General features: G+C 42.2%; 55 protein-coding genes (1 of these 55 running past the window's edge). 20 read left to right on the plus strand and 35 right to left on the minus strand.

The features are described from left to right. Positions 1–281 precede the first annotated feature (281 nt). The 5 genes from MTF66_RS19155 to MTF66_RS19175 form a co-directional block, all read right to left on the minus strand. Positions 282–752, minus strand: coding sequence for a hypothetical protein (locus MTF66_RS19155; protein ID WP_248527980.1), 471 nt, complete (start codon positions 750–752; stop codon positions 282–284). A 14-nt stretch (positions 753–766) separates the two neighbouring features. Further along, complete coding sequence (locus tag MTF66_RS19160) at positions 767–1,561, minus strand: YdiY family protein (protein WP_374237565.1); 795 nt, start codon at positions 1,559–1,561, stop codon at positions 767–769. 59 nt (positions 1,562–1,620) lie between these two features. Beyond that, positions 1,621–1,941 carry an HI1450 family dsDNA-mimic protein gene (locus tag MTF66_RS19165; RefSeq protein ID WP_054554325.1) on the minus strand — a complete coding sequence of 107 codons (321 nt, stop codon included), beginning with the start codon at positions 1,939–1,941 and terminating at the stop codon, positions 1,621–1,623. Between the two features lie 118 nt (positions 1,942–2,059). Beyond that, the gene (locus MTF66_RS19170) at positions 2,060–5,173 is read right to left on the minus strand and encodes an efflux RND transporter permease subunit (protein WP_248527982.1); all 3,114 of its coding nucleotides are present in this window, start codon (positions 5,171–5,173) and stop codon (positions 2,060–2,062) included. A gap of 9 nt (positions 5,174–5,182) precedes the next feature. Beyond that, a complete protein-coding gene (locus MTF66_RS19175) occupies positions 5,183–6,385 on the minus strand; it encodes an efflux RND transporter periplasmic adaptor subunit (RefSeq protein WP_248527984.1) in 1,203 nt (400 codons plus the stop codon). Between the two features lie 258 nt (positions 6,386–6,643). On the opposite strand from MTF66_RS19175, the gene MTF66_RS19180 reads away from it, so the two are divergent. The 7 genes from MTF66_RS19180 (at position 6,644) to MTF66_RS38520 (ending at position 12,980) form a co-directional block, all read left to right on the plus strand. Continuing rightward, entirely contained in the window at positions 6,644–7,435 is a 792-nt protein-coding gene (locus tag MTF66_RS19180; RefSeq protein WP_248527987.1) for a crotonase/enoyl-CoA hydratase family protein, read from the plus strand. A gap of 69 nt (positions 7,436–7,504) precedes the next feature. Next, positions 7,505–7,858, plus strand: a complete 354-nt coding sequence (locus tag MTF66_RS19185; protein ID WP_055020672.1) for a CidA/LrgA family protein — start codon at positions 7,505–7,507, stop codon at positions 7,856–7,858. Further along, on the plus strand, positions 7,848–8,558 hold the full coding sequence (locus tag MTF66_RS19190; protein WP_248527989.1) for an LrgB family protein: 711 nt from the start codon (positions 7,848–7,850) through the stop codon (positions 8,556–8,558). Before MTF66_RS19185 ends, MTF66_RS19190 begins: the two co-directional genes overlap by 11 nt. Before the next feature lie 33 nt (positions 8,559–8,591). Further along, complete coding sequence (locus tag MTF66_RS19195; RefSeq protein ID WP_248527992.1) at positions 8,592–9,431, plus strand: mechanosensitive ion channel family protein; 840 nt, start codon at positions 8,592–8,594, stop codon at positions 9,429–9,431. A 100-nt stretch (positions 9,432–9,531) separates the two neighbouring features. Then, a complete protein-coding gene (locus tag MTF66_RS19200; RefSeq protein ID WP_248528077.1) occupies positions 9,532–10,683 on the plus strand; it encodes a PepSY-associated TM helix domain-containing protein in 1,152 nt (383 codons plus the stop codon). Next, complete coding sequence (locus MTF66_RS19205; protein ID WP_058586470.1) at positions 10,683–11,153, plus strand: hypothetical protein; 471 nt, start codon at positions 10,683–10,685, stop codon at positions 11,151–11,153. Before MTF66_RS19200 ends, MTF66_RS19205 begins: the two co-directional genes overlap by 1 nt. Before the next feature lie 414 nt (positions 11,154–11,567). Next, on the plus strand, positions 11,568–12,980 hold the full coding sequence (locus tag MTF66_RS38520; protein WP_282454140.1) for a family 43 glycosylhydrolase: 1,413 nt from the start codon (positions 11,568–11,570) through the stop codon (positions 12,978–12,980). Positions 12,981–13,012: 32 nt separating this feature from the next. Here MTF66_RS38520 and MTF66_RS19220 read toward each other — a convergent pair whose 3' ends face one another. Both MTF66_RS19220 and MTF66_RS19225 read right to left on the minus strand, forming a co-directional pair. After that, positions 13,013–13,762 carry an RIO1 family regulatory kinase/ATPase gene (locus tag MTF66_RS19220; protein ID WP_248527995.1) on the minus strand — a complete coding sequence of 250 codons (750 nt, stop codon included), beginning with the start codon at positions 13,760–13,762 and terminating at the stop codon, positions 13,013–13,015. 86 nt (positions 13,763–13,848) lie between these two features. Continuing rightward, complete coding sequence (locus tag MTF66_RS19225; RefSeq protein ID WP_062566738.1) at positions 13,849–14,313, minus strand: MarR family winged helix-turn-helix transcriptional regulator; 465 nt, start codon at positions 14,311–14,313, stop codon at positions 13,849–13,851. A 127-nt stretch (positions 14,314–14,440) separates the two neighbouring features. Between MTF66_RS19225 and MTF66_RS19230 the strand changes: the two genes are divergently transcribed. From MTF66_RS19230 to MTF66_RS19240, 3 genes are read left to right on the plus strand one after another with little or no spacing between them, the layout of a single operon-like run. Continuing rightward, complete coding sequence (locus tag MTF66_RS19230; protein WP_248527998.1) at positions 14,441–15,592, plus strand: hypothetical protein; 1,152 nt, start codon at positions 14,441–14,443, stop codon at positions 15,590–15,592. 48 nt (positions 15,593–15,640) lie between these two features. Continuing rightward, entirely contained in the window at positions 15,641–16,531 is an 891-nt protein-coding gene (locus MTF66_RS19235; RefSeq protein WP_248528000.1) for a dienelactone hydrolase family protein, read from the plus strand. 48 nt (positions 16,532–16,579) lie between these two features. Continuing rightward, positions 16,580–16,795 carry a hypothetical protein gene (locus MTF66_RS19240; protein ID WP_054562273.1) on the plus strand — a complete coding sequence of 72 codons (216 nt, stop codon included), beginning with the start codon at positions 16,580–16,582 and terminating at the stop codon, positions 16,793–16,795. Positions 16,796–16,881: 86 nt separating this feature from the next. Here the strand turns inward: MTF66_RS19240 and MTF66_RS19245 are convergent, their stop codons facing one another. The 7 genes from MTF66_RS19245 to MTF66_RS19275 all read right to left on the minus strand — a co-directional run bounded on the left by MTF66_RS19245 (position 16,882) and on the right by MTF66_RS19275 (position 24,692). Next, positions 16,882–17,589, minus strand: a complete 708-nt coding sequence (locus MTF66_RS19245) for a TorF family putative porin (RefSeq protein ID WP_062566735.1) — start codon at positions 17,587–17,589, stop codon at positions 16,882–16,884. Positions 17,590–17,600: 11 nt separating this feature from the next. Continuing rightward, positions 17,601–18,818 carry a BCCT family transporter gene (locus tag MTF66_RS19250; RefSeq protein WP_248528001.1) on the minus strand — a complete coding sequence of 406 codons (1,218 nt, stop codon included), beginning with the start codon at positions 18,816–18,818 and terminating at the stop codon, positions 17,601–17,603. A gap of 129 nt (positions 18,819–18,947) precedes the next feature. Next, positions 18,948–20,618, minus strand: coding sequence for a choline dehydrogenase (betA, locus tag MTF66_RS19255; RefSeq protein WP_248528003.1), 1,671 nt, complete (start codon positions 20,616–20,618; stop codon positions 18,948–18,950). Further along, the gene (gene betB / locus MTF66_RS19260) at positions 20,618–22,081 is read right to left on the minus strand and encodes a betaine-aldehyde dehydrogenase (RefSeq protein WP_054554308.1); all 1,464 of its coding nucleotides are present in this window, start codon (positions 22,079–22,081) and stop codon (positions 20,618–20,620) included. The genes betA and betB overlap by 1 nt, the downstream gene beginning before the upstream one ends. 1 nt (position 22,082) lies before the next feature. After that, a complete protein-coding gene (gene betI, locus MTF66_RS19265; RefSeq protein WP_055020667.1) occupies positions 22,083–22,673 on the minus strand; it encodes a transcriptional regulator BetI in 591 nt (196 codons plus the stop codon). A gap of 281 nt (positions 22,674–22,954) precedes the next feature. Next, positions 22,955–23,422: a nuclear transport factor 2 family protein gene (locus tag MTF66_RS19270; protein WP_248528006.1), complete on the minus strand. Its 468-nt coding sequence runs from the start codon at positions 23,420–23,422 to the stop codon at positions 22,955–22,957. A gap of 88 nt (positions 23,423–23,510) precedes the next feature. Then, positions 23,511–24,692, minus strand: a complete 1,182-nt coding sequence (locus MTF66_RS19275; protein ID WP_248528009.1) for an MFS transporter — start codon at positions 24,690–24,692, stop codon at positions 23,511–23,513. Positions 24,693–24,802: 110 nt separating this feature from the next. On the opposite strand from MTF66_RS19275, the gene MTF66_RS19280 reads away from it, so the two are divergent. After that, the gene (locus tag MTF66_RS19280) at positions 24,803–25,690 is read left to right on the plus strand and encodes a LysR substrate-binding domain-containing protein (RefSeq protein ID WP_248528012.1); all 888 of its coding nucleotides are present in this window, start codon (positions 24,803–24,805) and stop codon (positions 25,688–25,690) included. 98 nt (positions 25,691–25,788) lie between these two features. Next, a complete protein-coding gene (locus tag MTF66_RS19285) occupies positions 25,789–26,880 on the plus strand; it encodes an alkene reductase (protein ID WP_248528014.1) in 1,092 nt (363 codons plus the stop codon). A gap of 4 nt (positions 26,881–26,884) precedes the next feature. Here MTF66_RS19285 and MTF66_RS19290 read toward each other — a convergent pair whose 3' ends face one another. Next, positions 26,885–27,322 carry an acyltransferase gene (locus MTF66_RS19290; RefSeq protein ID WP_248528017.1) on the minus strand — a complete coding sequence of 146 codons (438 nt, stop codon included), beginning with the start codon at positions 27,320–27,322 and terminating at the stop codon, positions 26,885–26,887. Between the two features lie 239 nt (positions 27,323–27,561). On the opposite strand from MTF66_RS19290, the gene MTF66_RS19295 reads away from it, so the two are divergent. Next, positions 27,562–27,936, plus strand: coding sequence for a type II toxin-antitoxin system RelE/ParE family toxin (locus MTF66_RS19295; RefSeq protein WP_248528020.1), 375 nt, complete (start codon positions 27,562–27,564; stop codon positions 27,934–27,936). Next, positions 27,929–28,231: a DNA-binding transcriptional regulator gene (locus MTF66_RS19300; RefSeq protein WP_248528022.1), complete on the plus strand. Its 303-nt coding sequence runs from the start codon at positions 27,929–27,931 to the stop codon at positions 28,229–28,231. Before MTF66_RS19295 ends, MTF66_RS19300 begins: the two co-directional genes overlap by 8 nt. Positions 28,232–28,269: 38 nt before the next feature. On the opposite strand, the gene hrpB is transcribed toward MTF66_RS19300, so the two are convergent. Beyond that, positions 28,270–30,690, minus strand: coding sequence for an ATP-dependent helicase HrpB (gene hrpB / locus MTF66_RS19305; RefSeq protein WP_248528023.1), 2,421 nt, complete (start codon positions 30,688–30,690; stop codon positions 28,270–28,272). A 169-nt stretch (positions 30,691–30,859) separates the two neighbouring features. Between hrpB and MTF66_RS19310 the strand changes: the two genes are divergently transcribed. Further along, positions 30,860–31,627: an ABC transporter substrate-binding protein gene (locus MTF66_RS19310; RefSeq protein WP_248528026.1), complete on the plus strand. Its 768-nt coding sequence runs from the start codon at positions 30,860–30,862 to the stop codon at positions 31,625–31,627. Positions 31,628–31,823: 196 nt separating this feature from the next. Next, on the plus strand, positions 31,824–32,021 hold the full coding sequence (locus tag MTF66_RS19315; protein ID WP_054562286.1) for a CsbD family protein: 198 nt from the start codon (positions 31,824–31,826) through the stop codon (positions 32,019–32,021). Between the two features lie 40 nt (positions 32,022–32,061). Here the strand turns inward: MTF66_RS19315 and MTF66_RS38605 are convergent, their stop codons facing one another. The 4 genes from MTF66_RS38605 to metA all read right to left on the minus strand — a co-directional run bounded on the left by MTF66_RS38605 (position 32,062) and on the right by metA (position 38,088). After that, the gene (locus tag MTF66_RS38605) at positions 32,062–33,102 is read right to left on the minus strand and encodes a GGDEF domain-containing protein (RefSeq protein ID WP_248528027.1); all 1,041 of its coding nucleotides are present in this window, start codon (positions 33,100–33,102) and stop codon (positions 32,062–32,064) included. 341 nt (positions 33,103–33,443) lie between these two features. Next, a complete protein-coding gene (gene metH, locus MTF66_RS19325) occupies positions 33,444–36,074 on the minus strand; it encodes a methionine synthase (protein ID WP_248528030.1) in 2,631 nt (876 codons plus the stop codon). Positions 36,075–36,083: 9 nt separating this feature from the next. Next, positions 36,084–37,151, minus strand: a complete 1,068-nt coding sequence (locus MTF66_RS19330) for a homocysteine S-methyltransferase family protein (protein WP_248528034.1) — start codon at positions 37,149–37,151, stop codon at positions 36,084–36,086. Then, a complete protein-coding gene (metA, locus tag MTF66_RS19335; RefSeq protein WP_062566720.1) occupies positions 37,141–38,088 on the minus strand; it encodes a homoserine O-succinyltransferase in 948 nt (315 codons plus the stop codon). Before metA ends, MTF66_RS19330 begins: the two co-directional genes overlap by 11 nt. Before the next feature lie 199 nt (positions 38,089–38,287). On the opposite strand from metA, the gene ettA reads away from it, so the two are divergent. From ettA to MTF66_RS19350, 3 genes are all read left to right on the plus strand, one after another. Further along, complete coding sequence (gene ettA / locus MTF66_RS19340) at positions 38,288–39,961, plus strand: energy-dependent translational throttle protein EttA (RefSeq protein ID WP_054562291.1); 1,674 nt, start codon at positions 38,288–38,290, stop codon at positions 39,959–39,961. Positions 39,962–40,239: 278 nt separating this feature from the next. Next, positions 40,240–40,605 carry a PilZ domain-containing protein gene (locus MTF66_RS19345; RefSeq protein ID WP_055020656.1) on the plus strand — a complete coding sequence of 122 codons (366 nt, stop codon included), beginning with the start codon at positions 40,240–40,242 and terminating at the stop codon, positions 40,603–40,605. 53 nt (positions 40,606–40,658) lie between these two features. Next, complete coding sequence (locus tag MTF66_RS19350) at positions 40,659–41,567, plus strand: histone deacetylase (RefSeq protein ID WP_248528036.1); 909 nt, start codon at positions 40,659–40,661, stop codon at positions 41,565–41,567. Positions 41,568–41,648: 81 nt separating this feature from the next. On the opposite strand, the gene cyoE is transcribed toward MTF66_RS19350, so the two are convergent. The 6 genes from cyoE to MTF66_RS19380 form a co-directional block, all read right to left on the minus strand. Beyond that, a complete protein-coding gene (gene cyoE / locus MTF66_RS19355) occupies positions 41,649–42,533 on the minus strand; it encodes a heme o synthase (protein WP_054554292.1) in 885 nt (294 codons plus the stop codon). A 142-nt stretch (positions 42,534–42,675) separates the two neighbouring features. Further along, a complete protein-coding gene (cyoD, locus tag MTF66_RS19360) occupies positions 42,676–43,035 on the minus strand; it encodes a cytochrome o ubiquinol oxidase subunit IV (protein WP_175080008.1) in 360 nt (119 codons plus the stop codon). Beyond that, on the minus strand, positions 43,035–43,670 hold the full coding sequence (cyoC, locus tag MTF66_RS19365; protein ID WP_248528038.1) for a cytochrome o ubiquinol oxidase subunit III: 636 nt from the start codon (positions 43,668–43,670) through the stop codon (positions 43,035–43,037). Before cyoC ends, cyoD begins: the two co-directional genes overlap by 1 nt. Next, on the minus strand, positions 43,667–45,655 hold the full coding sequence (cyoB, locus tag MTF66_RS19370) for a cytochrome o ubiquinol oxidase subunit I (protein WP_248528041.1): 1,989 nt from the start codon (positions 45,653–45,655) through the stop codon (positions 43,667–43,669). Before cyoB ends, cyoC begins: the two co-directional genes overlap by 4 nt. A 2-nt stretch (positions 45,656–45,657) precedes the next feature. Next, positions 45,658–46,572, minus strand: a complete 915-nt coding sequence (cyoA, locus tag MTF66_RS19375; protein ID WP_054562298.1) for a ubiquinol oxidase subunit II — start codon at positions 46,570–46,572, stop codon at positions 45,658–45,660. A gap of 236 nt (positions 46,573–46,808) precedes the next feature. After that, complete coding sequence (locus tag MTF66_RS19380) at positions 46,809–47,228, minus strand: hypothetical protein (RefSeq protein WP_055197879.1); 420 nt, start codon at positions 47,226–47,228, stop codon at positions 46,809–46,811. A gap of 415 nt (positions 47,229–47,643) precedes the next feature. Between MTF66_RS19380 and MTF66_RS19385 the strand changes: the two genes are divergently transcribed. Next, on the plus strand, positions 47,644–48,999 hold the full coding sequence (locus MTF66_RS19385; RefSeq protein WP_248528043.1) for a M14 metallopeptidase family protein: 1,356 nt from the start codon (positions 47,644–47,646) through the stop codon (positions 48,997–48,999). 213 nt (positions 49,000–49,212) lie between these two features. On the opposite strand, the gene MTF66_RS19390 is transcribed toward MTF66_RS19385, so the two are convergent. The 9 genes from MTF66_RS19390 to MTF66_RS19430 form a co-directional block, all read right to left on the minus strand. Next, positions 49,213–50,190, minus strand: coding sequence for a transposase (locus tag MTF66_RS19390; protein WP_248528046.1), 978 nt, complete (start codon positions 50,188–50,190; stop codon positions 49,213–49,215). A 175-nt stretch (positions 50,191–50,365) separates the two neighbouring features. After that, positions 50,366–50,578: a (Na+)-NQR maturation NqrM gene (nqrM, locus tag MTF66_RS19395; RefSeq protein ID WP_036966498.1), complete on the minus strand. Its 213-nt coding sequence runs from the start codon at positions 50,576–50,578 to the stop codon at positions 50,366–50,368. A 341-nt stretch (positions 50,579–50,919) separates the two neighbouring features. Next, positions 50,920–51,951: an FAD:protein FMN transferase gene (locus MTF66_RS19400; protein WP_248528048.1), complete on the minus strand. Its 1,032-nt coding sequence runs from the start codon at positions 51,949–51,951 to the stop codon at positions 50,920–50,922. A 112-nt stretch (positions 51,952–52,063) separates the two neighbouring features. Beyond that, positions 52,064–53,290: an NADH:ubiquinone reductase (Na(+)-transporting) subunit F gene (gene nqrF / locus MTF66_RS19405; protein ID WP_058586501.1), complete on the minus strand. Its 1,227-nt coding sequence runs from the start codon at positions 53,288–53,290 to the stop codon at positions 52,064–52,066. A gap of 19 nt (positions 53,291–53,309) precedes the next feature. Next, on the minus strand, positions 53,310–53,918 hold the full coding sequence (nqrE, locus tag MTF66_RS19410; protein ID WP_016708692.1) for an NADH:ubiquinone reductase (Na(+)-transporting) subunit E: 609 nt from the start codon (positions 53,916–53,918) through the stop codon (positions 53,310–53,312). A 10-nt stretch (positions 53,919–53,928) separates the two neighbouring features. Continuing rightward, positions 53,929–54,561 (minus strand): NADH:ubiquinone reductase (Na(+)-transporting) subunit D, encoded by a 633-nt coding sequence (locus tag MTF66_RS19415; RefSeq protein WP_054554281.1) that lies wholly within the window; start codon positions 54,559–54,561, stop codon positions 53,929–53,931. Further along, complete coding sequence (locus tag MTF66_RS19420; RefSeq protein WP_054562304.1) at positions 54,561–55,313, minus strand: Na(+)-translocating NADH-quinone reductase subunit C; 753 nt, start codon at positions 55,311–55,313, stop codon at positions 54,561–54,563. Before MTF66_RS19420 ends, MTF66_RS19415 begins: the two co-directional genes overlap by 1 nt. Then, positions 55,306–56,508, minus strand: coding sequence for an NADH:ubiquinone reductase (Na(+)-transporting) subunit B (locus MTF66_RS19425; RefSeq protein ID WP_054554279.1), 1,203 nt, complete (start codon positions 56,506–56,508; stop codon positions 55,306–55,308). The genes MTF66_RS19420 and MTF66_RS19425 overlap by 8 nt, the downstream gene beginning before the upstream one ends. A gap of 4 nt (positions 56,509–56,512) precedes the next feature. Beyond that, positions 56,513–57,671 carry the 3' portion of a Na(+)-translocating NADH-quinone reductase subunit A gene (locus tag MTF66_RS19430; RefSeq protein ID WP_058586535.1) on the minus strand. It continues 185 nt past the right edge of the window, so 1,159 of the gene's 1,344 nt are visible here — the last part of the coding sequence; its start codon lies beyond the right edge, outside the window; it ends in the stop codon at positions 56,513–56,515.

Here is a 57,671-nt window from a genome sequence, read left to right on the forward strand (position 1 = left end):
CTTATATACCCAAACCACCTCAAGATGCGAGTTTCAGTTGGAATTAAAAGCGATTTAGGCAAGGCATTGATTGCAAGTAATAGTGGTTCTATTGTTAAAATCAATAACGCAGTATAAATCGCTTTTAAACCAACCCTTTGGGCGCTTCACAGGCACTTACTCTCATCGTTGTTACTTCTTAAAAGGGACTGCCATTCTTGCAAAGTAACGCCTTGATATTAAGCACCTGTGAAACGCTGAATTCTGCATCTTGAGGTGGCTTGGGTATATCACATTTGTGCCTATTCGACTACTTCTTCTGTATCCACAGAAGCGTCTGTCACAGGTTCAGCAATATGCTCTCTAAGCGCAGCAAGTAAGCCTTCTTGGTCATTGGTTCCTAAGCGATAGTGCGTGCCATCTTTCATCGCCAATTCGACAGCACTAAATCCAGATACACTGTAAACCCAGCCATCATGCGTGATACGCAGACCAATACCATGACGAAATGAATTACTTACCGCTCGAACAGATTCAATCTCATCAAAAGTCACTGTTTTACCAAATACACCCGGACCGAATGCCCAGCTTACTGTTTTATCGCTCACTTTAATCGTTAAGCCATGAAACAAAAAGGCCACCAGCACTAAGATAGCGCTAAACACCATAAGAGGAATATCTGCACCAATTAAGTTCCAAGCTAAGGTAATGAAGGCGCCAATCCAGCCTAAGATAACAAAAATAAAAATAGCGTACTGTTTATGTTGATACATTCTGAAGTATTCTCTTAAAAGCTATAAACAAAGGTTGCACTCAGCTCAGAATCGTACTTGAGCTTATCTTCCTCTGGTTTTGAGTTATAGCGATACATGTAAGTAAATTTGAGTGATACATCACCCATAATTTTGCTGATCAGGGATGTTTCTGACTTTAAACGCGAGTTTAACCCTGACAATGATTGTTCATAACTGACATCTTGATTAAAGCGAGTTCGAGCAGAGACCGTACGCTCCCACTGCAGCGCTAAACGAAGTAGATAACCGGTTTTTGTTTCATCTTCTTCTGTGTCTGCATCTTGATCAGCCACCGAACGGTATAACCCCGGCCCCACATCGATATCGACTTTATTCTTGCTGCCTTGGTATATGCGATTACCGTAACCAGTCGCTATGGTACTCTTAAACTCAAGACCACTAAACTTATCTCGCTCATAGTCACCATAAATGAAAAATGATTCATTTTTCACATTTAGCTTATAGTTACCTTGGCCTGATACAAAAATACGGTCAGCAGAGACTTCTTCATCGCCGGTTTCTTCATTACGGTCACGTTTGTATAAAGTATCGAGCTTAAATTGGTTACGCCACTTTTCGAAATCTTGGTATAGGTTACCTTTAAGTTTGAAGCTGGTTGAGTTGGTATTACCGCGGCTTACCATAAAACCAAACTCCATATCGCCGTACAGCAACTCGCCTTTATGAATTTTATGGATTTCTTCTTCTGATAATTGCCCGTATTCATGGAAGTCTTCAAACGGATCAACAGCAAAAGCCTGCCAACTACAAACTAGCAGGGCGGGCAAAATAATTCGTTTTATTGAATTAAAACAACTAAAAGTAGAGTCAAACATCGGCTGGAGAGTTATTCGCTATCTTTCCAAAGAATGTGGCAAAACGGTGCATCTTTGTCTCGGCTAATTAAAATTTTCGCAAACAAGATATCTTGATTGTCGAATTCAAGTCCTACTAAGACTTGTACAAATAGCTCAGGTTCAATTTCTAGTGCAACAAAATCTTGCCACTGCTCGTCAGGCTCACCTTCTTCAATAAAGCCAAGCTCTTCTCTGTGCTCGTTAAAATCAGCAATATCTTGCTCGCTTAAATTATCAGGCGCTAATTCTAAAAATATATCATAAGCCTGATGAGTTACTTCTTCTTCACTGTATAAGCGTGGACCAGCCATTCCTTAAACCTCTGCACATATGTGTCGCTTTGAATCTAGCTATGATAACAAACCTCTTTTGAGTTTTACCAAAAAAAAAGCCAGGTTGCCCTGACTTTTTTGTAATTAATAACAGATTTTACTCAGCACTTGCTGTGCCTTTTATTTTTTCGCGCATTGATTGCACGAGCGTATAGAATAAAGGAACAAGCAAGGTGCCAAAAATGGTTGCAGCTAACATCCCGAATAACACGGTAATACCGAGCGATATTCGACTCCCCGCCCCTGCGCCACTTGCAAACACCAGCGGTAATACGCCAAGTACAAACGACAGTGCCGTCATCAACACCGCTCTAAAGCGTAATCTTGCCGCGTTAAGAGCCGCTTCAAAAATACTTTTGCCTGCCGCACGCTCTTCCATAGCAAATTCAACAATCAAAATGGCGGTTTTGGTGGACAGGCCAATCAGTAGCACTAAACCAACCTGCGCATAAATGTTGTTTTCCATACCAATTACATACAGCGCAAGCATGGCACCAAATAATGCCAGCGGCACCGCTGCAATGACTGAGAACGGAATTGTCCAACTTTCGTATTGCGCAACCAAGAATAGATACACAAATACGACCGCTAAGCCAAATAAGATTGGCGCCATATTGCCTGCTTCAATCTCTTGTTTAGATTGCCCAGCCCACTCGTACACATAGCCAGTTGGTAATCGCTCAGCCAACTCTTGCATTGCTTTAATCGCGTCACCACTGGCATAACCCGCCGCAGGTTGTCCGCTAATGCTTGCACTACGATATAAGTTAAAGTGCGTTAAACTTGTAGGGCCAAGAATTGGCTCAAGTTTAGCCAATGTAGTGAGCGGCACCATTGCCCCTTCATCATTACGCACGTAGTAGTGCTGTAAGTCTGCGGGGTTTTGACGAAAACGGCTTTCCGCCTGCATGATGACGCGGTAAGTGCGACTGAATTGGTTAAAGTCATTAATGTATAATGAGCCCAGTTGCGCCTGTAAAGTTAAGAAAATATCGCTAAGCGCGACCCCTTGAGCTTTTGCCTTATTACGGTCAATCTCAAGAAAATACTGCGGCACATTAGCTCTAAATGTACTGTAAACATTTGAAAGCTCTGGGCGCTGGTTCGCTTCATAAATCAAACCATTTAGTACTTGAGCAAGCTCTGCTGGCTCACGCCCTTCACTGTCTTGTAACCTAAACTCAAAGCCAGCACTTGTACCAAGTCCAGGTATTGAAGGCGGGTTAAAGGCCATGATTTGCGCATCAGGCATCGCCCAGAACTGACCCATTAAGCGCGTTAGTACCGCTCGTAAACCAAGTTCAGGGCTAGTTCGTTCTTCCCAGTCTTTAAGCACTACGATACCAAGCGCATTATTAGAACCCGCACCACCGAGTAATGAAAAACCAGAAACCGCAATAAAATCGGTTGCAGCTGGTTCATTTTTAACAATATCACCCAGCTTATGCATTACATCTTGGGTACGACCGCTTGCTGCCGCATCTGGCAGTTGCACATCAACAAAAAGAAAGCCTTGGTCTTCTGCTGGTACAAAGCCTGTAGGCACCGTTTTTACCAACCAACCTGCAGCAGCAAAAATGACCACTGCAAACAATGCCATTCTTGCTGTACGTTTGAGGATAAAGTTAATCACTTTACTGTAACTATTGGTTGAGCGGGTAATGATGTTCTCAAATGGTGCTAGCCATTTAATCGGCTTCATGGCTTTTTCACTTAACAATAAAGCACACAAAGCAGGGCTTAATGTCAGTGCATTTAAAGATGAAATGAGTACTGCAAATGAAATCGTCACCGAGAACTGTTTATAAAGCTCCCCGGTTATTCCCGGCATAAAGCCTACAGGCACAAACACCGCAAGCAATACTAAGGTCGTTGCCACTATCGGCCCCGATACCTGCTCCATCGCTTTGGTAACCGCTTCTTTAATTGGTAGCTTTTCTTCTTTAAGTATTCGTTCAACGTTTTCAATAACAATAATGGCATCATCTACCACAATACCGATTGCGAGCACTAAACCGAACAAGGTTATTAAGTTGATGGAGTAGTCCATCATCATCATAAACGCGAAAGTCCCCACCAAAGATACCGGAATAGCCACCGTTGGAATGAGCGTAGCGCGCCAATTTTGTAAGAATAAAAACACGACTAAAATAACTAAGCCAACCGCTTGAACAAGGGTTACAACTACTTCGTCAATCGAGCGATTGATAAATTCTGTAGTGTCATAAGGAATTGAGTACTCAACACCATCAGGTAGCTGTTTAGCAAGCTCAGCCATACGTGCTTTTACATCAGCTGCCACTTGCGTCGCATTCGCTTCTGTTAGCTGATAAATAACGATGAATGCTGTGTCTTGCTGGTTTAACTTTGCTGTTGTGCTGTAGCTTGCTGCACCTAATTCAATACGGGCAATATCGTTTAGGCGCACAAAGTTACCATCTTTACTCGAGCGAATAATGGTTTGACCAAACTCTTCTGGGGTTTTTAAGCGCCCTTTGGCCTGAATCGAATATTCAAATTGCTGGCTCGGTGCTGAGGGGGCAGCCCCCAGTTTACCTGCTGCTACGATAGTATTTTGCTCTTGCAGCGCAGCTTGAACTTCTGACACAGTTAAACCAAGTGATGCCATTCGATCAGGACGTAACCACAAGCGCATTGAATAGGTTTGTTCACCCATTACCTCAGCTGATGCAACCCCATTAATACGGCCAAGAGGCTCGGTTAAATAGTTGGTTGCATAGTTACTTAAGAAAATAGCGTCGATATTTTCTTGGTTAGAGTATAAGTTGATACCGAGTAGCATTGAGCTCGACTTTTTCTTAACCGACACACCTTGGCGTTTAACCTCTTCAGGTAAACCTGCTTCAGCAAGTGCCACACGGTTTTGCACGTTAACTTGGGCAATATCTGTATCTGTGCCGACCTTAAAATACACAGTTATATTAGCCGTGCCGTTATTCGACGATGTTGATTCGATATACATCATATCTTCAACACCATTAACCTGCTCTTCTATGGGCCGGATCACCGACTCTTCAACTATTTGTGCACTTGCACCAGGGTAACTAGCACTAATTTGAACTTGCGGAGGGGTTATTTGCGGATACATATTCACTGGCAGCAAAGCCATTGAAATTAAACCCGCAATGGTAATAACAATCGAAATTACCAAGGCAAACTTTGGGCGAGATATAAAAGTTTTACTGATCATATCTCACTCCTAAGAGTTAGCTTTGCTAGAAATAGTGCCGGTTGTTTCATCGACATTTTTTTCAACTGCTTTCACTTCAGCGCCTTGGCGAACTTTTTGTAAACCTTCAATAATGACTTTTTCACCAGCCTCTAAACCAGACTCAACCACCCACATCGCATTAATACGACGACCCAGTTTAACAATCCGCATAGCCACTTTGTTTTCGTCATCAACAACGAGCACAAACTTACCTTGCTGGTTTTCTTGTACCGCTACTTGAGGAATGAGTGCCAAGTCTTGTTTATTGGTGCTTTCAACGATCAAGGTAACAAATAAGCCCGGCATGACAATGCCATCCGGGTTATCAAAAGCGGCTCTTAGCTCAACCGTGCCTGTGTTGCGGTTAATTTTGGTATCAGCAAAATCAAGTACGCCTTTATCAGGGAAGGTCGAATTATTCGGTAAGCGTAAAGTTAAATCGATTGGCACATCACGAGGGTCTTTATCTGACGGTGTCTGATGTTGCTGGCGATAAGAGATGTAGTCAGCTTCTTCAACCTGAAAACTTACATAAATTGGGTCAACATCGGTCAGCTCTGCAAGTTCATTGGATGATGGCCCAACAATATTCCCCACATCATAGTTCACTTTACCAATACGCCCTGCAAACGGCGCACGAATTTCGGTATAACTTAGATTGAGTTTTGCTTTTTCAAGCTCAGCTTCTGCGGCTTTAACAGCTGCGCTGGTTTGCTCAAAATTAGTGGTTAGTTTATCGAGGTCTGATTGTGAAATAAAACCTTGCGCAGCCACATCTTTGCCGCGTTTTAAATCACGTTCAGCGGCGCCCGCTGCGGCAATTTTACTTTTTAAGTCAGCTTCAGCTTCTGCCACAGTAGAGCGGTACTCTGATGGGTCAATACGCAGTAAGAGCTGATCTTTTTCAACCGATGAGCCTTCATTAAAATGACGTTCAATGAGTTCACCCTCAACTCGGGCTCTAATAGCAACCTCTTGGAATGCTTCAGTACGCGCGACAAACTCTCGGTAATTACCAACTTCTTGTGTGACGACATTAAATACTGATACGGCCGGTGGCGGCGTAGCTTGTTGTTGTGCTTTATCATCTGAACAGCCAACCAATGTGGTTGTTAATGCTACAGAAATTGCAGCAAAGGCCAAAGAACGAGATGATTGTTTAGTTATGCGAGCTGTTTTGCGCATCAGCATATTTTTACTCCTTGTAGCGCGACTTAAAGCTAAGTCTAGTCGTGTCATGGGATTTTGCGAAAGTATCTAACTAATCACAAAATCAAACTAGCGATGAACTAGCATCTTTGTTTTAAAAATATACACCAATTTGTAACTAAATATATGACAAGGTTACCCATTTTTGGAAAATATTATGATTCTTTGCGACACATCAGCAATTCTTTACTTAGTTGTAATTAACTCGTAAGCTCTAGCAAACAGGTCAGAGGAGTTACCATGATAAAACTAGAAATAAAACAACAAGTCGCATGGGTTAGCCTTGCTCGTCCCGAGAAACAAAATGCACTCAGTTTTGCCATGTTCGTCGAGCTTTCAAACGTAATCAAAAAAATTAAAGGCGATCGCAGTTTACGTGCGGTGGTTATCTCTGGTGAAGGCGAACACTTTTGCTCTGGACTGGATGTTGCTGCGGTGATGAAAAAACCAAGCAATATCATCAAACTTTTATTCAAGTGGTTACCAGGAAACCAAAACTTAGCGCAAAAAGTGGTGCTAGGTTGGCAAGACTTAAGTATTCCGGTGATTGCAAAAGTGACCGGACACTGCTTTGGTGGCGGTATGCAAATCGCACTCGGTGCTGATTATCGCATCGTCGATAAAAACGCTAAATTAGCGATCATGGAAGCTCGTTGGGGCTTATGCCCTGATATGGGGGCTAACGTGGTGCTTGCAGGTTTAATGAAGCGTGACCAAGCACTTTGGTTAGCAAGTCATGCAGGGCCAGTCTCTGCTGAAGATGCTAAGGAGTATGGCTTAGTTACACAGCTCACTGATGACGTTGATAAACAAACCGATGCCGTATTAGAAACCCTCATGGCACGCTCGCCAGATACTCTGGCAGCAATTAAACGAATTACTCAGCAAAGCTACCGTTCACAACAGCGTAAAATTCTCGCTAAAGAAACCTGGAGTCAAATTCGCTTACTAATGAACCCTAATACTAAAAAGGCGATTGCAAAGGCGAAAGGTGCAGAGGATATCAAGTTTAATAATGCCAAATCATGGTAAGCTAAAGTCGCATAGTACAACTGACAAGGGTATGATGTAGTTGTACTTTATTCGCAATTATCCTGACTTATGAAATACCTTATCAGTAGTGTCATTATTCTTACCTGCTTAGCCGTTGCCAAGTTTTTAACGGCTTTGCTTGAAAGCTCTTTCCCTGCCCCATTACTCGGTATGGTGTTACTGCTCGTGCTACTGTTAACGGGCCTCGTAAAAGAACAACATTTAAAACCAACAGCCAGTCCTTTACTTAATTACATGCCGTTGTTTTTCATCCCTGCTGGGGTTGGCATTATTGAGCACCTAGGTTTAATTTCGCAGAACTGGCCTTTATTACTGACTATTTTTATTGTCGTGCCACTGACCAGTGTTTTACTCATAGGCGCTGTTATCGCCTATTTTAAGGGCCGCGAAAATGACAGTTAATTTATGGTGGCTCTGCGTTCCTTGCATTATTGCGCTTTTCTTAGTGCTGCGGTTTTTAAACGCGAAAACCCAGCATGCCACTGCCAAAGCGCTTAGTAATCCTGTGTGCTGGGCAATTGTGTTAACTGCAGCGATGTTAGTAGCACTAAAGCTTCCTTATGAGCCTTTTGCCAAGCACAGTAAAGTTTTAAGCTGGTTGCTTGAGCCTGCCATTGTGGCATTGGCTTTACCGCTTTATCAGCAATTTATCCATGTAAAAAAGAACCTACTGCTAATCCTCATAAGTTGTAGCTTAGGGGTGATCAATGCCACCTTGGTCGCCTCGCTAATATGTTATTTTTTTGCAGCCCCTGCACAGTTAAGCGCATCCCTAGCAAGTTTATCTGTAACAACACCCATCACCTTGTTAGTAACAGAGTCACTAGGCGGCATCCCTTCTTTAGCAGCAGCCATGGTGATTTTTATTGGCGTACTTGGGGCTATATTTGGTAATTTGATTTTCTCGCTGATAAATATCCGAAACTCCCAAGCAAAAGGTGTTGCCATTGGTACCGCTTGCCATGCCATTGGCACAGCATCATTAATTAGTGATCAGCCAAAAGCAGGTGCCTTTGCCTCTGTGGCGATGGCATTAAGTGCGCTTCTCAGCGCTATAATCGTGCCAATACTCTATCCTGTTATTCAGCATGTTCTGGTATAGTCAGAATTCGCAGTAACCTTGTTAGGAAAACACATGATTGACTCAGAAATACAGCAAGTCGAAAAATACTACAATCTGATCATGGAATATTTGGTCACCTACAGTATGCAAATTTTAGGTGCCATCTTAATTCTATTTATTGGTTTATGGATTGCGCAAAAAGTATCGAATATGGTTGCCGGCCTCATGCAGCGTCACAATATCGATATTACCCTCACCAACTTTATCAGTAATGTCATTAAAGTATTGCTGATCATCATGTTCTTGGTTATTGCCCTTGGCAAAATTGGTATAAGTGTGACCCCATTTGTCGCTGCCATTGGTGCTGCATCACTAGGTGCTGGTTTAGCAATGCAAGGCATGCTTTCAAACTATGGTGCGGGCCTTGCTATCATTGCAACAAGGCCATTTGTTGTTGGCGATACCATCGAAGTAAAGGGCGTCAGCGGACAAGTTAAAACCATTGAGCTTGGTCACACAATTTTGATTAACGAAGAAAAAGTCGAAATCACCATTCCTAACAAACATATTGTTGGTGAGATTTTACATAACTCGTTTAGCTATTCATTAGTTAAAGGTGAAATAGACATCGCTTATGATGCCAATGCAGACCTCGCTATTGAGCTTATCGAAAAAGTGTTAGACGAGCATGAACTAGTTAGTGACTCTCCTCATGCACAAGTCGGTATTGAGCGTTTTGCTGAGAGCGGTGTTACCCTGAGCTATCGCTTTTGGGTACCAACCACCAAAATTATTGAGACCAAATTAGCGGTTAACCGCAATGTATTTAAAGCAATTCAAGGGGCGGATATCGAAATTCCTTTCCCACAACGTATTGTTACCCTCCATCAAACTAATGATAAAGGCGCTTAAAGCGCCTTTTTTGCAGCTCATCGACAGAGATTGTGTTTGTTCAAAAGATTGTAGTACAATTTAAATGATAACAATTACTATCATCAATTAACGTCGGGCTATTTTTACCATGAGTAAACGTCTTTGGTTCCAACTACATGGTTGGTTTTCGCTCCCAGTATGGGTGCTATTTTGCTTTATCTGTGTAACAGGTACTGTATCTGTGATAAGCCATGAACTTACTTGGCTGACCAACAGTGAAGCACGTGCAAACAACCCAAATGATTTGCCTGCTCTTGGTGTTGATCAAGTTATTAATAGCGTTGAGAAAGCCTACCCGACTGCCGATGTAATGAGTGTACTCACTTATGAACCTTACCTGGTTAATGCGGTTATTTTCACTGATACCGACAAACCTTATGCTGTCGCTTACGTCAATCAATACACCGGCGAAGTACAAGCGGTTAATAACACTATCTCATTCATTGAATTTATGCGTACCCTGCATGGCTGGCTATTCTTCCCTTGGCAAGAAGGCTACAGCGTAGGTTACTACCTCGTCAGCGCTATGGCTTTTGTTATTTTAGGTGCACTAGTAACTGGTTTAGTGATTTATAAAAACTTTTGGCGCGCATTTAGTCAGCCAAAACTACGTTTTAACCAAGGTAAAAAAACCTTTCTTAAAGATTTACATACCCTAAGTGGCGTTTGGTCAATTTGGTTTATGGCAGTAATGGCACTAACAGGCCTGTGGTATTTAGTGCAAGCCATCATGTGGCATAACGAAATAGACATAGAAGAGCATGCACCGCTCGTGGCGGTTTCAACTTTACCTGCGGATAAACAAACACCACCAACCGACTTAAAAGCGGCACTGGCTATTACCAAAGAGAAATACCCAGATTTCAAACCTAGCTATGTGATGCTGCCAGAGCATAACCGCGGCATGTTTAATATCATGGGCAGTGGCGATACTATTTTCTACGATAACTACGCTTACTCAACTTCAATCAATCCTTGGACAGGTGAAATTGCAGCAAGCAAGAGCCCAGAAACCATGTCGGGATTACTCACCCTTTCACACATCGCCGATCCGCTGCATTACGGAAATATTGGTGGTCTGTGGACAAAGTTTATTTGGTTTATCTTTGGTTTAATTTTAAGTGGTATGTCGATCACTGGCTTTATGATGTATGCCGCTAAATTAGTTAATAACAAACCAGCAAAAGCGCGCCAAACAGCGCCAGTAAATAACGTTCAGGAGGCAAACTAATGGCTCGTTTACAAGCAACTTGGTGGCAGCGTAAAAAGTATATTTTGCATGCTGTGATACTAGCTTTGCCTATGTGGTTTATTTATCAGTCATTAAACCCTCAGTTTCCTGCACTGTGGCAAGAGCAACAAGCGGGCGAATTTAAAATCGCCCCGATGCCGCTAAATGAAGATGCCCCGTACTCACACCACAATGAGTATGTGAAAGATTTTTTTATCGCCTTTAATCAAGGTGACATAAGCAATGTTCGTCAGGCGTATTTAAACATTGGCCAAGCGCCTTTAGCACTAACGGAGTTTGCTAAAGATGAAGAAGGCATAATGCATGGCACCAATCATGGTCAGCACGCCCACGCGATAGCTCCTAAAACCATCTCAGCAGATGATAAACTGTGGATCACAATACAAACTTGGCAAGGCCAACTGCATACCCTCAAATGGGATATTCCCAGCCAGTTTATTACTCAATAACATCCGAAAAGCCACTCACTGAGTGGCTTTTTTGTATCTCAGCTAAACGCTAAAGTCCCTTACAAAACAGTTAAAAGTAAAATTTTTGTTAATTATTTTTATCGATCACCTTTACAAAAGTAATAATATAATAAAGTATTATAAATAGTTTTCATTTGCACCATTATACCAATTCGCTTAATTAAGTGATCTATTTTGAGGCAATAAAACCTCGTTGATAGCAAGGCAAAAATTTCGTTATTTAGTTGTTCTAAATCAGAAATTTTTAACGCAGATAGCGACAGGTTTAATCCCTCAAAATGATTAAGTATTATTGCGGATTGGTATTACTCTTAAGAGAGTTGGTGTTGATCAAAACTCATCCAAGGAGCAGAACACACAAGGAAAGCTCAATAACAATGATTTGGAGACACAATGATACTTTCAAAAAAAGCCCTAGCTGCACTCAGCTTGGCAACGACACTCATACTGCCCAATGCTTATGCGATTGATAATGGCGTATACACCATTAAATCAAAGTACAGTGCTAAATTTGTTGAAGTAGCCAGCGCGCAAACCAACGATGGTGCAAATGTTAGTCAGTGGGCTGACACTAATCACGACACCCAGCGCTGGTTAATCACCAACATAGGTGGCAGCAACTATTCGGTTATTAACTTAAATAGTGGTAAAGCCCTCGAAGTGTTTGACTTCTCGACTGCCGATGGCGGTAATGTGGTGCAATATGAGTACGCTGATCTTGCCAGCCAACACTGGCAAATTAATGAGGAAGGTAGCGGCTATTACAGCTTCATTAACGATCACAGTGGTAAGGCACTCGACCTTTATGCTTTTGATGGCAACGATGGCGCGAATATTAGCCAGTGGAGCTATAACGGCAGCGATGCACAGCAGTGGCAGCTAACCAAGCTTGCTAATGTTGAATCAACCCCTTGGGATCCATCCACAACTAATGGCGCTGCAGATCACTGGCCACTTACAGGTAATTTAGTTACCCACGATCCAACCCTTGGCTATGAAAATGGCACTTGGTGGGTTTTTCAAACAGGCCCTGGTATTTACGGTAAATATTCAAGCAACGGTGTAGATTGGAATGATGCACAACCAATTTTCTCAAATGGTTTAAGCTGGTGGAGTAACTATGTGCCAGATCATGATGGAATTGATGTCTGGGCGCCTGAATTAAAAAGCTACAATGGTCGTAGCTGGCTTTATTATTCGATTTCGACCTTTGGTTCACGTGTAAGCGCTATTGGTCTTACCTCAGCAAGTAGTGTGGCAGCGGGTGATTGGCGTGATGATGGTTTAGTAATTAACACGACCAATAGCAATAATTATAACGCCATTGACCCTGATCTGGTGGTAGCAAAAGATGGTGCACCTTGGCTTGCCTTTGGCTCATGGAATTCGGGTATTAAACTAACGCGTATTAACCCAATGACCATGAAACCATTTGGCCAAATCTACTCTTTAGCAAGTCGCTCTGGTGGTATCGAAGCACCTACCATAGTGTATCGCCAAGGCTACTACTATTTGTTTGTTTCAGTTGGCAAATGCTGTGATGGCACGAATAGTACTTACCGTATTGCGTATGGTCGCTCTAGTGACATCCGCGGTCCATACCTAGATAAAAATGGCACCGACATGTTAGCTAGCGGCGGGAGCATTCTTGATGCGGGTAATAGCCAATGGGTAGGTCCGGGTGGACAAGACATTTTAAATACCGATGTGATTGTTCGTCATGCTTATGATGCAGGTGATAATGGTACCCCTAAATTACTCATCAGCACCCTGAATTGGGATGCGAACGGTTGGCCTAAATACTAGTTCTCCCCACTAAGCGCGTGCAAGCGCGCTTTTTACAATCTATCTAATATACTGCGAACAAATTCAGAATTAAGAATCTGAGTTACTGCCCCGCTACACCATAAATAGGCACGTTGAATAGGATAACCTTTAAAAATCCAACGCTTACGCACATGATTAAAGTCGTGCAAATAATCAGCCTTTGCTTGCGGTAACGAGTCTTTGGCTAACTTATGCCATGCTTTATAAACCCCACTCATATCGGCACCACGCATAAAACGCTGTAACCAGCGAGGAAAGCGTGCAAAGCGAATCGCTGACTGAAAATCAATAATGTAAGGCTTGCCGTCTTTTGAACAAATCACATTACCCAAATTACGTAAGTCGAGGTGCACCACGCCGCGGCGGTGCATTTTTGCTACCAAACGCTCAAACTCTTTAAAGAATTCACCCGGTAAATGCTGCTGTTGCAAAGCAAGCTGGCGAAGTGGTGTGCCTTCAATAAAATCATAAGCAATAGCAATTGATGACAAACGACAAAAGTTATCGACCACTCCGTCTACGTCTTGCAGGCGTGCCAGCCCCTTGTACTCTTGATTAATAAAAAGCGGCGCGATGGTTTTTCTCACCCACCATGGGCTGTGCTGAAAATCTTTAATAATTAAATCAAATTTCGCGTCTTTATAACGATAAACAATGGCATTGGCAAAGCGGCCTGTGTGAACAACCGACAAACCTTCTGGGCTAAATTGATGAGCTGGAAATTGAGCGTGAAGCTGCGCAAGCAAAGATGATTCAAACATAACAACCCGGACTTGTTAAAATTAAATGCCTAGGCAACTATATTATCAAAATGCGTCTACACCGACAATGTACCGCTTAGAGAAATTTATGCTTTTAAATTATGAATAGCTCTAAACAGTAAGCTTGCGAGTTGCTCTTGCTCATCATCAGAGAAGCCTGTGAGTGCTTTGCGATAGATATCATTTACAGTGGGTAAAATTTCCGGGTAAAGCTGTTGGCCTTTTTCTGTTAGGCATAAAAGAGTTGAACGGCGATCTTCAACTGACTGCTTTTTAGCAACTAAGCCCTTGTCTTCTAAACGAGAAAGTAACCGACTCATGGCACCGCGATCATACATCATGTGCTCACAAAGCTCAGCCAAGGTATTTACTTTACCACGCGCAAGTAGCACAACCACAATGTACTGAGCCGAGGTTAGCTCTTTATCCTCTAAAGCATTATCAAGATGAGTCACTAGGTTTGAACGTAAGTAAGAGACTAAGCGACCTAAGTCTTGCACGGGATCTAAATCTTCAATACAGCACTGGCCAATTGATGCAGGTTCTTTCATATTTCCTCTAAAGCGGTTAATAGCAATTCATAGACAGTTAATCGGAAAAATAATTCAATCCTGTTAGATTGCTTCAACGGCTATGAATAGTGTAGCGTGAAGAAGCGTACTAACTGTCGGGGGCGTTATGCTAACTAAACAACATATTATCAAGTATTTATCTCTTACAATACTGCTACTTCTTTGTTGGCTAGAGCATTATAACCATTTCATTATGCGCTTTATCGACAGCGCCCTTGTGCAATCAACCCTAGTGTACGCTTCATCACGTACAGTTAATGCTGCTATATCGTTATTGCAATCAGCCGAAGTGGGCATTGGTATTGCGAGTATTCAGCCTGCACAGCTTCTCGACCCAGTAAATGACTTAGCTGAATACATGTCGGATGCCATGCGCCTAGCTATAGGGTCATTATTTTTACAACGCATTTTATACACCATTTCTTCTGGGGTTATTTTTAGTGGAGTATTTACTCTCTCGGTAGTCACTTACTTTATTTGTGAATGGCGTAACTTCTTACCCAACTTGCGTCATAAAATTATGGCAAGCCTAATTTTAATTCGCTTTTTAGTGCCTGCAGTAGTACTTACAACAGGTCTTGTTAGCCAGATATTCTTAGATGAGCAAATAAACCAGCAAAGTGAAATCGTGAGCGAAAAAGTCGAGACAGTGAATAGCAGTGCAAATAACACCTCTGCCCTATCAGCCAAGCTAAAAGCCGAGGTCGATAGTGAAAAACAAACCATCTTCGACAAGCTCTCGCTATTAAATGAGCAGCAGATTAAAAACCACCAGCGAGCCACTGAGCTCAAAGGTGATTTAGCAGAGGTCGAAACCCAAATAGAAGCGATTCAAGCAACCCGCAGCTTGTCTGAGCGACTGACCTTTACTGAGCTTGAACAAGCCAAGCCATTACTTGATAAAAAGCAGCAATTAACAGCGCAATTTAATACAGTACTGAACCAGCAAAGACAGCTGAACCTAGACAAAGACGCCTTAAACGAACAACTAGAAAATCTTAACGCATCACTCAATCAAGACCAATCGTCGCAGGTGAGTAAAATTATCGATACCGTCACCTCTGGCATAAGCAACATGGTGGCTGCCGTCGAAGACTTATTTATCGACTTTTTGAATATCTTGTCTCTACTGATTTTAAAGCTGTTATTAATGCCGCTAATATTCTTATACCTATTTAACAAAGCCTTTAAGGCCATTTGGCAACGCCGCTTTATGGACGTAGTAATGCAAACAAAGCAACTGGCTGTTAATCGCTGATATTTCAGCTAAAGTTATAAACCTAACTCGTTTTTAAAGGATATAAGTATGACTGAGCAACGCCATAACCACATTCCCCAAGAAGCTTTCGATTGGTACGATGAATACGCCCATGGCTTAATGGACCGTCGCACCTTTATGAAAAAGCTGGGTGGCTTAGCTGCACTTGGCTATTCAATGGCAATGCTAAGTAGCGCTTTACTGCCAAACTACGCATTAGCTGAGCAAGTATCCTTTAATGACCCTGATATTAAAGCCAGTTATAAAACCTTTGATTCGTTTAAAGGTCACGGCGAAGGTAAAGGCTATTTAGCCGAACCCGCTAATTTAACGGGTAAGCACCCAATAGTGTTAGTGATCCACGAAAACAGAGGCTTAAACCCTTATATTAAAGATGTTTCTCGCCGCCTTGCCAAAGCCGGTTTTATTGCCTTTGCGCCAGATGCATTACACCCTCTTGGTGGCTACCCTGGCAATGACGATGAAGGCCGTGCCATGCAGCGCTCTATGGATAAACAAAAAATCCAACAAGACTTTATCGCCGCAGCAGAATACATAAAAAGACACCCAAATAGTAACGGCAAACTTGGTGCGGTAGGCTTTTGCTTTGGTGGATATATGGTTAACTACCTAGCAGCAGTTGATAGCAAATTAATTGATGCGGGCGTGCCTTATTACGGCACTCCTGCCGTTAAAGAGCTCAGACAAAATATCAAAGCCCCACTACTAGTACACTTAGCCGAGTTTGATAAACGCGTTAATGCAACATGGCCAGAATACGAGAGCGACTTAAAAGCGCATCAAGTGCCTTACACTATGCACATGTATGAGCAAGCAAATCATGGTTTTCATAACGACTCTACTTCTCGTTATGATGAAAAACAGGCGGAGCTTTCTTGGCAACGCACATTGGCGTTTTTCAATGAGCAATTGATTTAAACAGAGCAATTTCATACACTCTCGAAAAAATTTTAGGCTAGAAAAGAGATGGAATCGCAAGTCAGTTATCGCTTTGACTCACAGCAAACCGCCAATCGGTTTTTAAACAAGCTTAAGCACTGGTCGGTGGCTAAAGTCACTGCGAGTCTTTGCCAAGGCGGTTATGGCGTAAAAATACGCTACGAAGTCGATACCAGTGGTTTTGATTACACCCTTGCAGAGCTTGATGATCTAGCAATGCAACACGAAGGCGAAGAAATTTAATTCTTATACTCTAGTATTCTAGGCATAAAAAAACGGCTAACTAAGGTTAGCCGTTTCATTTTAAAGCCGAGCTTATAATACGCTACTTATAAATCAAAGCTGCGTGAAATAGACGCGACAATTCGCTCGTCTGCGTACTCAGAATCAATGCTGGTATTCTCACCTGCGATTTCAATATTAAAGCCCGCATAGCTCGTTTGATACGCTAAACGATAATGCTTGTATGACTTATCACTGCCATCCCAGCTAAATTTATCGCCATCTAATGAGTTCGATACGTCAAAGCTGGCACGAATTGCATGGTTTGGCGCAACCTCAAATGTGTGCGCTACCATGTAAATTAAATGGCCTGCACCAGTACCAAAGTAATCCCAAGTATACCAAAAGTTAAGCTCTACTTGACCAATGCTGCTGGCATAACCAAATTTCGAATACACTTCAGGGTAGTTGCCATCGCTTGAGTAATCTTCACCATGGTAAGAGTAATAAGCAATACCATAATCAACACTAAGGGCGTCAGTTAACTCAGCATAGTTACCAAAATACGCATCCCACTCGATGTCTGTGCCATCGCCAAAATCTACATTTGAAGCCCAAGTACCTACATACATACCTGAATCTGCAAAGGCATAATCTAAGCTGCCCTGAATCGCTGGGTCATTCATAGTTTGGCTTACACCATTGAAGGTGTAATCTGATGCCAATGTAACCGTAGTCGATAAGTCAGCCATGGCTGATGTCGATAGTAATGCCAATGGCAACGCTGCTGCTAATACTGTTTGTCTTGTTGTCATGTTGGTTTCCCTTAGCTAACTGTTTCTATTTTTGTGTAATCTAATTTATTGTCTTTTGGTGAGCCTTCGATATTTTTCACTGTTTTTAACTTGCTGTAGCCAATAAACGCAGCACAGCCGAAAAATAACGCAATAACGAGCGCACCAACCCATTGGATCTGTAAAAAGTCGAACTTAAACAGCAGGGTTAACAATGAAAGCGCCACCACATTTAAGGCAATATAATTAAATTTACCTAAACGTTTCACCGTTAAGTTTAGGTTATCTGTGTATAAACGGATCAAAGAATCAAGTGAGTTGATCACAAACACCACACCAACAAACACCATAGCGATGTTTTTCATGCCTGCTGTTGCAATACCCGCTTCATGATATTGATACAAAACACTAAACCAGATAGCGATTGGAATAGACGGGAAAATCAACATAGCTGCAAGCACTTGGTAAGTTTTTAAACCACCCACAAAGCGCGAGGTAAATTGGCCGATCATGATGCTCCAAGCAAACCACCAAAACAGATAGAAGGCATGGTAATCATTCAGCGGTAATATAAATTCATTGATATTGCCAAAGTAACCGCCGATCAACGCAAGGTTATCAACAAATGCTGATGTTTGTGCATCAGAACCAACAAAGGCACCGAACCACATAAATGCGATTAAAGCGATAAACAACCAAGTAGTAGAAATACTTAAAAAGCGTACATACTTAATGTCTGTGCTCGAATAAACAGCAAAACAAATCGCTGCAAACACCATTAAGTAGAATGTCGGAATAATTGACTCACCATCACCAAGTGACGGCAAATACCAAGGTAAATTCGACAGCAGTAAAAATGCAGTAAATGCGCATGTACCAATAATAACGATGTTATTAATTAGTTTTACCCAAGCAATTTCAAAGAACTTTACTTTGGGTTCTATTACACAGAAATAAAAACACGTAAGGAAATAAAATCCCCAGATCAAGAAGCCCCAATAACCAAATTCAATGGCTAGAGGATTGGCAAACGCATACTCTGGGCTTGCTTTTATGTCTGCATAACCTGCAAACTCTGTCAGTGGAAACATAATCAAGCCAACGTCTAGGCCCGATGTAAATAAAATTGCAATGAACGTAAACGTTCTAACCGGTGTGACGCCAACACACCTAACCGTACCCCATTTAAATAAAATAACCGCAATTGCTAACAGGGTAAAAATGATGCCAGCACTAAGCCAAAAGGTCATAGTTACCCCCCCAAAATAAGTAATAATACTTCATTGTTTCTCCAGTTTTATTCCTCGCATTAACGCACCACAAACAACTCGTGATGCGCGCCACTGCAAGCCCCACAGCCGAAACTGCGGGTGGCCTTATTAGATCTCCGAACTACGCTGCGTTGATTGCCATTGTTTTTCCATGGCAACATCTGCAGTTGATGCCGATAACACAGGCTTACCTAAAATGTGGTCCGCCGCTTTTTCTGCCACCATAATGGTTGGCGCATTTAAATTACCGTTTGGAACGGTTGGGAAGATAGATGAATCCACAACCCGTAAACCTTCGATCCCGTGTACTTGAGTTTGCGAGTTAACCACGGCCATCTCATCTTCACCCATCTTGCACGAACACGACGGATGGTAAGCACTCTCAACCGCTTGACGAACAAAAGCATCGATTTCTTCATCGCTTTGAACATCTTTACCGGGTTGAATTTCACCATCGCGATATTCATCAAACGCATTCTGTTCGATAATCTCGCGAGTTAGACGTACGCAAGCTCTAAAACCTTCAATGTCGTCTTGATGCTGTAAGTAGTTAAATTGGATCTTAGGCGCAACCTGTGGATCCGCTGACTTAATCGTTACTGCACCACGGCTTTTTGGTTTGTTATGCCCAACATGAACTTGGAAACCATGACCATCAAAGGCACTTTTACCGTCATAACGAATGGCTGCTGGTAAAAAGTGATACTGAATATCTGGCCATTCAACACCCGGTTTTGAACGAATAAATGCACATGATTCAAAATGGTTAGTCGCCCCTAAACCTGAGCGATTTAATAACCAACGAGCACCAATTAGCCCTTTTGAAACAAGGCCTAATTTGCCGTTTAAAGTAATTGGTTGCTTACACTTATATTGGAAGTAAAACTCCAAGTGATCTTGTAAGTTTTGGCCAACACCTGGTAAGTGATGTTTAACCTCAACACCCGCTTCGCTCAGGATATCTTTATCACCAATACCTGATAATTGCAGAATATGCGGTGAACCAATTGGACCCGCACTTAAAATAACGTCTTTTGCTGCAAATGCTTGCTGCTTAGAGCCAGATACTGAATACTCAACGCCCACGGCTTTTTTGCCTTCTAGCAAAACTTTTTCAGCTAAAGCACCGGTGACTAGCGTTAAGTTTTTACGTGACTTAACTGGGTCTAAATACTCACGGCTAGCAGAGCTTCTTACGCCATCTTTAACTGTCATATGCATTGGCCCAAAACCTTCTTGCTGGGCTGCATTGTAGTCATCAGTTTGCGCATAACCTGCTTGCTGGCCCGCTTTGATAAAGGCTTTATAAAGCGGATTAGCCATTTCATTACCGTTATTAACCCCTAATGGGCCGTTATCGCCACGGTAATTGTTACCACCTAAGTAGAATGATTCCGCACGTTTAAAGTACGGTAAACATGCTTGGTAATCCCAACCATTAGCGCCGTGTTGCTGCCATTCATCAAAATCTTTGGCATGACCACGTACATAGACCATGCCGTTAATCGATGATGAGCCACCTAACACCTTACCTCGTGGGCAGTGCATTTGACGGTTATCTAAATATGGCTCTGGCTCGGTATGAAATTGCCATGCATATTTGTCAGTATTCATTGGGATTGATAGCGCGGTAGGCATCTTTATAAAAATGCTTTTATCACTACCGCCCGTTTCAAGTAATAACACCTTATTAGAAGGGTCTGCTGATAGTCGGTTTGCCAACACGCAGCCTGCTGAGCCAGCACCGACTATGATGTAATCATAGTTCTGTGTACTCATTAAAATGGACTCTCTATATTGCTCATACCCACATAAATCGATTTAGTTTGGGTATAGTGATCTAAAGTTTCGATACCGTTTTCACGGCCGATACCTGATTGCTTGTAACCACCTACTGGCATTTCTGCAGGTGAATTACCATAGCTGTTTATCCAACAAATACCGGCTTGTAGCTGGTGGATCACGCGGTGTGCACGCTGAATATCTTTAGTAAACACGCCTGCGGCTAAGCCTAGGTGCGTATCGTTTGCACGCTGAATAACGTCATCTTCATCATCAAACACCAACACGCTCATTACCGGGCCAAAGATCTCTTCTTTAACTATGGTCATGTCGTCTTTACAGTCGACAAAAACGGTCGGTTCCACAAAGTAGCCGTTTGGCGCAGATGCAGGTGATAGTGCCTTACCGCCGGTTAATAAGGTTGCGCCTTCTTGAATACCTTTATCGATATAGCCAAGTACTAGCTCTTGGTGTTTTTTAGAGATAAGCGCCCCTAAATTCACCTCAGGATCCATTGGGTCGCCAGCAATAATATTTTGCTCAGTGCGTGTTTTCAGCTCATCAATAAACTGCTGATAAACATTTTTATGCACATAAATGCGCGTACAGTTAGTGCAAATTTCGCCTTGCGTATAAAAATTACCTAACATTGCCGCACTAACAGCTTGTGATACATCGGCATCATCAAATACTAATAACGGTGACTTACCGCCAAGCTCCATGGTCACATCTTTAAGTGAACCAGCAGCGCTTGCCATTACTTTTTTGCCTGTGCCTACTTCACCAGTGAAAGACACTTTTTCAATATTTGGGTTTGCAGTTAACCATTGTCCTACTTCAGCAGCGCCTTGCACAACGTTGAATACGCCAGCAGGTACACCCGCTTCGATGAAAATCTCTGCAAGTTTAATTGCACCAAGTGGTGTTTCTTCAGAAGGTTTGAAAATAACCGCATTACCCGCAGCCAGTGCTGGGCCTGATTTCCAACAAGCAATTTGTAGTGGGTAGTTCCATGCGCCAATACCGGCACAGATACCTAAAGGCTCTTTACGTGTGTAGTAAAAATCATTGCCAACCATTTGTTGCTGACCCACTTGCGCAGGAGCAAGACCAGCAAAATATTCGATAACATCGGCGCCAGTTTCAACATCGACACACTCGGCTTCTTGCCATGGCTTACCCGTATCAAGTACTTCTACTTTTGCCAGTTCATCGTTACGTTCGCGTAAGATTGCCACGGCTTTTAATAAAATACGGCTACGCTCAATTGGTGTCATTGCAGACCATGCTGCAAACCCTTGTTTTGCGCTTTCGATTGCCGCGTTTTGAATAAACTCATCAGCAATTTCAACGTGATAAATCACTTCATCCGTTGCAGGGTTCTTAACTGCAAAGGTATCGCCAGTTTGATTCTTTAAAAAATGGCCATTAATAAAATTTTCGTAAACAGGTGTGGTCATTTTAGGCTCCATACTGTTTTATCAGTGAACGAATGTAGTCTTTGGCTAATCGCTCACAATTTTCGAATTGATCTTGGTCTGACTTACTTAATACGGCTCTTAGCCATAAACCATCGATCATGGCTGCACTTAGCTCAGCAGCTAAATTGGCATCGCTATCGCTCATTAACTGTTTGAATGAGCTTAATAAGTTACTAAATAAACGTTTACTATTTACGTTTTGTAAGCGATGCAACTGGGCGTCGTGCATTGAATGCGCCCAAAAGCTCAACCAAGTTTTGGTGTTGTTGCTTTGCTGCTGAATACGCGAAAAGTTTGCTTCAACGATAAACATTAATCGTTGCTCTGGACTAGTTTGTGGCGTTACTTGATTCAAAAGTGCTTGCTTTAAGCTGGTCAATAAATAACGCACAGTGGCTTCAATTAAGCCCTGCTTACCACCAAAATAATGACTGATAATGCCAGACGATAAGCCTGCCTTTTTACTAATGCTATTTATGGTGGTGCCTTGCAAACCAAGCTCTGCAACCGACTCTATTGTGGCGTCAATTAACTGCTGACGACGAACAGGTTCCATTCCAACTTTCGGCATAATTTTTTATTGATTGAACGTTCAATTAAAATAAAGGTTAAGGTAATGAGCATGGCAATTCAAGGTTGACAAATTGTAAACAGCCGCAAAGCTATACTCGTAAGTTAAGCTAACCCACTGTTCTTACGCTCATTATCAGATATATAAAAAAGTTTTAAATTTATTCAAAATAAAGCCTAAAAAGTATGAATTTAGGCTGAAATGCGGAAAAAAGAGAATATTTATTGCAGGCGTATTTTTAATAAAAAAGCGCTTATAAAAGCGCTCATGTTAGGCTAAGCTCATTCGTGGTATTTACGAATCACCGCTATCTTGCCATCTTCGATTTCGAGCACATCCATAATGGTCTGCGTGTATTCAATTTCTTGCTGGTTTTGCGGGTGTGTACCTTTAGCATGATGGGTATAACGCAAGGCAATGGCAGAATCATTAAAAATAAAGGTATCGAGTAAGTTTGCTTGGTATTCAGTGTGTGCCCCAAGGTAAAAAGTCATGCCTTTACGCATCATCGCTTTGCCATCTGGCTCTCTAGAATCATCTGTTTGATAAGGTAAGTGTTGGTTTGCTACATCGTCAGTTAATAAAGCTAAAAAGGCTTCTAACTCTTTGTTGGTGGCATTGGGTGCTTGTGTTGCAACCATGGTAATAAAGTACTGTTGTGCTAATGCTGTGAGCGCTGGGTTAGCTTGCTTTGCTTGGCTGCTAAATGTGCTAAACAAACAAATAGCTAGAAAATAAAGGTGCTTCATCGTTATTCCTTGTGGTTTTAGTTATTGACTAATAATCAAACTACGAACCTAAAATAACGACAAAGCCCCGAACTATCAATATATTAGTTTAAGCTGTTTGTGGCTTTGGGATCTCGCGTTTATCTAAATAACCGCTATATCGTGTTGCAATTAACGCAGCTAAACTGATGATAGCGCCAATCCAAGCAGTGTCTTGCAATGAGTAGTTTTCAACGACAACGCCACCTAACACTGAGCCCAGCGCAATACCGATATTAAACGCTGCAATGTTTAACCCTGAGGCCACATCGACGGCATTGGGGGTGAACTTTTCGGCAAGTTTAACCACATATACTTGCAGCCCAGGCACATTACCAAACGCAAATGCCCCCCATACAAGTATGGTCAGTACCGCAGCGACTTTAGATTGCATGGTAAAGGTCAGCAACAAGAGCACAATACTCAAAGCACTAAAGATAATGGTCAGCGCACTAATGGGGCCTTTTTTATCGGCTAACTTACCGCCATAAATATTACCAACAGCAACCGATACCCCATATACCAGCATGATTAAGCTAATGGTGGCTGATGCAAATCCAGTTTGCTGCTCTAAAATGGGCGCTAAATAGGTAAAGGCAGTAAATGTGCCGCCATAACCAAGTATGGTCATCAAGTACACCAGTAAAAGCCTAGGTTGCACCATTACTTTTAGCTGCTCACCCAAAGTAGCCGGTTTACTTTGCTTTAAGTTGCTAGGAATTAAAAACGCGCTACCAATAAGTGCAATTAAGCCCAGTAAAGACACTACTAAAAAGGTCGCTCGCCAACCAAAGTGCTGACCAATCCAAGTCCCTAATGGCACACCGGTTACTAATGCAACCGTTAACCCCGTAAACATAATCGCAATGGCACTGGCTTCTTTATCTTTACTGACAAGCCCAGTAGCGATCGTTGAACCAATTGAGAAAAACACCCCATGGGCAAGGCCTGTTAGAATCCTTGCGGTGATCAAGCTGCCATAACTAGGTGCTTGCCAAGCCAGTAAATTACCAATTACAAATAGGCTCATTAAGCTAAGTAATACATGTTTTCGATTCCAGCGTCCGGTAAGCGCGGTTAATACTGGCGCCCCCACCGCAACCCCTAATGCGTACAAGCTAACAAGTAGCCCGGCACTCGGTAACGAAACCGCTAAATCATTAGCGATGGTTGGCACTAAGCCGACAATCACAAACTCAGTGGTGCCTATGGCAAACGCACTGAGAGTTAACGCAAGTAATGCTATTGGCATCACATATCCTCTGTTTAATTTTGAAAGTGCGGCTATTGTGGCTAAAATTAAATTTGCAAAAAATAGCAGTAGTGACAAAATACTTTTGTCAAAAATGAAAAGGTAAAACCATGAGCGTGACCTCCAACACCCAAGATTTAGAAGCATTTATTAGCGTGGTTGATACCGGCGGGTTCTCAAGTGCAGCCAATGCATTAGATGAGCAAGTAGCAAAAATATCACGGGCGGTAACTCGGCTCGAGAAATCCTTAAACGTTACCTTATTCAACCGCACTACAAGACGCATTGAGCTGACCGAAGAAGGCCAGTTATTTTTAGGCTATGCTAGAGAAGCACTGAGTCAGCTTGCACAAGGCGAAGAAGCCTTAAAGCTTCTGCACTGTGCGCCATCAGGAAAATTAAGAGTCGATGCTGCAAGTCCTTTTGTGTTTCACCAATTAGCACCACATTTAAAAGCCTTTAACCAAGCTTATCCTGACATAAAACTTGAGATCACCAGCCACGACAACATTATCGATTTACTTGAGCATAAAACCGATATTGCTATTCGTATTGGCGAACTTGCTGACTCAAACTTGCATGCACGCACTTTGGGAGTTAGCAAGTTACAGCTCGTTGCCAGCCCTGACTATTTAAAAGCGGCACCGCCATTAGATGAGCTAACCGATTTAGTCTCGCAACAACTTATTGGTTTTACCGATGCGCCGCATTTAAATCACTGGCCGCTAACCACGCCTTTAGACCTTAAATTTTCAATCAGTGCATCAAGTGGTGAAACTGTGCGCCAGCTTTGTATACAGGGCCATGGCATTACCTTGTTGTCGGAATTTATGATCAACGAAGATTTAAAAGCAGGCCGTTTAGTAAAAGTGCTCGAAGGCGAGGTACTGAGCCCTAATCGCCGCGAAAAAGTGCATGCGGTGTATTACCAAAACAGCGGTGTGTCATCACGAGTATTAGCATTTTTAGACTTTATAGCCCCAAGGTTAACGCTGTAGTTTTTGCATTTTTAACAAAAGTGTTTTGTGATTACTGGCATTAATTTCATAAATAATTTTCGTTATGCTGAAAGCATATTCGCTTTCAAGGAGCCGTAATGAACAAATTATTCGATACCGTACAACTTGCCGGTCATACATTAAAAAACCGCATTGTTATGCCACCGATGACCCGCTCTCGCTCATCACAACCGGGTGATATCGCCAATGAGTTAATGGCTGACTACTATGCACAACGTGCCAGCGCCGGCTTAATTATCAGCGAAGGCACACAAATATCAGCCCTAGGTAAGGGTTATGCTTGGACACCGGGTATTTATACTGCCGAGCAAATTGCTGGTTGGAAGAAAGTAACCGACAAAGTTCATCAAGCTGGTGGCATTATGTTCGCTCAGCTTTGGCATGTTGGCCGAGTGTCTCACCCAAGTAACACAGGTGGCGAGCAACCAATTGCGCCATCAGCTATTGCAGCTAAAGACGTTAAAGTTTTTATTGATGAAGATGACAAACCCGACTTTGTTGCCACAGCACAGCCTCGCGCAATGAGCCATGACGACATCAAACAGGTTATAAACGAATACCGCCAAGCAGCCCGTAATGCAGTTGATGCAGGGTTTGATGGTATTGAACTTCACGCTGCCAATGGTTACTTAATTAATCAATTTATTGATTCAGAGTCAAACCAACGCACTGATGAATACGGCGGCAGTTTGGAAAACCGCTTACGCTTTTTACAACAAGTGACACAAGCAGTTTGTGATGAAATTGGTGCTGAGCGTGTTGGCGTACGCCTTGCTCCACTCACAACCCTCAATGGGACGGTCGATGATAACCCATTCGAAACCTATATTGGCGCAGCAAAAGTACTCAATGAACTCAACGTTGCTTACCTGCACATTGCTGAAGCTGATTGGGATGATGCGCCTTTAATGGAGCAAAGCTTTAAGCAAGCGCTACGTGAAAACTATGCTGGATTAATGATTTATGCGGGCAAATACACTGGCGATAAAGCAGAGCAAGCACTAGCCGCAGGCTGGGCTGATTTAATAGGTTTTGGTCGCCCGTTTGTTGCAAACCCAGATCTGCCAGCTCGTATTGAACAAGGCATTGAACTTGCGAAGCATGATCCAGATACCTTATTTGGAGGAGGTGCTAAAGGTTACACTGACTACCCTTTAGCAACGCAGTAACGCGCTAAAAAAGGTGGCTCGTCAACCAAAAGCTCAATACAATAAAGCTGATGTTGGCGAGCGCTCTTAACCACCAAGGAGCAGAGCTAAACTGGAGTTGGCTGTACTTGCTTACTAATACCAACACGCCCATCACAGTAAACCAAGGAGTAAAAAAGAATAGTGGCTTTAACTTCACTAAACTCACAGCTAAATCGTGCAGCGCCCCACTGACTGCAAAAGTAACAACAACCGCACACCAAACCGGCATAAAATCATTGCAAGGCTTCATTACAAACCGAGATAAATAATAGCTCCAGACCGGATTCCAATATCGCCAAAACAAATAAAATGAGCTAGCACCTAGAGAACGTGTCAGCATATTGCGCAACGAATCTTTATGCCCAAGGGGCACACCTGTGCGTTTTTTAACGTATTGACCAAGGGTAATAGCTGCAGACACGGGCTTTCTCTTTTTTACTAATGACAAATTCAGACTACTAAACAACCAACAAAAGAGAAACCAAAACAAGGCTGGAAATTGTAACGGTTTATTTTATTCGTATTGGTTTTGCGCAGATAGATAGCTGGTAATCAGCCATTACTTCTGCTATCAACATTAGAGGGACACCAATGAAAACTTCATTATCATTGACTTGCTACTGAGTGAAACATTGAAAGTGTACCCTAACGGAGTATACTATGATTTATAAAACAAAGGATTTTGTTTCGCGCACGAAAAAAGAAAGCCTGTCTGATGCTGATTTAATAAACGCTTGCAGAGAGATGTCAGCAGGCCTTTACGATGCAGACCTAGGTGGTAATGTCTATAAAAAGCGCGTAGCCATGGGCAGTAAAGGAAAAAGAACTGGTTATAGAACTATCGTCGGGGCGGTAATTGGTGATAAATATTTCTTTCTCTATGCGTTTGCTAAAAACGCTAGAGCTAATATAAATGCTAAAGAAAAATTAGCATTAAAAGAGTTAGCAAAAGAGTTTATTCGATTTTCCCAAAGTGAACTTGAACAACTAGTCGATGATGGCGAACTTTTAATTGTAGGTGATGATCATGAGTGACATATTAAAGTCAGTTCACAAAACAGTGAGTGGATTAAAAAAGTCAGGAGTTATAGACAAAACGACGATGCGTAAATTTGACGCATTATGCCTTACAAGTGTTCATGAATTTACCCCCGAACAAGTTCGTAACTTAAGACTGAAATACAATCTTTCACAACCGGTTTTTGCTCAATACTTAAATGTCAGTGACAAGTTAGTTAAAAAATGGGAGCAAGGTGATAGCTCACCAAGAGGAGCAGCATTGAAAATGCTCACTCTGGCAGAGCAAAAAGGGTTAGAAGCAATCGCTTAAGCCTAATCCAAAGCGCTGTAAAAATCATTTCATTAAAATCACATCTTACTTTTTACTTTATTAGTCGCTTGGCTGGTGGCAGGGTTATCTGGCCAAAAATGTTTTGGATAACGTCCTTTCATTTCTTTTTGTACATCACGGTAACTCGTTTGCCAAAAGTTAGCTAAGTCTTGAGTTAACTGCAGCGGTCGCCTCGCTGGTGATAATAGCTCCATTAATAATGGCAGTTTACCTTGGGCCAGCAAAGGCGTGCTGGTCATGCCATACACTTCTTGCATGCGCACACTGAGCTTCGCAGGACCATCAAGTTGATAGGTCACTTTTACATTTGAACCACTTGGCACCGTTAATCGTAAGGGGAGCAATTCATTCAATAAACTTTGCTGCTGCCAATCAAAACAGCTTTTAATCGCTTCGCTGTAATTGAACTTTTTTAATTGCTCAAGGTTTTTAATATCATCCAAATAAGGTGCAAGCCATTGGCTATCGGCACTTAAATCATCTTTATTTAAAAGCGGGAATGACTCTGGTAACAGCTTACTTGCCAAGCTCATTCGAATAAGTAACTGCTCACTATCGGGCTGTTCATTAAATAACGAAAAGCCCCGCTTACTAAATAAATTTAACCACGCTTTGGTGCGCTCGTTTTTATCTAGTGGCTGTTTACTTGGTTGACTCGCTATTGTGATGGCACCCAGCTTGAGCTCATCTTGATGGATAAAACGCCCTGCTTTTTCATCGTACTCGCAGCGAGTTTGCTCAGTAAATAAATGCGAAAGCTCATCTTCAAGCTCATTTGGCATAAAGGCAACAGCAGCAAAAACACGGTTACCCTTATGGCCGCCCATATGCGCAATGGCAATATAGTCATCGTTATGCCAAAACTCCTCACTTAAATCGGCGCCAGCACCATTGGCAAGTAAACAACCATTACCGCGCTTTTTGGCGAGGCGGTCAGGAAAGGCAAGTGCCACCAGCAGCGACAAGTACTCTGTTTTGAGCTCATTAACCGGCTTGAGTTGCAAGCGCGATAGCCAATAATTTAATTGCTGCTTAAATACTGGGTGCGGTTTGCTGTGCTGACTATGCAATGCCAAATTAAGATCCGCAGGCATACTAATGCGGCTTTCAAGCAGTGCAGTTAAATACCCCGCTAATACATAAATACCAGGCATGCGCTGCTCTAGTTGCTTTGCCTTAATGAGCATGTGTGAGAGACGAATATCGGCTCCATAGCTCAGCATTTGGCTACCGAGGGCTGTTAGCTTTTCATTTTCATCAATGGCTTCGAGCATTTTCAAAAGTGCCGTTGCCTGTTCAATCTGCTGGCTACTAGGTGGGTCGAGTAAGCTAAGCTCAGCAAGTGACGCCCCCCACTGCTTTGCCTCTAATAACAACTGACTAATATCACTGGTCAGAATTTCTGGTGCATCATGGCTATTACGGCGCTCAAAAGTTTGTTTAGAGCCTAATCGATACACAACCCCCGGCTCAATTCGCCCAGCACGACCAGCGCGCTGAATGGCAGAAGAACGAGAAATACTTTGCGTAACGAGCTCTGTAACACCGGTTTTTAAATTGAAATTGGCTGCACGGCGTTTGCCGCTATCAACCACAATGCGTATTCCTTCAATGGTCAAACTGGTTTCAGCGACATTGGTGGTTAATACCACTTTGCGTTTGCCACTTTTAGCAGGCGCAATAGCAGCTTGTTGCTCGTTTTTATTTTGCTCACCATACAAGCTAAATACTTCGACGCTATCATTTAAATCATTTAAAGACTGCTGAACGCGCATGATTTCACGCTGCCCTGGTAAAAATACTAAAGCACTGCCCGTTTGCTCACTAAGCGCCTGTTTTATTAGTGCAGGTATGTCATCGAGCCAGCGGCTTTCGTCTTTAAGTGGAGTATACACTTCATCAATTGGGTAGCTTCGTCCTTGTGATGAAATAATCGGACAGCTGAAAAACTCACTGTAACGTTCGCCGTCTAAGGTTGCCGACATCAGTAAGATTTTTAAATCATCGCGAAGTGCAGCCTGTGTTTCGAGGGCAAATGCCAAAGCCGTATCTGCGGCAATTGAGCGCTCGTGAAACTCATCAAAAATAAGTAAGTCTACATCACTAAGCTCTGGGTCATTTTGCAACATACGCGTCAGCATGCCTTCAGTGACAATTTCGAGTTTAGTTGTAGAACTTACTTTTGATTCGCCACGAATGCGTAAGCCGACACTGTCACCGACTTTTTCATTCTGCTGACTTGCCAAATACTGGGCAATATTGCGTGCGGCCAGTCGTCTTGGCTCTAACATAACAATGCGTTTAAAGTGCCCTTCGCGCATTAAGGTAAGAGGCAGCCATGTCGATTTACCCGCTCCCGGTGGCGCTTGCAATAAGGCCATTGGGTTACTCTGTAATGTGGTTAACAGGGATTGATAAATATCTTGAACTGGCAGCACGTTAGGTATCTCTTACTTTCTTTTCACGCATTGTATCAAAAAACTAAAAATTGCGATGGCTATAGGCTTATTTTCTATCTCGGGCTTTAGAAGTGAAAACATTGCATTCTGCCAGTTTAGACTTATTCTTGATTAAACGACCAAACAAAAATCAGAATAAGGAATTAACTTGTTCAGGATTTACACCCGTATTTTAATCACCTTGCTACTTTTAGTTTTCCCGTTTCAAAAAGCATTTAGTCAGCAAAAAATTACGGTTGCACTTGGCAATACACTACCACCTTGGGTCATGGTTGAAGACAACACAGGCATTATTCCTGACTTACTTCGCGCGACGCTCGGTGTTCACGGTTATCAAATACACTTTGTCTACGTTCCCTATGCAAGGCGGATCCCTTTGTATACTGAGAACTTAGTTGATGTTGTGTCTGATATTAATGAAAAAGTTATCGAAACCCATCAAATGAGCGGTTACTTTTCAGATATTGCTTACAGCTACGAGAACTTTGCTTTTAGTCTGGCCAAGCAAAACCTGCAGCTTAGCTCTATTGCACAATTAAAACACTTTAGTGTTCTTTCATGGCAAGGTGCAAAAGAATTACTCTCACCAGAATATCAAGCAATGGCCAGAGAAAACCCACAATACGCAGAAACCTATGATCAACTTGCACAAGTACAGCTTTTGTATCGAGAGCGCTACGAGGTAATCCAGATGGACGGTAAAATTTTTGATTATTATCGAGCGTTAATTAATATCAATGACGAAATTGATGTCTCTAAACCTGTGCAACGATTTGCGTTATTTGGCAAAAACCCCAGTGGCTTTTTATTTCGAGACGAAGCCTTAAGAGACCTGTTTAACGAGAGCTTGCGTAAACTAAAATCAACTGAAGAATACACGCGGATAATCAATCGCTATACATCTAAGAGCCACTAAGTATCTAAAAACTAGCGTAACAGAAAATATTACAGGCTAATTCTAAAAACTACGTAGTAATTGCAAACTTTTAAATTCCACTCATTATATGCAAAAGCATAAAATAATTATAAATCAATCAGTTAATAAATTTCATCAAATTGGTACAGCGATTGCTCTTACTAAGATGAATGTTTAACAAAGTAAGGAGATTATGATGAACAGCGATCGTTTAGAAGGCAACTGGAAAGAGCTTAAAGGTAAAGCACAACGTAAATGGGGTGACCTTACCGATGATGATTTAGATAAAATTGAAGGTAGCCGTAAAGAGCTGGTTGGTAAACTTCAGCAAAAATACGGTAAATCTAAGGAAGAAGCTGAGCGTGAAGTCAGCGACTTTGAAAAAAGCCATTAATTTGAGCAATCAATAAAGCCGCTAATTGCGGCTTTATTTATCAAGCAGGCTCATGCTTTGCTAAATCGACTTCAGCAACCGTTTGATTTTTACCTTGCGATTTAGCGCGGTAAAGCCGTTTATCGGCAATGTTCAAACAGTGATCCATGCTCTCATCAGCGACGCGCACGTACAAGCCAATACTTAAGGTAACATGAAACCGATGCTGGCCGCTCGTAAATGGTTTTTCAGCGAGCTTCTTATGAATTTTTTCAGCGACTTTTCTGGCTCTGAGCTCATGCCCTGTTGGGATCACAATTAAAAACTCTTCGCCGCCCCAACGGGAAATAACATCTTCTTCTGTGCATACGTTCTTAAATACATCAGCGAAAAATATTAGTACCTCATCGCCCACTTGATGACCGTAGGTATCGTTGATTTGTTTAAAGTTATCAACATCCATCAGCAAGAACACTGCCCCTTCGCCAAAGCGCTTATTTTGCAAGCATTCTGTTGCGTAGCGACGGTTAGCGAGTTCTGTCATTGCGTCAGTACGAGCCAGCTTTTGATTAAGCTTAAGTTGTTCCATTAACTGCAAACTGTATTTGTTACGGTAATATTCGTAGAAGCCAGCCAAAATACATAAAATCGAGAAACACAGCATGACCCGAGTAGGAAAGTAGTGACTCGGATAACTGTAATAACCAAATTGATCGGTAAAATAGAAAAGCACCGAGATAATACTGGCAAGCAAGATAAGATCAAATGCTCCGCGCTTTAAACCACGAATAAAAAAGGTCACGGGAGATACAATAAATAACCACAATGGTCCCGTGCCATTACTACCTCCAGAGACAATTAAAAAACACATCATCGAATAGAGGGCGTACAGCATAAGTACTGCGATGGTTTCGTCACGATTTTTAATGACAAAAGGTGAGGCAAACACAAATCCGCCAATAATCAATAAATAGCTAAGGGCATGGTAACCATCTTGATAGCTGGTGATCGCCATTAAAAACGAGGTGATCGAACCAATAAATGCAAAAACACGTAAAAATCGTGCTTTATCTTTGTCACTTGCATTCACTGTATCAATCACAATTTCACCTTAGATTTCTTGATCAATCTCAATAATACCAATCCGCAATAATACTTAATCATTTTGAGGGATTAAACCTGTCGCTACCTGCGTTAAAAATTTCTGATTTAGAACAACTAAATAACGAAATTTTTGCCTTGTTATCAACGAGGTTTTATTGCCTCAAAATAGACCACTTTATTAAGCGAATTGGTATAACTTTAACACAAATATATAAATTAGAAGGAATTTGCCAGTATTAAAACAATTAAAAAGAAAAAAGTATGATAAAAAATAGGCATAAAAAACGAGCCATTTGGGGCTCGTTTTTAATTTAAACAAAAGCTAATAACTAAAGGTTATTATTCTGGTTCATAGCCCAAATTAGGCGACAACCAACGCTCAGCTTCTGCAAGAGTCATGTTGGTACGCTTAGCGTAATCTTCTACCTGATCTTTTTGAATTTGCGCCACTGCGTAGTACTTAGCTTCAGGGTGAGAGAAATACCAACCAGAAACCGCCGCACCCGGCCACATTGCATATGAACTGGTTAGCTTCATGCCAATACGCTGTTCGGTATTAAGTAACTGCCAGATTTTCTTCTTCTCTGTATGTTCAGGACAAGCAGGATAACCTGGCGCAGGGCGAATACCTTGGTAGTTTTCACGAATAAGTTCATCGTTCGATAGATTTTCATCTACCGCATAGCTCCAATACTCTTTACGCACTTGCTCATGCAAATATTCAGCAAACGCCTCAGCCAAGCGATCTGCAACGGCTTTAACCATAATCTTATTATAATCATCTTGCTTAGCATCAAAGGCATCGGCAAGGTCGTCTTCTTCAAGACCACCAGTAACCGCAAAAGCACCAAAGTAATCAGGAGTGCCTTTTGGCGCAATATAATCAGCTAAACAGTAGTTAGCAAAGTCGGTTTTTTCCGTTTGCTGACGTAAATGACACGATGTAGTTAAAAGCGTTGTACGCGACTCATCGGTGTAAATCTCAATGTCATCCCCTACTCGGTTTGCAGGGAATAAACCAATGACACCTAGAGGTTGTAGCGCACCTGATTGCTCAAGCTCATCAAGCATTGCGTTGGCATCAGCGAATAAGCTTTTAGCCTGTTCACCTACAATTTCATCTTCAAGAATACGTGGGTACTTACCAGCGATTGACCACGTCATGAAATAAGGAGTCCAGTCGATGTACTGTCTTAACGTCGCAATCGAAACATCTTTAAACTCAGTCACACCCAGCTTTTTCGGCACAGGTGGTGTGTAGTTGTCCCAATCAAGTTTTACAGCGTTGTCGCGGGCACGCTGTAAAGTAACTGGTTTTGAGCGCGGCTTTTTACGTGCTTGTTGTTCACGTACTTTTTCATACTCAGCCTTGGTTTTCTCTAAAAATGCCGGCTTTAACTCTTTCGACAATAAATTAGAAACCACCCCAACAGCGCGGCTGGCGTTATTTACATAAACCACACCTTTATCATACTGAGGCTCAATTTTAACCGCAGTATGCGCTTTAGAGGTTGTTGCACCACCAATCAGTAACGGTAATTCAAAACCACGACGGGTCATTTCTTTAGCAACATGCACCATTTCATCAAGTGATGGGGTAATCAGCCCTGATAAACCAATAATGTCGGCTTTTTCGTCAATGGCGGTTTGCAAGATTTTCTCTGCTGGCACCATCACACCAAGGTCAATAACCTCGTAGTTATTACATTGCAGTACAACGCCTACAATGTTCTTACCAATGTCGTGTACATCGCCCTTAACAGTTGCCATAACCACTTTACCATTGGTTGCGCCCTCTTCTTTTTCGGCTTCAATGAAAGGGTCAAGATAGGCAACGGCACGCTTCATCACACGTGCAGACTTAACAACCTGCGGTAAGAACATTTTACCCGCGCCAAATAAGTCACCTACTACATTCATGCCGTCCATAAGCGGGCCTTCGATCACTTCGATAGGCTTAGCTTTGCTCTTGCGGCACTCTTCGGTATCTTCATCGATGTATTCGGTAATGCCTTTTACTAACGCATGTTCTAGGCGCTTTTCAACAGGCCAAGTACGCCATTCTAAATCTTCAACTTTCTCTGCTTGCGCCATACCTGAGTACTTTGGTGCAAGTTCAACAAGTCGCTCACCAGCACCTGGGTCGGTATTGAGGATCACATCTTCTACAGCTTTGCGCAGCTCTTCAGGGATATCGTCGTAAACCGCTAATTGGCCCGCATTTACAATGCCCATGTCCATACCCGCTTTAATCGCGTGGTATAAAAACACAGAGTGAATAGCTTCACGTACTGGGTTATTACCACGGAACGAGAACGACACATTCGATACACCCCCCGACACTTTACAGTGCGGTAAGCCTTGCTTAATTCGACGCGTACCTTCGATAAACTCAACAGCGTAGTTATCGTGCTCTTCAATGCCCGTTGCGACGGCAAAAATGTTCGGGTCAAAAATAATGTCTTCTGGCGGAAAGCCAATATCATCAACGAGTATTTTGTAACTACGCTGACAAATCTCGAACTTACGATCAGCAGTTTCTGCTTGTCCGGTTTCATCAAACGCCATTACAACCGCAGCAGCACCAAAGCGTTTAATTAACTTAGCTTGGCGGATGAACGGCTCTTCACCTTCTTTAAGTGAAATAGAGTTAACAATGGCCTTACCTTGAATACACTTTAAGCCTGCTTCAATCACGTCCCATTTAGATGAGTCGACCATGATAGGTACTTTTGAGATATCAGGCTCTGAGGCAATTAAGTTTAAAAACTTTATCATCGCCGCTTTCGAGTCCAACATGGCTTCATCCATGTTGATATCAATCACTTGCGCGCCATTTTCTACTTGTTCACGGGCAACATCGAGAGCGGTCTCGTAATCTTCTTCCATGATCAAGCGCTTAAACTTAGCCGAGCCTGTTACATTGGTACGCTCACCGACGTTAGTAAATACAGCAATTTGGTCAGTCATGTCGGTTTCCTAGTTTAAGTTACACGCTTCAAGGCCCGATAAGCGCATACGCACTTCAAGCTCAGGTAATTGGCGAGGCTTTACACCTTCAAGGCCTTTCGCAAATGCCTTAATATGAGCCGGTGTGGTACCACAACAACCACCTACAATATTGATAAAGCCAGACTTGCCCCAGTCGATAATTTCTTTTGCCATTTCAGGGGCTTCTAAATCATATTCGCCAAACTCGTTCGGTAAACCGGCATTTGGATGCACCGAGGTAAAAGTTTCACAAACGCGCGATAACTCTTCAACATACTGGCGCAGTAAGTCAGGGCCAAGGGCGCAGTTAAGGCCAATTGATAGCGGTTTGATATGACGGATTGAGTTATAAAATGCTTCTGTGGTTTGCCCTGATAAAGTACGGCCAGAGGCATCGGTAATGGTGCCCGAGATCATCACAGGTAAACTACGACCAGCTTGCTCGAATGCTTCTTCTACAGCGAACGAAGCCGCTTTTGCATTAAGGGTATCAAAGATGGTTTCTATTAAAATAAGATCAGCACCACCTTCCATTAATGCCAGTGTTGACTCAACATACGCAGCCACCAGCTTATCAAAGTTGATATTACGATAACCTGGGTCATTTACATCTGGTGAAATAGAACAGGTTTTTGACGTTGGCCCAAGTACACCGGCTACATAACGCGGTTTGCTAGGATCTTTTGCTTCAAGTTCATCACACACGCTGCGTGCAAGCTTCGCTGACTCGAGGTTGATTTCGCGGCTAAGGCTCGCCATATCGTAATCTTCCATCGAAATAGTCGTGGCATTAAAGGTGTTGGTTTCGATGATATCGGCACCGGCTTCTAAGTAAGCACGGTGAATATCAGCAATGATTTTTGGCTGAGTTAGGCTTAATAAATCGTTATTGCCTTTAATAAGTACGTGCCAGTCTTTAAAGCGCTCACCGCGATAATCCGGTTCTTCTAATTTATATTCTTGGATCATGGTGCCCATCGCGCCATCGAGGATTAAAATTCGCTGTTTCAGCGCCTCGGTTAATTGTTCGCGTTTATTCACTGCATTACTCGGCATAGTTGTTAGTCCTTACATCTTGGCTAACTAAGTTAATATCATACGGTGTAGTTTGGTACACATAATAGTTTAACCAATTCGAAAACAATAAAAAGGCATGGCTTTGCCACGTTTTCGACGGTTCGTTGTCTGGGTTATCGTCAGGAAAGTAATTTTCTGGCTTAGGTGCATCCGCTGATTTTTCTTGGTCACGTAAATACTCCCCTTTTAAGGTATGAGCATCGTACTCTGGATGGCCAGTAATATACACTTGGCTGCCTGATTTATTTTTAATTAAGTAGGCACCTACTCGCTCTGATCCGGCAAGCACCACCAGCTCTTCGCAGGCATTGATCTTATCGATATCAATATGACCATAACGAGAATGTGGCACTAAAAAGGTATCATCAAAGCCACGTGTTAGCGCTGCATGGTCAAAATAGCTTTTATGGGTAAATACGCCACTGAGTTTGTTTGGTTTCAGATCACGTTTGAGGCCATAGTGATGATAAAGACCGGCATGGGCAGCCCAACACGAAAACAGCGTAGACGTAACATGCTGCTCTGCCCAATCTAAAATAACTTTTAGTTCGTCCCAGTAAGCAACTTCGTCATACTCTAAATGAGCAAGCGGCGCGCCTGTTATGATCATGGCATCGTAGTTATTATCTTTCACTTCTGAAAAATAACGATAAAACGTATCCATGTGCTGTTCAGAGTTACTACTGGTGCGATGGGTATCTAAGCGCAACAGCTCAACATTAACTTGCAGCGGTGAGTTTGCTAACAAGCGAATAAACTGCACTTCGGTTTCAACTTTGTTTGGCATTAAGTTTAAGATGGCCAAACGCATTGGGCGGATTTCTTGCGTTTTAGCACGACTTTTTGGCATTACAAACACGTTTTCTTGACGTAACTTTGCAATGGCAGGCAATTCATCTTTTACTGTAATGGGCATAGCTGGCTCCGAGCATACTTATCTGACTGCTAATTATGAACGGATAGTTAGAAATTTCAACCTCTAGATGTTTAGATGTCCAAATGAATTTTAATTGTTTGAAAGCAAAGCCCATAAAAGCCTGTTTCGTTGACGTATACGCGACAGAGCCTCTACAATATACGCTGTTAATTTTTCTTATAAATTGAAGGCTCCTTTCATGGTGTTACCAGATAAGTTTATATTCTCGATGAGTCGAGTTTCTAAGGTTGTGCCACCTAAGCGCACTATCTTAAAAGATATTTCTTTACACTTTTTCCCAGGCGCAAAAATTGGTGTGCTAGGTCTTAACGGTGCAGGGAAATCAACGTTACTTCGCATTATGGCTGGTGTTGACCAAGACTTTGAAGGTGAAGCTCGCCCTCAACCAGGCACTAAAATCGGTTACTTACCGCAAGAACCTGTACTAGACGAAAGCAAAACAGTTCGCGAAACAGTTGAAGAAGCAGTAAGCGAAGTTAAAAATGCTCTAAATCGTCTTGATGAAGTATACAACGAGTATGCAATGGACGGTGCTGACTTCGATGCACTTGCGAAAGAACAAGGCGAACTAGAAGCTATCATCCAAGCACACGATGGTCACAATATCGACAACGTGTTAGAGCGTGCAGCTGATGCATTACGCCTTCCACCTTGGGATGCAAAAATTGAACACCTTTCGGGTGGTGAGCGTCGCCGTGTTGCGATCTGTCGTTTACTACTTGAAAAACCAGATATGCTTATTCTTGACGAACCGACCAACCACTTAGACGCTGAGTCAGTTGCTTGGTTAGAGCGCTTCTTACACGACTACGAAGGTACCGTGGTTGCTGTAACCCACGACCGTTACTTCTTAGATAACGTAGCAGGTTGGATTTTAGAACTTGACCGTGGTGAAGGTATTCCTTGGGAAGGTAACTACTCATCGTGGCTTGAGCAAAAAGATTTACGTTTACAACAAGAACAGAAATCTGAAAAAGCACGTCAAAAATCAATCGCACAAGAACTTGAATGGGTACGTTCAAATCCGAAAGGCCGTCAAGCTAAGTCTAAAGCACGTATGGCACAGTTCTCTGAGCTTCAGCAAAACGATTACCAAAAGCGTAACGAAACGAATGAACTATTCATTCCACCGGGTCCACGCTTAGGTGACCAAGTTATCGAAGTTAAAGGCCTGAAGAAGAGCTTTGGCGACCGTGTATTAATCGATGACTTAAACTTTGCAATGCCGAAAGGCGCTATCGTAGGTATCATCGGTGCCAATGGTGCGGGTAAATCAACGCTATTCAAAATGCTAAGTGGTGAAGAAACGCCTGATAGCGGTGAGATCATTGTTGGTGACACAGTTGAGCTTGCAACGGTTGATCAGTTCCGTGGCGACATGGACGAAAGCAACACTGTTTTCCAAGAAATCTCTAACGGCCAAGACGTATTAAAAATTGGTAACTTTGAATTCCCAAGCCGTGCCTATGTTGGCCGCTTTAACTTCAAAGGTAACGACCAACAAAAATTCGTTAAAGACCTATCAGGTGGTGAGCGCAACCGTTTACACCTAGCTAAGCTATTAAAAGCAGGTGGCAACGTATTACTACTGGATGAGCCAACCAATGACCTAGACGTTGAAACACTACGTGCACTTGAGAACGCTATTTTAGAGTTCCCAGGCTGTGTAATGTGTATCTCGCATGACCGTTGGTTCCTTGACCGTATTGCTACACATATTCTTGATTACCGTGACGAAGGCCAAATAAACTTCTTCGATGGTAACTACACAGAATACGAAGAGTGGTTGAAGAAAACCTTAGGCGCAGAAGCGGCACAACCTAAGCGTATTAAATACAAAAAAATTGGCTAATTAGCTGATACTCTAAAAGCCCCTATTTAGGGGCTTTTTTGTTGCATTAAGCTTTACTATCACTCACTCCATTATGATCTATACTCATTAATACCAATTCGTTTAATTAAGTGGTCTATTTTGAGGCAAGGAAACCTCGTTGATAGCAAGGCAAAAATTTCGTTATTTAGTTGCTCTAAATCAGAAGTTTTTTACGCAGGTAGCGACAGATTTAATCCCTCAAAATGATTAAGTATTATTACGGATTGGTATACGTTAATAAAGTTGGAGATACAGCTATGAATGAACGCAGAGAGTTTTCGCGGGTATTATTTTCTTGCCCTGCGATCCTTCGTATCGAAGATAACGACTATCACTGTCAGTTACTTGATTTATCTTTGCAAGGTGCGCTAATTACTAAAAGTGATTCATTTTTAGTGCCTATTCATAGTAAAGCTGACTTAATCTTTACCCTGCCAGAGTCAACCATCGAGATTAAAATGCAAGTGGAGCTGTGCCATGTTGAGCATCAGCATGCAGGCCTTCGCTGCGAACATATCGATATTGATAGTATTACTCACTTAAAACGATTGATTGAGCTCAATCTGGGCGATGAAGCATTATTACATCGCGAGTTAGCTCATTTAATTCACGCGCCAGAGTAAACATTTGTCGGTAGATTCGTTATGCTGTAGCAAATTCAGCTATTCAATGAGCTATGCAGTTAAATCCCCACTTACCCTTGGTGTATCACCCAAATTACTCGTTTAGTTTCGATCCTAACCATCGCTTTGTGATGAGTAAGTTTGCTTATTTATATGAGCATGTACAAAACCTTGGATTAATAAATGACAACCTAACTCAACCGATGCTTGGCAGCCCTGAGCCCCTTGAATTAGTGCACTGCGAAAACTATATCCACGACCTTCGGCACAACCGCTTAGATGAAAAAGCGATGCGCCGTATTGGCTTACCTTGGTCAAAAGAGCTGATGGCACGTACCTTTACTGCGCCTCTAGGCACCTTACAAACAGCACGTTTAGCACTTAAACATGGCATTGCTTGTCACTTAGCGGGTGGCACTCATCATGCCCATACTGATTTTGGCTCAGGCTATTGCATGGTAAACGACCTCGCTTTTACCAGCGAAACCCTGATAAAAAGTGGTGAAGTGACCAATATACTTATTTTTGATTTAGATGTTCATCAAGGTGATGGTACCGCAGCAATGCTGGCGCATCAGCCCTACGCCTATACTTGCTCTATTCACTGTGAAAAGAATTTTCCGTTTCGAAAATCAGCCAGCGATTTAGACATAGGTTTAGCACCGAATGTCGCTGATAGTGAATACCTAGGCGTTGTTGACGATACTCTGAGTTATTTATTAAACACCCTAAACCCAGATTTAGTGCTTTATGATGCAGGTGTAGATGTATGGCAGCAAGATGGCTTAGGAAAACTTGATATAAGCTGGCAAGGGATAGCGCAACGAGACTATTTAGTTCTCAAACGTTGCCTTGAGCACAATGTACCTGTCGCAACAGTAATTGGTGGTGGTTATGATAAAGACCATCGCCGTTTAGCGGCTCGTCATGGCATTGTGGTAGAGCAAGCTGCTCGATTTTAAAAACAACAAAGAAAAAAGGCCCGGTGGAGAAAAAACCGGGCCTTTGCTACTGTAACATTGGGATATGTTAGCAACTTTTTTCTAAGTTAAAACAAGTAGCTGTGGAGCTACCGAATGGTAATCTAAAGCCATCGCTATGCTCAAAACCGTGATGTTTACAATTGAAAAAGCAAACACTTGGCGCGCCCAGCCGCTTACGTCTATATTGCGACGATAGCCACGAAGCGCCATTAGCAACCACCAAAAACTCGTTGTACAAGCTACAGCCATAAAGGCTAAACCTGTATAACCACTAATGGTTAATAACATCACAACCAACGCATACACGGCGATATATAAAACAATGTGATGCTTTGCCTTCTCGATCCCCTGCGCTACTGGTAACACAGGAATTCTGGCCGCTTGGTAGTCGTTATAACGAAAGATTGCAATTGCATATGAATGAGGCATTTGCCATAGACTAAACATAACCAATAAAATCACAGCACCAGCATCAAACTGCCCAGTTACGGCACAATAACCCACTACAGGCGGTACTGCGCCAGATAAACTTCCTACAAAGGTGCCGTACACAGAACGACGTTTCATATATAAGCTGTACACACCTACGTAGATGACGTAACCAAAAGTAGCAAATAAGAGTGCCACTACGTTGGTATACACAGCTAATAACCCGAAACCAATAACACCAAGCACGATGCCATGTGCCATAGCCGCCTTTGCTGACATTTCGCCAGTCACTGTGACGCGTTTGCGAGTGCGCGCCATAGCAACATCAATATCACGATCAATTACGTTATTGATCGCGCATCCTGATGCCACTACTAAAGATAACCCTAGTAAGGTTGCGATCATTAACCATGGGTCAATATCACCGCGAGAGGCTAGCAAGAATCCCCCCGCGACAGAGATCAAATTGCCCATGATAATGCCAGGTTTAGTGACATTTAAATAACGTCGAAACACTTCCTCGACTCCTCTAATTTTCAGCACAAACGCAATATTACGAAAGAAACTAGTTAGTAACAGACTGTGAGAACTGGAGACACAACCTCAGACTAACCAGCTCCTTTCGTAAATCTTTTTACCAATTACCAAGTAATTGTTATTAGTACATCATCATGGCGTTCGATTCGTAGATGATCCACACCGACAAACCAACCACCATTACAATGATTAAAGCACTAAAGATAAACGACAATGAACTTGCCTTGCCGTCTTCAGTTTTGAAGTTTAGGTGTAAGAAATATTTCAAATGCACCCAAATTTGCACAATCGCCATGCTCACGATGCACCATGCAGTGGTCGTTTTAGAAAACGAACCACTCATCACAGCCCAAAATGGAATAGCCGTTAAAACCACTGACAATACAAAACCAATTAAATAGTCTTTAACGCTGCCATGTGATTGTTCATTTTGTGCATGAACTTCTAAGTTATTCATTACATGTGATTCACTGTGGCTCATTACATTGCTCCCATTAAATAAACAACGGTAAATACACAGATCCACACCACATCTAAGAAATGCCAAAATAGGCTTAAACAACTTAGGCGTGTCACTGTTTGTGGGTTTAAACCACGGCGCACAACTTCAATCATCAGGACAGTCATCCAAATAAGACCGGCTGTTACGTGAAGACCGTGTAAGCCCACTAAAGAGAAGAACGATGTTAAAAAGGCACTTTGCTGTGGGCCATTACCATGTGCAATTAGGTGATGAAATTCGTATACTTCCATACCAATAAACACTGCACCAAAGGCAAAGGTAACCAGCAACCAAGTTAATGTAGCCGCCTTTTTCTGCCCATGAGCCGAAATCATCGCAAAACCAAAAGTGATACTACTAAGTAGTAGAGCTGCAGTTTCAACCGCAACAAAATCAAGTTCAAAAATGTCTTTACCCGACACACCGCCAGCAGTGTTCATGAACAATACTGCGTAGGTTGCAAAAAATGATGCAAACAACAAACAGTCAGTCATAAGGTAAAGCCAGAAACCAAATACGGTGTTACCACCTGTATCGTGGTGCTCATGGTCATGTGCATCAACATGACCTTGTGCGCCGTTTAAGGTGTCGAGTCCTGCAGAAATGGTACTCATGCATTCACCTCCTTAGTAGCGGCTGTATGGTGAGCCGTTTCTAGTTCAACAATTTCATCTGGTTGCACGTAGTAATCAACATCGCTGGTGTAACAACGTTTGATAAACACCACGATTGCACCCAGTAAACCAAAGGCTGCAAGCCACCAAATGTGCCAGATCATGGCAAAACAGAAGGTTGTTAAAGCTGCGCTCATTAATACACCTGCCGATGTATTCTTTGGCATATGAATTGGGCTATAAGAGGCTTCTTGCTTGTAAGCTAAGCCTTTTTCTTTCATGTCTGTCCACGCATCGATGTCATCAACATGTGGGATTTTCGCAAAGTTGTAGTACTGCGGAGGTGAAGCAGATGCCCACTCAAGGGTATGACCGTTCCACGGATCGCCCGTTGTATCATCAAGTTGCTCGCGGTTTTTGAAGCTCACTACAAGTTGTACAACTTGGAACAAGATACCGAACATAATGATCACCGCACCGCCAGCTGCAATGTATAACCAAATGTTCCAATCAGGGTTGTTTGTGTGGTTTAAGCGACGTGTCATACCTAAGAAACCAAGTACGTATAACGGCATAAATGCCACGAAGAAACCAATTAACCAGCACCAGAAAGATCTTCTGCCCCAGCTCTCGTCAAGTTTGAAGCCCATTGCTTTAGGGAACCAAAACGCAAAACCAGCTAAATAACCAAATACCGCACCACCAATGATGGTGTTATGGAAGTGAGCGATTAAGAATAAGCTGTTATGTAATACGTAGTCAGCACCAGGAATAGCAAGTAACACGCCGGTCATACCACCGATAGTGAACGTCACCATAAAACCTAAAGTCCAAAGGACAGGCACAGTAATACGTAAACGACCACGATACATAGTGAATAACCAGTTAAACAACTTAACCCCGGTCGGCACCGCAATAACCATGGTCATAACACCAAAGAAGGCATTAACGTTAGCGCTTGAGCCCATAGTAAAGAAGTGGTGAAGCCAAACGATGAAACCTAAAATCGAAATTGCACCGCTTGCATAAACCATCGACTTATAACCAAACAGGCGTTTACCCGCAAACGTTGAGATAACTTCTGAGAAAATACCAAATGCAGGTAAGATCAGAATGTAAACCTCAGGGTGACCCCATGCCCAGAATAAGTTGATGTACATCATCGCGTTACCACCTAATTCATTCGTGAAGAAGTGGAAATCGAGATAACGGTCAAGCGTTAGCATTGCTAGTACAGCCGTTAAAATTGGGAACGATGCAGCAATTAAGATATTCGCCCACGTGCATGCCCAAGTAAAAATAGGCATTTTCATTAATGTCATGCCTGGTGCACGCATTTTAAATACAGTCGCTAAGAAGTTTACCGATGTTAATAAGGTACCCAAGCCGGATATCTGCAAGGCCCATATATAATAGTCGACCCCGACACCTGGACTGAATGACAACTCTGACAACGGTGGATATGCCACCCAACCCGTTTTCGCAAACTCACCAAAGAATAATGAGATATTGATTAGGATTGCGCCGCCAGCAGTTAACCAAAAGCTAAGGTTATTTAAGAATGGGAATGCAACATCACGGGCACCAATTTGCAGCGGTAAAATGATGTTCATTAAACCAATCATAAACGGCATCGCCATAAAGATGATCATGATCACCCCGTGTGCCGTAAAGATTTGGTCATAGTGCTCTGGTGGTAAGTAACCACTTGCACCGCCGGTAGCCATTGCTAATTGCAGTCGCATCATAATGGCATCCGCGAAACCACGGAAAAGCATGATAAGCGCAAGAATGATGTACATGACACCTAAACGCTTATGGTCAATTGAGGTGATCCAGTCGTGCCAAATCACGCCCCACTTTTTATATTTTGTTACTAAGCCTGCCACTAACAGACCTAAGACAGCAACAACCGTCATGGTAACCATGATAATTGGTTCATGAAACGGGATTGCGTCTAATGTTAATTTACCTAACAACGACATGATTATTCCTCGTCCTCGCTGTGCTTCTTATGAGCTGAGTGCTCTGGCATAGCGTGTTGCATTGCACCGTGAGAGCCATGCGCTTGCATATATTTCATTACGATTGAATGGAACATATCTTTATCTACGCTGGCATAGTATTTAACTGGGTCGTATTCACTTGGTTTTGCAAGTTCAACATAGCTTTGCTTAGTCAATGCAGAACCGGTATTTTTTACTTTGTTTACCCAAGCATCGAAATCAGCTTCTGTGGCTGTTGCAATGGCATCAAACTTCATACCAGTGAAACCTGCACCACTGTAGTTAGCAGAAAAGCCTTTAAAAGTACCCGGCTCATCAGCGATTAAGTGAAGCTTTGTTTCCATACCGGCCATTGAGTAAATTTGGCTACCAAGCTGTGGAATGAAAAACGAGTTCATGGTGCTTTCTGAGGTGATCTTGTACTGCACTGGCACATTGGCAGGAAAAACAAGCTCATTCACTGTGGCGATGCCTTGCTCTGGATAAATGAATAGCCATTTCCAGTTCAAAGAAACAACCTCAACAGTAAGGTGCTTACCTTTACCCTCAAGTGGTTTATATGGGTCAAGTTGTTGCGTTGACTGCCACGTGATCACACCTAAAATCGCAACGATGATGATAGGAATGGTCCAAACTACAGCTTCAATCTTATTAGAGTGCGCCCACTTTGGAGCGTAAATTTCTTGATCTCGTCCATCACGGTATTTCCATGCAAAATAAATTGTCATGGCAATAACTGGAATCACAACAATCAGCATTAACACCGTAGCTACGATAATTAAATACTTCTCGTCGACACCAATTTGACCTTTTGGATCGAGTACCCCGCCTTTACAGCCAGACAAAGCCAGCACTAAAGACGCTAGAGCAATATTACAAAGGTTTCGAATTGACAAAGGAATATCCTACAACCTAAAAGTTAACACTTGTCGAAATAAGAACACGACGCTTTTCTGCAACAGATGCTACAGATATCCCTCGGCTGACTAACGAGCACGACAAATAGGCACGCTAAAAAGTGAGGGATTTTAGGTTGGCTGACTGAAATTTGGGCGTAAAAATCCCACTAGGTGCTTAGTAAAGACAACTTAGAAAATGACTAAAATGGCTGAACTTAAGCAACAAAGCTTATTTACAGACAACCACTTACACGAGGAGGAGCACGACAGCCATGAGCGCTGTGTACTACTAAAGACTTTATCGTTTCACGTGCAGCGAAGGCCGCTTTACGTAAAATGACACCTGCACGACGCGCAGGGAAGAAATGGAAGACCAACCAGCATAAACCAATAAGTAATTGGCAAGACACCACTGGGTAAGCTAAAAAACTCAACACGTTAAGCAATGGTGTTTCGTATAAAGCACCTTCGCTTAATAAGCTTCTTAACCCTTGAGCATCTTCTAATGTACCGTTGATTAGCATCGCTGAATTAATCAGCAACAAGGCTAAAACTGACATTAGCTCTTTACCAGCAAAAAACGCACGCGCAGCCAATTGCAACCTAGCTAAGCTAGACTGTTTGACACCTTGTGACTGATTAATTGCTCGCAAAACTCACGCCTTTTTATCGCTTTTACTGCATTTGAGGTAAGTGGCTTACCCTATTTTTAAATGCGGTAACATGATCTTCATCAATAAAGTTTCAGTAATTACTGAAATTTCGATGTGGAGTATAACAAAGTCAACAGACGGTACAAGTAGAATTTAACAGCACACGGTTAAGTATTGTTTATCAGCTTGATAAAAAACTGTAAAAAAACCAACTTATTAAAGCTAAGCCTTTAAAAGTAATACTGTATTTTATATAGCGAAATGCGATGAAGAAAAAGAAAATAGCATAAAAATAGCGCTTTAAAGCATACTTAGTCAGTAGCAATCAAAGCTTTAATACTGAACAAGGATTAGCCAAACCGTTAAAAATATAATATTCTTGATAGTATTAAAATAAAGAATAAAAGAGATAATTATGCGCCTATATGCACTCGCCACAGCCCTTTTAGTATTAAGTAACACGACATTCGCAAGTACGATTGAAGACACCGCTGTAGCAGGCTTAGATAAACCTGCGATTTACTACGCCGATATAAAGCCACACTTAAAAAGCGCAGCAAAACACCCAAGCGTTACACTAAAACAATTAGGCACCTCTTTCCAAGGACAGGCACTTAACTCTCTTAAAATCGGCACAGGCCCAATCAAAGTGATGATGTGGAGCCAAATGCACGGCGACGAAAATACAGCTACTGCCGCACTAATGGATTTTTTAAGCTTTATAACCGCAGATGAAAACGCACAATGGCTAGAAAGCTGGCAACAGAAAATAACTCTTCTCATAATCCCTATGGTGAACCCGGATGGCGCTGCAGCTCAAACTCGCCATAATGCACAAGGTATTGACTTAAATCGTGATGCTAAAGCCCTTCGCACAAAAGAAGGACAAATACTCATGACTGCGGCAGATGCATTCAAACCTGATTTTGGCTTTAATTTACATGATCAGAATGCATATTACGGTGCAGGTAAAATGGGAAAACAAGCCACTATTTCAGTGCTAGCACCCGCCTATAATGAAGCAAGAGAAGTAAATAAAAGTCGTGGTGAGGCTATGCAGTTTATTGCCCACTTAGCCAAAACGGTTGAATCAATGATCCCAGGGCACTTAGGAAAGTACAACGACAGTTACTCTTATCGCAGTTTTGGAGATACTTTTTCGGAAAAAGGTATCCGAACTATATTAATTGAGTCAGGAGCTTACCCAAACGACCCAAATCGCCAAATAGCACGTAAAGTTAACCGTGTTTTATATAAAAATGCAATTAATTCAATAACTTCGGAGGAATGGAAAAGCGCTAAAATAGCCCAGTACCACGCTATTCCATTTAACGCTAAAGACAATTGGGTAGACTTACTAATAGACGATGTAACAGTAAAGAGTGAACTTGGTGATTACCAGATAGATATTGCAATAAACAACAAAGGACAGTCACCCATAATTAAAGAATTGGGTGATATAAGCAGTATCCGCCAAGGTTACACCAGTTTAGATGCAAGCAGCCTGAACTTTAAGGTAGGTAACAGTTTTGTTTTAAATGAGACATTAAAACTTACCGAAAATAAATATAAAGAGCTTTTAAAGCAAGGGTATAGTTGTTTTTCGGGTGATTTGAGCAAGTTAAAAAATACCTCTAAATGGCCTGTTTACGCATGCAAAAGTGTATTTACATCAATACCTTCACTTCATGCACCTGCCGCCTTTTTCTTACAATCAAATGGCAAAAATAAGTACGCAGTTTTAGGGGCTAATCTAATTAATTTAGATTAAACACGATTTAAAAGGACAGGCACTCTTAAAAGTGCCTGTTAAATCTCCAAATACCTTAAATTTGTAACCTAAAATAATAGCTGTTTAGGCAAACTACCCTATTAGCTTAATCTAATAATAAAAACCAAGATAAAAGATTTAGCTTTATGAGAATTAAAAGCACAAGTTAGCTGCAAGAGTTTACAAAAAATAAAAGTCGAGAGAAATTTAAGGTTAACTAGCAAGTAATAACTTACAGCTTGCTAGGTTACTTCGTCGCTTACGAGCAGTTTTACTGCAATAACTTTCGATAGCCCCCACTCGACCTGCAGCTCCACGAAATAAGTTTTCAAATTGAGTTGTTAGTGTTAACCAGTTTTCAGCTTCGAAATTTAGCCTTTCAAGAATAGGAGGTAAATGATGCTCTATATATCCCGGCTTATCCGCGCTGATACAACGCCCAGTTTGCTCCACGAGTAACAGGTATGACTTTAACTCAAAAGGTATACCCTTTGATTTATACTTACTCATGCCACCAATAAAACGAGCTAGTACCTTAGGTTGCTTTGACCCCTTCGCACTCTGGAATCGCTTTTTAAAACTGGTATAGTCCGATTGCTCCGGCGTCCTCGCAGCTATAGCACGAACAGGGTTTAAATCAACATAGGCCATACATGCTAAAAGCGCCGACTCATCAAGTAATGCTTGGCTTTTAAAGCGCCCTTCCCAAAAGTGCCCTGTACACTCGTCTTCTTTATTTGCACGCCTAGCTATATATTCATTAAGCATTCGCATAAACCAACTAATGCTTGAAAGGCGTGCCCTGTACTCTGCAACCTCTTTATTTAAGAAGACTTGTTGGCCGTCACTTAAAGGCTGACCATGAAGGAATTTTTGACCTAAAGGGGTCATTTTACTGAGCTTAAACCAGCGTAAAAGGATGGCCTTGTCGGTTAACCTATTTGCTTTTTTATCATCAACATAAAGCACAAGATGAGTATGATTGCTCATCACCGCATAAGCACATACATCAATGCAAAATATCTTTGCAAGAAAAAGCAGGCGCTCCTCAACCCACCCTCTGCGGTGTTCATATGATTTACCGGTGAGTGCGTCTTCCCCACAAAGGTAGGCGCGTCTAACGCAACGGGATACGCAGTGATAATACTTGGTGTTCGACAAGCAGATTTGCCGCTTCCTTGCTAAAGCCATCGTCCACTCCTTGAACTGATAATTTGAAATGCATTAGCTGTAATTAAAGTGTAGACAAAATCCGTTTTGCCGCAAGATTAAGTTAACAGATAAGAGTGACTGTCCATATAAAAATAGTGACTGTCCTTGTAAAATTTAAGTATTAAAAAAGCGCCTTTGGGCGCTTTTTCTGTGGTTAGAGAATTTGATTCTCTTTCCAGGCTTGTTCTTTTGCCATGCGCTTTTTACGCTTGTCACATGGGTCGTCGCAGTCGCAGGCCTTGTCGATACCAACAGCACCTAGGCCACCACAACTACTGGCCATAGATTTCTTTTGCACAATCATGCCGACAGCCATCGCTGCCACAATTAAAATGAGTAGACCAAATGTAAGAAGAAAAAGTGACATTGCTTTGCCCCTATCGTCAGCAATTAAATCGAGCCTAATTAATTAGGCTGCATGTATTATATACCCAAACCACCTCAAGGTGCGAGTTTCAGTTGGAATTAAAAGCGATTTAGGCAAGGCATTGATTGCAAGCAATAGTGGTTTTATTGTTAAAATCAATAACGCAGTATAAATCGCTTTTAAACCAACCCTTTGGGCGCTTCACAGGCGCTTACTCTCATCGTTGTTACTTTTTAAAAGGGACTGCCATTGTTGCAAAGTAACGCCTTGATATTAAGCACCTGTGAAACGCTGAATTCTGCATCTTGGGGTCGATTGGGTATGCACTGCTTCTTGCCCTGCTACAAATATGGTTTAAATGCAGGGCTTGAATAAGTTACTAAGCCATTGTCTGACTTACCAATTAAGTACACTGGCAAATCGTGCTCTTCAGCGTATTTCTGCGCTTTTTCCATGCCCATCACTGTGATTGCCGTCGCTAAGCCATCTGCAGTCATCGCTGATGGGTGTATAACAGTAACTGATACCAAATCATGACGGCTCGGCATACCTGTTACAGGGTCAATTAAGTGGCTATAGGTAACACCATCCATTTCGTAAAAAATTCGGTAATCACCTGATGTCGCAATACCATTAGTACCCGGCTCAATTACTTTATGTACTTTACGCACGCCTGGCTCAGCATCAGGCTGTTCAATAGCTATTTTCCAAGTGATATTGTTTGGCTTAATACCCGATACACGTAACTCACCACCTATCTCAACCATATAATTAGTGAAACCATGGCTTTCAATCACTTGTGCTACTCTATCAATACCATAGCCTTTTGCTGTGGCAGAAAACGATAGCTCTAACCCATCAATTGTTTTCATCAGGCCAGCATCTGTAAGTTTAAGCTTATCAACACCAATTTTGGCAATCATTGCCGTCAAGGCTTCATCGCTTGGGCGTTTAGTCGGCTTTTTATCTGGACCAAAGCCCCACAAATCAATAAGTGGTCCCATAGTCACATCTAACGTTTTTGTTGATTCGCCAAGGCGAATCGATTCAGCTACCACGTTTCTAAAATCAGCACTTATTGGCATTACCTGTCCTGCTGGTAACTGGTTAAACTGGTTAATTTCTGAATCAGGAATGTAAGTCGACATAGATTGATTTACATCTTTAAGCACTTGCTTAATTTCAGGATGTAAATCAACACCTGCAACCTTTGAAGACTCTGCAAACACCTTAATATGATAAGTGGTGCCCATTGTCTTACCTTCAAAATAAAGCTCTTCAGCCTTATCAGCTTGGCTGCAGCCAGCCATGAGTAAAGTCATAGTTAATAGAAAAAAGGCCATCAAGCCTTGGCGATAAAACACTCTATTCATAGCATTCACCTTTTAGATACCACAGGGTTAGGTATAGAAATAAAAAAGCCTCGTAACACTATGTGCTACGAGGCTTGTATTCTAACCAAAACTTATTGTTTTGTGTATGGTGTTAGCCACCGAAGTCATCTAATAAGATGTTTTCGTCTTCTACACCAAGATCTTTAAGCATGTTGATAACAGCCGCGTTCATCATTGGAGGACCACACATGTAGAACTCACAATCTTCAGGCGCTTCATGATCTTTCAAGTAGTTTTCATAAAGTACGTTATGGATGAAGCCTGTGTAACCTTCCCAGTTATCTTCTGGTTGTGGATCAGACAGTGCTGTGTGCCATACAAAGTTATCGTTTTCTGCTGCTAAGCCGTCGAAATCTTCTACGTAGAACATTTCACGCTTAGAACGCGCACCATACCAGAAGCTCATCTTACGCTTAGATTTTAAACGCTTAAGTTGGTCAAAGATATGTGAACGCATTGGTGCCATACCTGCACCACCACCTACGAATACCATTTCTGCATCAGTGTCTTTCGCGAAGAACTCACCGAATGGGCCAGAAATAGTCACTTTATCACCTTCTTTTAATGACCAAATGTACGAAGACATTTTACCACATGGAAGGCTTAGGTCTCTTGGCGGCGGCGTAGCGATACGCACGTTAAGCATGATGATGCCTTCTTCTTCTGGGTAGTTAGCCATTGAGTATGCACGAATTGTTTCGTCGTCTACTTTAGACTCCAGATCGAAGAAACCGAAGTGGTTCCAGTCGCCACGATACTCTTCTGGAATATCGAAATCAGCGTATTTAACGTGGTGAGCTGGTGCTTCAATTTGAATATAACCACCGGCACGGAAAGGTACTGACTCGCCATCAGGAATTTGTAACTTAAGTTCCTTGATGAACGTTGCCTTGTTATCGTTAGAGATAACAGTACAGTCCCACTTTTTAACACCGAAAATTGACTCTTCAAGTTCAATTTCCATGTCGGTCTTAACATTTACCTGACACGCTAAACGGCAGCCTTCACGAGCTTCACCTTTAGAGATGTGATCAAGTTCTGTTGGTAAGATATCGCCGCCACCTTCTTTGATGTGTACACGACACTGACCACAAGAGCCACCGCCACCACATGCAGATGAAACGAAGATACCTGAATCAGCTAGCGCGCCTAATAGCTTGCTACCTGCAGATGTTTTAATAGCTTTTTCTGGATCGCCATTAATTCCGATGATGATATCGCCGCTTGCTACTAATTTAGATTTAGCACCAATGATAACTAAAACTAAAATAACAACGATAGCGATGAAAACACCAACGCCTAAGAAAATCTCATTCATGATTTATCCTCGCTACCTATTAAAGTGAAATACCAGAGAATGACATAAAGCCAAGACCCATAAGACCAACAGTGATGAAAGTAATACCTAAACCACGTAAGCCATCAGGAACGTCTGAGTACTTCATTTTTTCACGGATACCAGCAAGTAAAGTAATTGCTAGTGCCCAGCCCACACCTGAACCGATACCATAAACAACAGACTCGCCGAAGTTATAGTTACGCTCAACCATGAAAGATACCGCACCGAAGATCGCACAGTTAACTGTGATCAGTGGTAAGAAGATACCTAACGCGTTGTAAAGTGCAGGGAAGAACTTATCTAATGCCATTTCAAGAATTTGTACAAGTGCTGCAATAACACCGATGAAAGTCAAGAAACGTAAGAAGCTAAGGTCTGCTTCTGGGTAGCCAAGCCACTCTAATGCACCTGGTGCAAGAACAGCGTGATAAACCAAGTTATTTACAGGTACTGAGATACCTAGTACCACGATAACTGCCACACCTAGGCCGATTGAAGTTGTTACTTTCTTTGATACAGCAAGGAAAGTACACATACCTAGGAAGAAGGCTAAAGCTAAGTTTTCAATGAAAACCGCTTTTACAAATAAACTAATATAATGTTCCACTGCTCGCCCCTTACGCTTTTGCTTCTACTTGGTCTTTCTTGAAGGTACGAAGTACCCAGATGAATAAACCAATAATGAAGAATGCACTCGGTGGTAAAATCAATAGACCCATTGGTTGATACCAGCCACCATTTTGAACTAATGGAATAATATCAACACCGAATAGTGAACCTTTACCGAATAACTCACGGATGAAACCAACAGTTAGTAGTACTACTGAGTAGCCTAAACCGTTACCGATACCGTCTAAGAAAGACATTAACGGTGGTGACTTCATTGCGTATGCTTCAGCACGACCCATTACGATACAGTTTGTAATGATTAGACCAACGAATACTGAAAGCTCTTTAGCAGTTGCATAAGAGAATGCTTGCAGTACTTGGTCAACAACGATTACAAGTGATGCGATGATCGTCATTTGCACGATGATACGTACAGATGATGGGATGTGGTTACGAATTGACGAAATAAACAAGCTAGAAAACGCAGTTACTAGTGTCAATGCGATTGACATGATTAGTGCATTTTTTAAGCTTGATGTTACCGCTAGCGCAGAACAAATACCTAGTACTTGTAATGCGATCGGGTTATTTGCGAATACCGGGCCAAATAGGACCGACTTCATTTCTTTAGTATCAGCCATTATTTCAACGCTCCTTCACGTACTTTCGCAAGGAATGGACCAAAGCCATGCTCGCCAGTCCAGAAGTCAACTGTGTGATCAACACCGTTTGAAGTTAATGTTGCACCAGAAAGACCATCGATTTGATGTTCGTTCTTCGCACCACTCTTCATGATATTGATTGGTAACTCTTTACCTTGCCATTTAGCAGTCCATTGTGGATTTTGAATTTCACCACCTAGACCTGGCGTTTCGTTGTGCTTGAAGAAGTTGATGTTTTTAACTGTTTCACCATCGCTTTCAAGCGCTAAGAAGCCGTACATTACACCCCAAAGGCCGTAACCTTGGATTGGTAGAATGATTGCGTCTGTAGAACCATCAGGTTTCTTCGAAATATATACAGGTGAATTTTTTGTCATACGCTGAATACCAGCGATGTCTTTAATTCCTTCTGCTTTCAACGCAAAGCTACGAGCCTGGTCGAATTTTGTTTTCTCGAAGTCAAATGAGTTAGGATCAGCACCTTCAACAAACTCACCTGTGTTCATGTCTACAACACGTGCTTCAATTTTTGAGTTAAAGGTATCTGACACAGTACCTGATACTTCAATGCCTGCAGCCGCTAAGATATTACGTTGGATATCTTGTGTTTTGTTAGCTTGCTGTAAAGGACGAAGCTGAACTGAAGCAAACGATACGATGATTGCACACACTAAACATAGTGCAACAACAACGGTTAGCGTTTTGCCGATTGATTCGTTATTACTAGACATTACGTGCCAACCTCCGCTTGATATTAGCTTGCACTACAAAGTGATCGAATAATGGTGCAAATAAGTTAGCAAATAAGATTGCTAGCATCATACCTTCTGGGAATGCCGGGTTAACAACACGGATCATTACAACCATAAAGCCGATTAACGCACCGTAAGCGAACTTACCTTTGTCTGTGAATGATGCAGATACAGGGTCTGTTGCCATGAAGAACATACCAAATGCAAAACCACCAAGAACTAAGTGCCAGTGCCAAGGCATAGCAAATACAGCATTGGTTTCTGAACCAATTGTATTTAGTAAGAATGCCGTTGCAACCATACCTAGGAATACACCTAGTACGATACGCCATGAAGCGATACGCACGTAAATTAGGAATAAACCACCGATTAATAGTGCTAGTGTTGACGTCTCACCCATAGAACCTTGAATGAAACCGTAGAACGCATTCCACCATAACTCCATGTTGCTGTAATCAAGTGAACCAACAACAGCTTGGCCAAGCATAGTTGCACCAGAGAATGAATCTACTGCTGTCCATACTGTGTCACCTGAAATTTGCGCTGGGTATGCGAAGAATAAGAACGCACGACCGGCAAGAGCAGGGTTAAGGAAGTTACGACCTGTACCACCAAAGATTTCTTTAGCGATTACAACACCAAACGTAATACCTAGTGCAACTTGCCATAAAGGAATCGTCGCAGGCAGGATTAGTGCGAATAATACAGATGTTACGAAGAAACCTTCATTTACTTCGTGCTTACGCACTGAAGCAAATAGTACTTCCCAGAAACCACCCACAGCAAACGTTACTGCGTATATAGGTAGGAAGAAGCAGGCACCGTAAAACATTTTAGCGCCCCAACCAGAGTCAGCAGTTAATTCACCACCGAATAATTGGAACAGACCAACTTGCCATGTGTTTGCTAGTTCAAAACCTTGCGCTAAAGCACCAGCGGCCTGATGACCGATGTTGAACATACCAAAGAACATTGCAGGGAACGTCGCCATCCACACTAAAATCATCATACGTTTTAGGTCGATGTTATCGCGAACGTGTGTTTTGCCTTTATTTACATAACCAGGCGTGTAGAAAATAGTCGCTGCAGCTTCGTAAAGCGCATACCATTTTTCGTGTTTACCACCCGGTTCAAAATGCGGCTCAATATCTTCTAGAAATTTCTTTAAACCCATCTCTCTAGCCTTCCTTCTCGATCGTAGTCAAGCAATCGCGTAGGATTGAACCGTACTCGTATTTACCTGGACAAACGAAGGTACATAATGCTAAATCTTCTTCATCAAGCTCTAGCGCACCTAACGAAATAGCACCATCAAGATCACGTGCGATTAAATCACGTAATAATAGTGTAGGTAGGATGTCTAAAGGCATAACACGCTCATAGCTACCAATTGGAACCATGGCACGCTTCGAACCACCTGTTGAAGTCGTCATGTTAAATAGACGGCTAGGAGCAAGGTGAGATAAGAAGGTACGTGTTACTGAGAACTTGTTAGCACCTGGTGCGATCCAACCGAATAGCTCTTTTTCGCGACCTTCAAGTAATACAGATACTTGAACATGGTAACGACCTAAGAACGCGTGTGGACCTTGAGAGATAGCGCCTGATAATACAGAACCAGAAATTACACGGTTATCACCGTCTTCTAATTCACCAGCAACTAAATCATCTAAAGATGCACCTAGCTGAGTTTTCACTAAGCGTGGGTTTTTAACACGTGGACCAGCAAGAGAAACAACACGGTCTGTGAAGATTTCACCTGTTAGGAATAAATTACCAAACGCGATTACGTCTTGGTAACCTAAGTGCCAAACCTGCTTGCTTGCAGAAACTGGGTCTAAGTTATGAATGTGTGTACCAACAAGACCTGCCGGATGCTTGCCACCAAACTCATGTACTTCTACTTGAGGGATTGATGAACTAGGCACTTGGCTACCAGCTTGTTTACAAACAAATACTTTGCCGTCAGTTAAACGAGATACCACAGCTAAACCTGCTTCAAATGCTGCAGTGTTTTCAGCAATGATTACTGCAGGATCTGCAGCTAGCGGGTTAGTGTCGATAGCCGTTACAAAGATAGAGCTAGGATTTGCATCCAAAGCAGCTACTCTGCTGAATGGGCGAGCACGTAGTGCTGTCCATTGACCTGACTGAACTAGTACTTCTTTAACTTTTTCACGGTCTAAGCCCGAAAGCTCGTCGGCCTTGAAAGAGTCAAAGGTGATTTGCTCACTGCCATTAACTTCAATAACAACAGATTGCAGCACACGTTTAGCACCACGATTAATTTCTTTAACTACCCCAGAAGCTGGTGCAGTAAATAAGACGCCTGGGTTC

Source organism: Pseudoalteromonas sp. 2CM39R (genome assembly GCF_023161845.1).

Excerpts from the sequence above, each read along its gene's own strand:
- MTF66_RS19155 (WP_248527980.1), bottom strand. The coding sequence starts at position 752 with ATGTATCAACATAAACAGTACGCTATTTTTATTTTTGTTATCTTAGGC.
- MTF66_RS19165 (WP_054554325.1), bottom strand. The coding sequence starts at position 1,941 with ATGGCTGGTCCACGCTTATACAGTGAAGAAGAAGTAACTCATCAGGCT.
- MTF66_RS19170 (WP_248527982.1), bottom strand. The coding sequence starts at position 5,173 with ATGATCAGTAAAACTTTTATATCTCGCCCAAAGTTTGCCTTGGTAATT.
- MTF66_RS19175 (WP_248527984.1), bottom strand. The coding sequence starts at position 6,385 with ATGCTGATGCGCAAAACAGCTCGCATAACTAAACAATCATCTCGTTCT.
- MTF66_RS19180 (WP_248527987.1), top strand. The coding sequence starts at position 6,644 with ATGATAAAACTAGAAATAAAACAACAAGTCGCATGGGTTAGCCTTGCT.
- MTF66_RS19185 (WP_055020672.1), top strand. The coding sequence starts at position 7,505 with ATGAAATACCTTATCAGTAGTGTCATTATTCTTACCTGCTTAGCCGTT.
- MTF66_RS19190 (WP_248527989.1), top strand. The coding sequence starts at position 7,848 with ATGACAGTTAATTTATGGTGGCTCTGCGTTCCTTGCATTATTGCGCTT.
- MTF66_RS19195 (WP_248527992.1), top strand. The coding sequence starts at position 8,592 with ATGATTGACTCAGAAATACAGCAAGTCGAAAAATACTACAATCTGATC.
- MTF66_RS19205 (WP_058586470.1), top strand. The coding sequence starts at position 10,683 with ATGGCTCGTTTACAAGCAACTTGGTGGCAGCGTAAAAAGTATATTTTG.
- MTF66_RS38520 (WP_282454140.1), top strand. The coding sequence starts at position 11,568 with ATGATACTTTCAAAAAAAGCCCTAGCTGCACTCAGCTTGGCAACGACA.
- MTF66_RS19220 (WP_248527995.1), bottom strand. The coding sequence starts at position 13,762 with ATGTTTGAATCATCTTTGCTTGCGCAGCTTCACGCTCAATTTCCAGCT.
- MTF66_RS19225 (WP_062566738.1), bottom strand. The coding sequence starts at position 14,313 with ATGAAAGAACCTGCATCAATTGGCCAGTGCTGTATTGAAGATTTAGAT.
- MTF66_RS19230 (WP_248527998.1), top strand. The coding sequence starts at position 14,441 with ATGCTAACTAAACAACATATTATCAAGTATTTATCTCTTACAATACTG.
- MTF66_RS19235 (WP_248528000.1), top strand. The coding sequence starts at position 15,641 with ATGACTGAGCAACGCCATAACCACATTCCCCAAGAAGCTTTCGATTGG.
- MTF66_RS19240 (WP_054562273.1), top strand. The coding sequence starts at position 16,580 with ATGGAATCGCAAGTCAGTTATCGCTTTGACTCACAGCAAACCGCCAAT.
- MTF66_RS19245 (WP_062566735.1), bottom strand. The coding sequence starts at position 17,589 with ATGACAACAAGACAAACAGTATTAGCAGCAGCGTTGCCATTGGCATTA.
- MTF66_RS19250 (WP_248528001.1), bottom strand. The coding sequence starts at position 18,818 with ATGACCTTTTGGCTTAGTGCTGGCATCATTTTTACCCTGTTAGCAATT.
- betA (WP_248528003.1), bottom strand. The coding sequence starts at position 20,618 with ATGAGTACACAGAACTATGATTACATCATAGTCGGTGCTGGCTCAGCA.
- betB (WP_054554308.1), bottom strand. The coding sequence starts at position 22,081 with ATGACCACACCTGTTTACGAAAATTTTATTAATGGCCATTTTTTAAAG.
- betI (WP_055020667.1), bottom strand. The coding sequence starts at position 22,673 with ATGCCGAAAGTTGGAATGGAACCTGTTCGTCGTCAGCAGTTAATTGAC.
- MTF66_RS19270 (WP_248528006.1), bottom strand. The coding sequence starts at position 23,422 with ATGAAGCACCTTTATTTTCTAGCTATTTGTTTGTTTAGCACATTTAGC.
- MTF66_RS19275 (WP_248528009.1), bottom strand. The coding sequence starts at position 24,692 with ATGCCAATAGCATTACTTGCGTTAACTCTCAGTGCGTTTGCCATAGGC.
- MTF66_RS19280 (WP_248528012.1), top strand. The coding sequence starts at position 24,803 with ATGAGCGTGACCTCCAACACCCAAGATTTAGAAGCATTTATTAGCGTG.
- MTF66_RS19285 (WP_248528014.1), top strand. The coding sequence starts at position 25,789 with ATGAACAAATTATTCGATACCGTACAACTTGCCGGTCATACATTAAAA.
- MTF66_RS19295 (WP_248528020.1), top strand. The coding sequence starts at position 27,562 with ATGATTTATAAAACAAAGGATTTTGTTTCGCGCACGAAAAAAGAAAGC.
- MTF66_RS19300 (WP_248528022.1), top strand. The coding sequence starts at position 27,929 with ATGAGTGACATATTAAAGTCAGTTCACAAAACAGTGAGTGGATTAAAA.
- MTF66_RS19315 (WP_054562286.1), top strand. The coding sequence starts at position 31,824 with ATGAACAGCGATCGTTTAGAAGGCAACTGGAAAGAGCTTAAAGGTAAA.
- metH (WP_248528030.1), bottom strand. The coding sequence starts at position 36,074 with ATGACTGACCAAATTGCTGTATTTACTAACGTCGGTGAGCGTACCAAT.
- MTF66_RS19330 (WP_248528034.1), bottom strand. The coding sequence starts at position 37,151 with ATGCCGAGTAATGCAGTGAATAAACGCGAACAATTAACCGAGGCGCTG.
- metA (WP_062566720.1), bottom strand. The coding sequence starts at position 38,088 with ATGCCCATTACAGTAAAAGATGAATTGCCTGCCATTGCAAAGTTACGT.
- ettA (WP_054562291.1), top strand. The coding sequence starts at position 38,288 with ATGGTGTTACCAGATAAGTTTATATTCTCGATGAGTCGAGTTTCTAAG.
- MTF66_RS19345 (WP_055020656.1), top strand. The coding sequence starts at position 40,240 with ATGAATGAACGCAGAGAGTTTTCGCGGGTATTATTTTCTTGCCCTGCG.
- MTF66_RS19350 (WP_248528036.1), top strand. The coding sequence starts at position 40,659 with ATGCAGTTAAATCCCCACTTACCCTTGGTGTATCACCCAAATTACTCG.
- cyoD (WP_175080008.1), bottom strand. The coding sequence starts at position 43,035 with ATGAGCCACAGTGAATCACATGTAATGAATAACTTAGAAGTTCATGCA.
- cyoC (WP_248528038.1), bottom strand. The coding sequence starts at position 43,670 with ATGAGTACCATTTCTGCAGGACTCGACACCTTAAACGGCGCACAAGGT.
- cyoB (WP_248528041.1), bottom strand. The coding sequence starts at position 45,655 with ATGTCGTTGTTAGGTAAATTAACATTAGACGCAATCCCGTTTCATGAA.
- MTF66_RS19385 (WP_248528043.1), top strand. The coding sequence starts at position 47,644 with ATGCGCCTATATGCACTCGCCACAGCCCTTTTAGTATTAAGTAACACG.
- MTF66_RS19390 (WP_248528046.1), bottom strand. The coding sequence starts at position 50,190 with ATGGCTTTAGCAAGGAAGCGGCAAATCTGCTTGTCGAACACCAAGTAT.
- nqrM (WP_036966498.1), bottom strand. The coding sequence starts at position 50,578 with ATGTCACTTTTTCTTCTTACATTTGGTCTACTCATTTTAATTGTGGCA.
- MTF66_RS19400 (WP_248528048.1), bottom strand. The coding sequence starts at position 51,951 with ATGAATAGAGTGTTTTATCGCCAAGGCTTGATGGCCTTTTTTCTATTA.
- nqrF (WP_058586501.1), bottom strand. The coding sequence starts at position 53,290 with ATGAATGAGATTTTCTTAGGCGTTGGTGTTTTCATCGCTATCGTTGTT.
- MTF66_RS19415 (WP_054554281.1), bottom strand. The coding sequence starts at position 54,561 with ATGGCTGATACTAAAGAAATGAAGTCGGTCCTATTTGGCCCGGTATTC.
- MTF66_RS19420 (WP_054562304.1), bottom strand. The coding sequence starts at position 55,313 with ATGTCTAGTAATAACGAATCAATCGGCAAAACGCTAACCGTTGTTGTT.
- MTF66_RS19425 (WP_054554279.1), bottom strand. The coding sequence starts at position 56,508 with ATGGGTTTAAAGAAATTTCTAGAAGATATTGAGCCGCATTTTGAACCG.